Genomic DNA, 57671 nt, shown 5'->3' with positions numbered 1-57671 from the left:
TGGTGCGGGCCTCATCATCAGCGAAGGCACACAAGTCTCACCGGTGGGCAAAGGCTACATGGCCACCCCCGGCATTTATTCAGACGCCCAAGTCGAAGGCTGGAAGCCCATCACCCAAGCCGTGCATGAGGCAGGCTCCAAAATCATCGCGCAAATTTGGCATGTGGGCCGCATCACGCACCCAGACCTGACTGGTGGTGCGCAGCCCGTGGCCCCTTCGGCCATTCAGCCCAAGGTGGTGGCCTACACCCCCAATGGCAAAGTCGATGTGCCCGTGCCACATGCTTTGACAACCGCTGAAGTGCAAGAGGTGGTGCAGCAATTCCGCCAAGCCGCCGCCAACGCCATTCGTGCGGGGTTTGATGGGGTGGAAATTCACGGTGCCAATGGTTATTTGGTCGACCAGTTCATCCGTGACGGTGCCAACCAACGCACCGACGCGTACGGTGGCTCGATTGAAAACTGCTGCCGCTTTGCCCTCGAAGTGGTGGACGCCTGTGTGGCCGAAATCGGCGCGGGCCGCGTCGGCATTCGTTTGTCGCCCCTCACCCCCTTCAACGACTTGGCTGACAGCAACCCACAAACTGTGTTTGCCTATCTGGTGGAAGAGCTCAACAAACGCGGCATCGCGTTCATTCACTTCATCGAAGGCGCCACGGGCGGCCCACGTGACGTGCCTGGCTTTGACTACGCCTGGGCGCGCCAAGCGTTCAAAGGCACCTACATCGCCAACAACGGTTACGACCGCCAAATGGCCATCGACGCCATTGACTCAGGCAAGGCCGATGCCGTTGCATTTGGTCGCTTGTTCATCTCTAACCCCGACTTGGTCGAGCGTTTGAAATTGAATGCCGTGCTGAACGAGCCCAACCCCAACACCTTCTACACACCCGGTCCTGTCGGCTACACCGACTACCCCACCCTTTAAAGAAAGGCTCGCCATGAAATACCTACACACCATGGTGCGCGTGACTGACCTAGAAGCGTCGTTGCGTTTTTACCGCGATGCGCTGGGCCTGACGGTGCTGCGCACCAACGAGTACCCGCAGGGCCGCTTCACACTGGTCTACCTCGCCGCACCTGGCGATGAAGATGCGCAAGTGGAGCTCACCTACAACTGGGACCCCGAGGTCTACACCGGTGGTCGCAACTTCGGTCACTTGGCTTATGCCGTCGACAACATTTACGCCACCTGTGAGCAGTTGCAAGCGCATGGCGTCACCATTCTTCGCCCACCCCGCGATGGCCGCATGGCCTTTGTGCGCTCACCCGATGACATCTCGGTGGAGTTGCTGCAAAAAGGTGAAGCCTTAGCGCCAACCGCGCCGTGGGTGGACATGCCCAACATCGGTCATTGGTAACTCGCGTATGCCAAGCACTCAACGGCACAAATCTAAAACAATTTGTGGAATCGGTACTGCGCGAATGCTGGGTTGGTCAGGATTATCGGTGTCGCAAAAGGCCGCAAACACGCGCACGTCTTGCGCCTCCAAAATCAAGTCGCTGCCGCGGTAGATTTTGTAATCCATCACAAAACTTGTATTGCGCCATTCAGAAACACGGACATGCACGTCGAGTTGGTCGCCATAACTCGCGGTCTTCACAAAGCGTGTGTGAATATCTACCAAAGGTGTGCCCAGCACGCCCATGGTTTTTTCGGTTTCTTTCCAAGAAGGAACACCGCACTGAACAAAGAAATTGCGAGAAGCCGCATCCAACCATTTGAAGTAATTGGGGAACCACACAATTTTTGCGGGGTCACAGTCACCAAATTCGACGTTGACTTTGTAAATCACAACTTTGGTCATCGGCTCAGCCCTTCATCTGTCAAACACGCTCAAGGATGAGCGCAATGCCCTGCCCCACACCAATGCACATGGTGCACAGCGCATAGCGACCGCCCGTGGCGTGCAAGCGGTTCACCGCAGTGGTTGCCAACCGCGCGCCCGATGCCCCTAATGGGTGACCTAAAGCAATCGCGCCACCCCATGCGTTCACACGCGGGTCGTCATCTTGCAAACCCAGCGAACGCATCACCGCCAAGCCTTGTGCAGCAAACGCTTCGTTGAGTTCAATCACATCTATCTGCACCATGGTCAACCCTGTTTGCGCCAACACTTTTTGCGTGGCTGGCACAGGGCCCATACCCATGATGCGTGGCGCTACACCTGCGGTGGCCATGCCTACCACGCGGGCTTTGGGTGTCAGGCCATTCTTAACCGCATTGGCTTCGTTCGCCAATAACAAGGCACACGCACCATCGTTCACGCCACTGGCGTTGCCTGCAGTCACTGTGCCATCAGGTCGCACGATGGGTTTGAGTTTGGCCAAGGCTTCCAAACTGGTGGGACGTGGGTGCTCATCGGTGTCCACCACGAGGGGCTCGCCCTTCTTTTGAGGAATCAACACTGGCGTGATTTCTTGCGCCAAGTGCCCCGCTTGTTGTGCAGCCACCGCACGCAGTTGGCTGTTCATCGCCATCAGGTCTTGTGCTTCACGTTCGATCTTGAACTCCACCGCCACGTTCTCTGCCGTCTCGGGCATGGAGTCCACACCGTATTTCTCTTTCATCAACCTGTTGATGAAACGCCAGCCAATCGTCGTGTCATACACCGCGTTGTTGCGGCTAAAAGCACTGTCGGCTTTAGGCATCACAAAAGGTGCGCGGCTCATGCTCTCCACACCACCAGCCATCATCAACTGCGCTTCACCTGATTTGATGGCGCGTGCTGCAGTACCTACCGCATCTAGGCCAGAACCGCACAAGCGGTTGATGGTGGCGCCTGGCACATCCATGGGCAAACCCGCCAACAGACCCGCCATGTGTGCCACGTTGCGGTTGTCTTCGCCCGCTTGGTTGGCGCAGCCATACAACACGTCAGTGATTTGTGCCCAATCCACGTTGGGGTTGCGCGCCATCAACGCTTTGATGGGGATGGCCCCCAAATCATCGGTGCGAACAGAAGACAAAGCACCGCCGTAGCGGCCAATGGGTGTGCGAATGGCATCGCAAATGAAAGCGTGTGTCATGGGATGTAAACGTTATTGATCTTCAAACAAGACAGATAAATCTGCCAACACAAAACCATCGCCGCATTGGCTGGCGAGGTCTTTGATTTCTTGGGTCAAGGCTTCTCGGTTTTGTTGACGGGCCCAAAACACGGGGCCGCCTTCCCAACGCGGAAAACCATAGCCATGCACCAACACCACGTCAATGTCTGTGGCACGACTGGCCACGCCCTCGCCCATCAAACGTGCAGCCTCGTTGACGATGGTCAGCAACGCACGGCGTTGAATCGTGGCACTGCTCAACGGCTGGCGTTGGATGCCGCGACGTTGCGACGCAACTTCAATGATGTGGCGCACCGCCTCATCGGTCGTCGCTTGTTGCTTGCCATCCACATAGGTGTAGTAGCCCGCACCGGTCTTACGCCCAAGGCGACCGGCTTCGCACAAGCGATCCAAGATGTCAACGTAGCGCACGCCCGGCGCGCGACTGGCGGCTTGCGCCTGACGCATGCGCCAGGCAATGTCTAGCCCCGACAAATCAGCCACCGCAAATGGCCCCATGGCCATGCCAAACTGTTTGAGCGAGGCATCCACATCCTCGGGCCATGCACCGTCTTCCAACATGAATTCACATTGGTTGCGGTACGCGTTGTAAATGCGGTTGCCAATGAAACCAAAGTGGTTGCCCGCCAGCACCGGCAGCTTGCGCAGGCGCTTGCCCAAAGCCATGCCTGTGGCCAATACGTCGGGACGCGAGTTTTTGCCGCGCACCACCTCTAGCAGCTTCATCACATTGGCAGGACTGAAAAAGTGCAGCCCCAACACGTCTTGCGGGCGTGAGGTGGCTTGCGCGATTGCATCCACATCCAAGTAAGAAGTGTTGGTGGCCAGCACTGCGCCTGCACGTGCAAATTGGTCAATTTTTTTGAACACTTCTTGCTTGACTGCCAAGTCTTCAAAAACGGCTTCAATCACCAAATCGGCTTTGGCCATGTCCGCCCAATCGAGCGTGCTGTGCAAACACGCTTCGCGTGCTTGGGCCACGTCGGCTTTCATTTTTTGTGCCGCCACGCGATCACGGTAATGCGCGACCACACGGTCTTGCCCACGTTGAAGCGCAGCCGCATCTTGCTCAAGCAAGATGACTTGCATGCCAGCATCCAACACGCTGATGGCAATGCCCGTGCCCATGGTGCCCGCACCGATGACGCACACGGTTTCAACCGGAATGGGTGTGGCACTCAACTCAGCAGGCAGCTTGGCACTGTCACGTTCGGCAAAAAATACATGGCGCAAGGCGTAGGCCTCACGCGACAAACGCAGCTGTAAAAACACCGCGCGCTCATCGCCCAAGCCGTCGTCAATCGACAACACCGCCGCCGATTTGATGGCCTCCATCGCGGCCTCGACGGCAGGGCGACGTTTGCCTGCGCGCATCGCCTCCTCTGCGGCTTGCTGAATCAGTGCAGGACCTTCTGCAGGCACGGCTTCATCGCGAATGCGGCACTTCTTACCTTGCATGCGGCGGGCCAATGCCACGGCGGCATCCAGCACATCACTGGCCACCACCTCGTCCAACAAGTTGAGGGATTTGGCCTCTTTGGCTGAAATACGTTGTGCGCCGCAAATCATGCGAATGGCGCGCGACACACCCACACGACGCGGCAACATTTGCGTGCCACCTGCACCAGGAATAATGCCCAGCGACACCTCGGGCAATCCCACGACAGTCTTGGCATCCGCCACACGCGCATCGCAAGCCAGCGCCAATTCGAAACCGCCACCCAAGGCAGCACCATGCAACGCAGCCACCACGGGCTTCCCGCAATCTTCTATGGCACGGATGACCTCGGGCAAGATGGGCTCTTGCATGGGCTTGCCAAACTCACGGATGTCAGCGCCTGCAACAAACGTGCTGCCGGCACCCACGATGACGGCAGCTTGAAAGTCTGAATTGGTTTTGAAATCAAAAATGGCCGCCATCAAACCTTGACGCACCGCCAAGGACGTGGCGTTGATGGGCGGGTTGTCGATGGTGATGACACACACATCGCCCCTCGCATCCACATGCACGCAGGCAGCAGCATCCATCACCGCACTCACAGCGCTGCGACCAACTCTGGCACCACGGTGAAGAGGTCGGCCTCCAAGCCGAAGTCGGCCACGCTGAAGATGGGCGCTTCTGGGTCTTTGTTGATGGCCACGATGACCTTGCTGTCTTTCATACCAGCCAAGTGCTGGATGGCTCCGCTGATACCGCAAGCCACATACAACTGAGGCGCAACGATCTTGCCGGTTTGACCCACTTGCAAATCGTTAGCGGCGTAGCCTGCGTCCACCGCAGCGCGGCTTGCGCCAATGGCTGCACCGAGCTTGTCGGCCAAAGGCACCATGACTTCGTCAAACTTCTCTGAGCTGCCCAAGGCACGGCCACCAGACACGATGATCTTGGCTGCTGTCAGCTCTGGGCGGTCGCTCTTGGTGACTTCACGGCCCACGAAGCTGCTCTTGCCAGAGTCTGTGGCTGCAGCTGCAGTTTCTACAGCGGCTGAGCCGCCTGTGGTTGCAGCAGCGTCAAAACCCGTGGTGCGCACGGTGATGACTTTGACGGCATCGCTTGATTGCACTGTGGCAATGGCGTTACCCGCATAAATGGGGCGTTCAAACGTGTCTGGGCTGTCTACTTTGGTGATGTCACTGATTTGGCCCACGTCCAATTTGGCGGCCACGCGAGGTGCCACGTTTTTGCCATTGGCTGTGGCGGGGAACAAGATGTGGGTGTAGTTGCTAGCAATGGCGAGCACTTGAGCAGCCACGTTCTCAGCCAAGCCGGCTTCCAACGTTGCGCCATCGGCGTGAATCACTTTGCTCACGCCAGCGATTTGCGCAGCAGCAGCAGCGGCTGCGCCTGCGTTGTGGCCAGCCACCAGCACATGCACGTCAGCGCCAATGGCAGCTGCGGCTGTGACGGTGTTCAAAGTAGCGCCTTTGATCGAGGCGTTGTCGTGTTCTGCAATAACGAGGGATGTCATGGTCGTTTTTCCTTAGATAACTTTTGCCACGTTCTTGAGCTTGTCCACCAAAGTGGCGACGTCTGGCACCTTAATGCCGGCGCTGCGCTTGGCAGGCTCCATCACTTTGAGGGTCTTAATGCGAGGGGTCACATCCACACCAAGGTCTTCAGGCTTGAACACATCGAGCTGCTTTTTCTTAGCCTTCATGATGTTGGGCAAAGTCACATAGCGTGGCTCGTTCAAACGCAAGTCAGTCGTGATGACCGCTGGCATGCTGATGGAAATGGTCTCCAAACCACCGTCGACTTCACGGGTCACGCTGGCTTTGTCGCCTGAGAGTTCGACTTTGGAAGCAAATGTGGCTTGGGGCATGTCTGCCAACGCCGCCAACATTTGGCCAGTTTGGTTGCAGTCGTCGTCAATCGCTTGTTTGCCCAGAATCACCAAGCCCGGTTGCTCTTTGTCGACCAAGGCTTTGAGCAGCTTGGCCACAGCCAAGGGTTGCAGTTCTTCAGCGGTCTCGACCAAGATGCCACGATCAGCGCCAATGGCCATCGCGGTGCGCAAGGTTTCTTGGCACTGGGTCACGCCGCAAGACACCGCGATGACTTCCGTGACCACGCCTTTTTCTTTGAGGCGCACGGCTTCTTCCACCGCGATCTCATCAAACGGGTTCATACTCATCTTGACGTTCGCAATGTCAACGCCCGAGTTGTCCGACTTGACGCGGACCTTGACGTTGTAGTCCACCACGCGTTTGACAGCGACCAAAACTTTCATGGCGATTCCTTAGTTGCTGAAGGCTGCAATGCCTGTGATGGCACGACCCAAAATCAAAGCGTGCACATCGTGCGTGCCTTCGTAGGTGTTGACCACTTCTAGGTTCACCAAATGGCGAGCCACACCAAACTCATCGCTGATGCCATTGCCGCCCATCATGTCGCGTGCCACGCGTGCAATGTCCAGCGACTTGCCGCAGCTGTTGCGCTTCAAGATGGAAGTGATTTCTACGGCAGCAATGCCTTCGTCTTTCATGCGACCCAAACGCAAGCAAGATTGCAGGCCCAATGAAATCTCAGTAAGCATGTCGGCCAGCTTCTTTTGAATCAGCTGATTGGCGGCCAGTGGGCGACCAAACTGCTGACGGTCCAACACGTATTGGCGTGCGCGATGGAAGCAGTCCTCAGCAGCACCCAAAGCCCCCCAAGCAATGCCGTAACGCGCGCTGTTCAAGCAGGTGAACGGGCCTTTGAGGCCACGCACATCTGGGAACGCGTTTTCTTCTGGCACAAACACTTCGTCCATCACGATTTCACCTGTGATTGAGGCTCGTAGGCCAACTTTGCCGTGCACAGCAGGCGCACTCAAGCCTTTCCAGCCTTTCTCCAAAATGAAGCCGCGAATCGCGCCTGCATCGTCTTTGGCCCACACCACAAACACGTCGGCAATCGGGCTGTTGGTGATCCACATCTTGGCGCCGGAGAGCGAATAACCACCGGCCACTTTTTTGGCACGCGTGATCATGCTGCCAGGATCTGAGCCGTGGTTGGGTTCGGTCAAACCAAAGCAACCAATCCACTCGCCTGTGGCGAGCTTGGGCAAGTACTTTTGCTTTTGGGCTTCAGAGCCAAACTCGTTGATAGGCACCATCACCAAGGACGATTGCACGCTCATCATGGAGCGGTAACCTGAATCCACGCGCTCGACTTCGCGGGCCACCAAGCCGTAGCACACATAGTTCAAACCCGCGCCACCATAGGCTTCAGGAATGGTGGGACCCAACAAGCCCAGCTCACCCATTTCGCGAAAAATAGACGCATCGGTTTTTTCATGACGGAAAGCCTCCAACACACGTGGGGCCAAACGCTCTTGGCAATAAGCAGCCGCCGCATCTTTGACTTGACGCTCGTCGTCGGTCAATTGCAGGTCGAGCATGAAAGGGTCGTCCCAGTGAAACTTGGTCGATGAAGTGGACATGAGGGCTCCTAGAAATTGAAAATTGGAATGAATGGGGAACTTAATCGGCTTAATTAAGCCGCTTGGCGCAAAAGTTCTCGGCCAATAATAAGTTGTTGAATTTGGGTCGTGCCTTCGTACAAGCGAAGCAAACGCACGTCACGGTAGAAGCGCTCGACAGGGTACTCGTTGATATAGCCTGCACCACCATGCACTTGCACGCCACGGTCGGCCACGCGCCCCACCATTTCGGTGCAGAACAACTTGGCACACGACACACGCATGGACACATCAGGGTCAGACACATGGGCAGGTTTGCCATCAAAGCGCGCTGCCACGTCTTGCACCAGCGACCAACCCGCCAGCAACTCGGCTTGGCTATCGGCCAACATGGCTTGAATCAACTGGAACTCACCAATCGCTTTGCCAAACTGTTTGCGGTCTCGCGCATACGCAGTGGCTTCTTCAATGATGCGATGCGCCATGCCGCATGACACGGCCGAGATGTGCAAACGGCCACGGTCCAGCACCTTCATTGCAGTTTTAAAACCTTGACCAGGCACGCCACCAATGATGTTGGCTGCTGGCACGCGCACGTTTTCCAAAATCACATCACAAGTTTTGGTGCCGCGTTGTCCCATTTTTTTATCAGTCTTACCAAGCTTGATGCCAGGCAAATCGGAGGGCACGATGAACGATGACACACCGCCTGCACCCGGGCCCCCTGTACGCGCCATCAACGTGAATGCCCCTGCACGAGGTGCATTGGTGATGTACCGCTTGGTGCCGTTGAGCACATAGTGGTCGCCATCCAAATCCGCACGAGTTTTGAGTGATGCCGCATCCGATCCCGCATCAGGCTCGGTCAATGCGAACGACATGATGAGTTCACCACTAGCAACCTTGGGCAAGATGGTCGCTTTTTGCTCAAGCGTGCCATCCATCAAGATGCCTTGCGAGCCAATACCCACGTTGGTGCCAAACACCGAACGAAACGCCAATGAGGTGCGGCCAATTTCGTAAGCCACCTGCACCTCTTGGCTCATAGACAAACCAATGCCGCCAAACTCTTCTGGAATAGACAGGCCAAACAAACCCATCTCTTTCATGTCTTCCACGATATCTGCAGGCACCTCGTCGTGTTCTTCAAGGTGGTTTTCAGCAGGCACCAAACGCTCTTGGATGAAGCGTTGCAGCGTGGGCAGCAAGATGTCAAAAGATTCTTTGTCGAGAGCCATGAAGGTTTTCCTAAAAGGGTAAAAGGATCAGCTGTGCTGGAACGTCGGTTTGCGTTTTTCTAAAAAGGCGTGCATGCCCTCGTGTGCATCTTCACTGGCAAAGCGTGCATACAGCGCATGGCGTTCAAACTTGACGCCTTCGGTGAGCGAGCTTTCCCAAGCACGGTTGACCGACTCTTTGATGGCAATGAGCGCAGGCAATGAAAAACTCGCAATCGTTTCAGCCAGTTTCAAGGTCTCGTCCATCAATGCCTCGCTGGGCACCACACGGGACACCAAACCATAACGGTCGGCCTCTTCGGCACTGAGCATGCGGGCAGACAAACACATATCCATCGCTTTGGCTTTGCCAATCGCACGCGGCAAACGTTGTGTGCCACCAGCACCCGGCAACATGGCCAGCTTGACTTCAGGCAACGCAAACTTAGCTGACTCCGCGGCCACGATGAGGTCGCAGGCCAACGCCAACTCACAGCCACCACCCATGGCAAAACCAGCCACAGCCGCAATCACAGGCTTGCGAATTTGGCGAATGGTTTCCCAGTTGCGGGTGATGAAGGCGGAGCTGAACACATCCATGTAACCCCAATCCGCCATGGCCGCAATGTCAGCGCCTGCCGCAAATGCTTTGTCGCTGCCCGTGATGACGATGGCACCAATGCCATCGTCTGCATCCAGCGCAAGCAAAGCTTCGCCTAAAGCATCCATCAGGGTGTCATTCAAAGCATTGAGTTGCGCAGGTCGGTTCAACGTGAGCACGCCCACACGACCTTGACGTTTTGACAGCACAGTGGGTTGAGACATGGCCATACGTCCTTTGCTCAGTGTTTCTCGTCGCGCAAGATTTCACGCAATTTGAATTTCTGAATTTTTCCGGAAGGCGTTGAAGGCATGGCATCGCGAATCTCCAGTTTTTCTGGGATGTACTGCAATGCAATTTTTTGTGCTTTCAGATACTCAACCAAGGTTGGCAAATCCAAACTTTGGCCCGGTTTCAACACCACCACGGCACAAGCACGTTCACCCAAACGGTCGTCGGGGTAAGCCACGATGGCTGCCATCGCAATGGCAGGATGGCGATACAACAGTGATTCAATTTCCACCACAGGAATGTTCTCACCACCACGAATGATGACGTCTTTGCTGCGGCCCGTGATGCGCACATAACCTTGTGCATCCAAGCGGGCCAAATCCCCCGTGTCAAACCAACCTTCAGCATCGGTGCCGTTGAGGTGCGCACGCTTCAAGTACCCGCCAAAGTTAGAGCACGAACGCACATACAGCTTGCCCGCCTCGCCTGCAGGCAAAGACACGCCATCGTCATTGACCACTTTCAGCTCCACACCGGGCAGCGGCAAACCGTCAGTGGTGAAGGCTCGCTCATCGGGATCGTTGAGTTCAATCAACGTCACGGCACCGTTTTCCGTCATGCCCCATGCCGAGACAATCTTGGTGCCCAACACACTGCGAGCTTGCTCCACCAAAGGCCCTGGAATAGGTGCGCCCGCGCACAAGAAGGTGCGCAACGTGGGAACTTTCTTGCCAGACTCTTCGACGTTTTTGGCCAAGTCGGTCAAGAACGGCGTAGAGGCCATGGTGAAGGTGACGCTTTCGTTACGAACCAAATCAATCGCACGCAAAGGCTCCCACACATCCAGCAACACGGCGCTGGACTTGAGCATGATGGGCATCATCAAGCCGTACATGAAACCGGTTTGGTGTGCCATGGGCGACGCCATCAACACCACATCATTGGCCTCCAAATGCAAACGTGCGGCATAGGGAATGATGTTAGCCATCACCGTGTTGGCGGTGTGCATCACACCCTTGGGTTCACCGGTGGTGCCTGAGGTGTAAATGAGTTGCGTCACATCGTCTGGACCGGGGCGGTGCTGGGTCAACACGGTTTTCGCATGGCTTTCTTTTTCCCACTCAGGGCCGCTGAGCAAGGCTTCAAAACTGTTGGCACCTGCGCCATTGACCACCACCACGTACTTCAAGTCAGGCAAGCTGGGCTTGATCTCGTTGACCATCTTCTCGTAATCAAAGCCGCGGAAAGTTTGCGGAATGATGAGCACCTTGGCTTCGCCATGCTTGAGCATGAACGACAACTCGCGCTCGCGGAAAATGTGCATCAGCGGGTTCATGACCGCACCGATGCGCGAACACGCCAAATAGGTGATGGTGAACTGCCACCAGTTGGGCAACTGGCAGGCCACGATGTCGTTTTGACCCACACCAAGCTTGGTCAAACCAAGAGCCACGCGGTCAGCCATGTTGGACAACTCACGGTAGGTGAAACGTGTGACTTTGCCGCTCTCGGCCTGAACTGCCGTCAGCGCCAATTTGTCAGGGCAAGTGGCCACGCAAGCGTCCAAGTCATCGTTGATGGTGCGGTCATGCCAAAAGCCTTTGGCAATGCTGTGTGCACGACGTGATGGGATCAAAACAGCATCGAATTCCATAGTTGTCTCCTCAGTGGATATGGGTTTTTTATTTTTTAAATACCAAGCTTTTAGGCGGGAACGAACTTGCGTCCTGCACGCGTGCGCGCAATGATGGTCTTCATGATTTGCGCAGTTCCGTCGCCAATCTGGAAGCCCAACACATCACGCAAGCGTTGCTCCATCAAGCCACGGTCGTAACCACCGTGGCCGTAGCACAGCAAGCACTGGTGAATCACATCGTAGGCCAGCTTGGGGCCCCACCACTTGGCCATACCCGCTTCTGCGGTATGAGGTAAACCCTTATCTTTGAGCCACAAACCTTGCAAGCACAACAGACGGGCACCCTCCACTTCGGTGTCGAATTGCGCAAGCGGATGGGTCACACCTTGGAATGCAGACAGCGGTTGACCGAATGCCTGACGTTGCGTGATGTATTCCCACGTTTCTTCCAGCGCCACACGGGCCACGGCCAACACCTGCAAGCCAATGAGCGAACGCGAGAAATCAAAGCCGTGCATGACTTGCACAAAGCCTTTGTTCTCATCACCTAAACGGTGGCTGACGGGCACACGCACGTTTTCAAAGAAGATAGAACCGCGACCGATGGCACGTTGCCCATGGCAGTCAAAGCGGTTGGTGGTCAAGCCCGGTGTGTCCATGGGCACCAGCAAGGCGGTCACGCCATGTGCACCATCTTCGGGTTTGCCGGTGCGACCAAACACCACGGTGATGTCGGCTTGGTCAGCCGCAGAAATGGATGTTTTTTCACCGTTGATCACGTAGAAGTCGCCATCGCGTTCAATGCGCAAACGCAAATTGGCCGCATCAGAACCACCACGTGGCTCGGTCAGTGCAATCGCACAAATGGCTTCACCTTGGGTGAGCTTTTTCAACCAAGACCCCACCACTTCAGGGTTACCGTACTTGGACAAAATTTGGCTATTCAAGGACGCCAACAAATTCAAGTAAGAAAAACTCAAATCGGCGCGAGCAATTTCTTCGTGAATCACACCCGCAGCCAAGCAACCCATGCCCAAACCGCCAAACTCTTCTGGCAGTTCAGGGCAAATGAATCCGAGTCCGCCCATTTCACGCAACAGCGCACGGTCAAACACGCGGGTTTTGTCGCGCTCTAAAAAGCCAGGCTTCACACGTTCGTCGGCAAAGCGACGCACGGTTTCGGCCAAGGCTTGCAGGTCTTCGTCAATGTAGGGATTGGGATTCATCACGGAGCTCCTTGGTCGGGCGAATTACTTGGCGTATTTACGGAACTCGGGCTTGCGCTTTTCTTTCAGCGCATTCACGCCTTCACGAGACTCCTCGGTGTCGTAATACAGCTTGAGGGCGTACATGCCCAAGCCTGCAATGCCTGACTGATGCGCGGTGTCGGCATTGAAGCTGCGCTTGGCAATGGCAATCGCGGTAGGGCTGCGCTCGCAAATTTCTTCGCCCCACTTTTGCACTTCGGCATCGAGTTGGTCGTGTGGCACACACACGTTGGCCAAACCCATGGCTACCGCTTCAGCACCGGTGTAGCGGCGGTTGAGGTACCAAATTTCACGGGCTTTTTTCTCGCCCACCACGCGCGCCAAAAAGGCGGTGCCGTAGCCAGGATCAACCGAACCCATCTTGGGGCCGACTTGGCCAAACACGGCCTTGTCAGAACAAATGGTCAAGTCACAAATCGTGCACAACACATTGCCACCACCGATGGCAAAACCTTGCACACGGGCAATCACAGGCTTGGGCACATCGCGAATCGCGGTGTGTAACTCTTCCATGGGCAAGCCAATGGTGCCGCGGCCGTCGTAGTTGCCATCGTGTGCCGATTGGTCGCCACCGGTACAAAACGCACGGTCACCTGCACCGGCCAACACAATCGCGCCCACGTTGCGGTCGTAGCCTGCTTTGTTCAGGGCTTTGATAATTTCGTCGCAGGTGGTGCCACGAAAGGCATTCATCTTGTCGGCACGGTTGATCGTGATCCAGGCCACGCCGTTGCGGTTTTCGTAAAGGATGTCTTCGAATTGCATGTGTGTCTCCAAATAGGTAGGAATGCTAGAAATTAACCGTGCATGGTCAAACCACCAGACACGCTGATGACTTGACCGGTGATGAAGGAAGCGTCGTCGCTGCCAAAGAAAGCAATCGCGCTGGCCAAGTCGTCGGGCTGACCCAAACGACCCAAGGGAATCGCACTGCGGAAGGCTTCGATCAACTTCGCGGGATCGCGTGCGCCTTCGGCCACACCTGCCAACAAAGCGGTGTCTGTCGGACCAGGGCACACCACGTTGACCGTGATGTTGTGGCGTGCATGTTCGCGTGCCAATGTTTTAGACAAGGCCACCAAGCCACCTTTGCAAGCGGAGTACACCGCTTCGCCAGAGGAGCCGCCACGTGCAGCATCAGAAGCGATGTTCACAATGCGGCCCGCGTTGCGCTCGACCATGCCAGGCAACACAGCGTGCAACATGTGCAAAGCGCCGGTCAAGTTGATGGCAATCAGCTTGCTCCACTCATCGGGCACTGTTTTCACGAAAGGCTTGAACACATCCCAACCCGCGTTGTTCACCAACACGTCGATGGACCCGAGTTGAGCGATGGTCGCAGTCACCGCTGCATCCACTGCCGCACGGTCGGTGATGTCGCACTTGAAGGCCACAGCGTTGCCACCCGAGGCCTTGATGCCATCGGCGACTTTTTGAGCAGCTTCCAAATTCATATCGAATACCGCGACCTTCGCGCCTTCGGCGGCGAATCGGCGGCAAGTGGCGCCACCAATGCCACCGGCACCTCCGGTGACGATGACGGTTTTGTCTTTCAATTTGTGCATGCTGTGCTCCATGTTGGCAAGGTTGTTATGCTTTGCATCAACATCATGCAGTTTTAAATTCTGCATTTATGTCAATGTGTTTACGTATATTACGTGAATCACGAACACCTTCGCAAGCATTTTTTCCAGCAAAACACCATGGTTTACCCTAAAGAAAACAGCGACTCCGCACGATTGGAATTGGCCAATAGGTTGTTCTTTCGCCTGTATCAATGCGCCAACATGTTGCACAAAACAGGCACCCGCGCTGTGGAAAAGGAAGGCCTCACCACGCAACAGTGGGCGGTGCTGGGCGCCCTCTCACGCACCGATGCCGAAGGCGGCATGAGCGTGGGCGATTTGGCGCGCTACTTGAAGGTGAGCCGCCAAAACCTCTCTGGACAAATTGGACGCATGGAGCGCGATGGCCACATCGAACTGCAGGCCGACACCCGAGACCGACGCGCCAAGCGCGTGACCATGACTAAGCATGGGCGCAAGATTTGGGAGAAAGATGCACAACCCAAAATTCGCGCGTACTACGAGGCAGCGTTGACCGACTTCTCGACGGGCGACCTCACCCACACCCTGCATTACCTGATGAAGCTGCTCGACAACATGGAAAAAATTGACCAGTCCGTCGACCCCAACAACGAAGAGGAATAAGCCTCAGGTCACCTTGGCATGCATGGACGCCAAGGCGCGGCCACGAAACTCAGAAGGCGTGAGTCCTGTGTGCTTTCGGAAAAAACGCGTGAAGTAAGCCTCATCAACAAAGCCCACCAAATTGGCGATTTGCTTGATGCCATCGGTGGAGTACACCAACTCTCGCTGCGCCTCGTGCAAGATGCGCGCGTTCACCACATCTTGGCTGGACACATTCAACACCTCACGACACAAACGCGTGAGGTGTCCTGCCGTCAAACCCATTTCATTCGCATAGTCGTCAATCGGACGACGCTCGCGGAAATGCACATCCACCAGCGCACGGAATTTTTCAATTTGTTGCGCCTTGCGCGAGTTGTGCGCCATGGGCGTTGGCTCCAACACATTGCTCAAGCGTGCCACTTGCACCAACAAAGCCATCACCAGCGACATACCTGCAGCCACCTGCCCCACGGCATGCACACGCCATTCACGCTCAATGCCTAAAAACAAAGGCATTAACGCCTCGGCATGGCGGCTGGACTCATCCAGTTGCAACACCGCAGGCTTGCGCAACACCGACACCAATTCCGGCATCACCACCGCTGCCATCGACTCCAATGATTTTTGCGAGGCCGTCACCACCGGCCCATCGATGCTGGGACTGAAGCGAAACGCATGCACGTTTTGGGCTGGTACCAAAATCAATGCCGGACTGTTCACGTGGTAACGCGCATCGTTGATCAACACCTCGCCTTCACCTTGTATGAGGTACAAAATTTGAATGAACGCATCATGCGTGTGTGGGCGAATGTCATAGTTGTAAGGGGATGAGCGCACAGGTATCCACTCAAACTGGAATGAGTTAGTCCAGCCGCTTTGCTGCTGGTCACCATACAAGTCATAACGTGGAATTGAGCTTTTCATCAGGGTTACTCCTAGGCGTTTATGCATGAATTGTCCTAGTGACTGCAGGATTCGTCAAATTAAAAAAATACCAGCCCACACAAACTACCTGCACTTCAAAAGGTGCTGACGATGAACAAACAACAACATTGGCTGGGATTACAAGAGCGTGTGTGCGTGGTGACAGGCGCAGCCAGCGGTATTGGCGCAGGCATTGCACAAGCACTGGCCGATGCAGGCGCCAAGGTGGCCTTGCTGGACCGCAACACCGAAGGCTCACAAGCCATGGCCGCCAAGCTCACTGCACAAGGCGCTACCGCCATCTCGATTGCCTGCGACACCACACAAGAACCTCAAATCAAAGCAGCTGCCGAACGCGTGGCCGACGAGCTGGGCACGTGCTACGCCTTCATCAACAACGCAGGGCTGTTGCGCTCGGGCAGCTTGGACGAGGTGAGCGTGGACGACTGGAACCACGTGCTCAACGTCAACCTCACCGGCTACTTGCTGTGCGCACGCACCTTTGCCAAACCCATGCGCCAAGCAGGCGTAGGTGCTTTGGTGCACATCGCATCCATCGCCAGCTTATTCCCCCAAACCAGCAGCGGCGCCTACAGCGCTAGCAAAGCTGGGGTGCTTTTGATGTCTCGACAAATGGCGGTGGAATGGGGACCGCAAGGCGTGCGCAGCAACGCCATTTGTCCCGGCATGATTCGCACCCCACTGTCCGCCAAGTTTTACGAAGAGCCTGGCTTTGAAGCCCAGCGCGCTGCCGTGACTGCCAGCCGCCGCGTGGGCGAACCACAAGACATCGCCGATGTGGCCGCTTTCTTAGCCAGCCCACGCGCTGCGTATGTGAATGCCGCCGAGTTGGTGGTGGATGGCGGCATGTCCTCGATGTTGATGGACATGGTGCCGCGCTCCGGCTTTAACAACACCGTGAAAAACTGAACAACAGGAGAACGCAATGTCTCAAAACTTTGAATGCGATGTGGTGGTGGTGGGCTCAGGCGCAGCAGGTTTGTCTGCGGCCATCACAGCCAAGAAACGTGGCCTAGATGTGGTGGTGCTCGAAAAAGAGCCCGTCTTTGGTGGCACGACCGCACTGTCAGGCGGCGTGTTGTGGATTCCACTGAATCAACATGGCCGCAAACAAAACCCTGACGACACCCGCGACGCTGTGCGCACCTACATGATGCAAGAAACCGGCAGCTACTTTGACGCAGCTGCTGTGGACGCCTTCATCGAGAACGGCCCCAAGATGGTGGAATTTTTCGAGCGCGAAACCGAAATGAAATTCGTGCCCACCATGTACCCCGATTACCACCCAACAGTGGCAGGCGGCGTGGACATTGGCCGATCCATCTTGGCCGCGCCTTTTGACATTCGTGGCTTGGGCAAAGACATGCCACGCTTGAAGCCGCCACTCAAAACCATCACCTTCATCGGCATGATGTTCAACTCATCCAATGCAGATTTGAAACATTTCTTTCAAGCTACCAAGTCACTGACCTCGTTCATCTATGTGGCCAAGCGCTTGGTCACCCACATCAAAGAATTGGCGTTGTACCAACGCGGCATCAACGTCACCAGTGGTAACGCTTTGGCCGCACGCTTGGCCAAGTCAGCACTCGACTTGAACATCCCCATTTTGACCAGCAGCCCCGTCAAAGAAATTGTGATGAAGAACGACCACGCCACAGGCGTGCGAGCAGGTGGAGAAGGCGGTGAGCGAGTCATCACCGCACGCCATGGTGTGGTGCTGGCCTGTGGTGGATTTCCGCACGATGTCAAACGCATCACCAAAGCCTATCCACACCTGCAACGTGGCGGTGAACATTTATCCCCCACTCCCACCAGCAACACTGGCGATGGTTTGAACATGGCCGAAGCTGTGGGCGGCAAAGTGGAGATTCGCTTCAAAGACGCAGCGGCTTGGATGCCCGTGTCGTATGTACCTTATGCCAATGGCGAGTTCGGCGTGTTTCCGCACCTACTGGATCGCTACAAACCCGGCATCATCGGCGTGCTGAAAAACGGCAAGCGCTTCACCAACGAAAGCAATTCGTACCATGATGTGGGCGCTGATTTGATTCAAGCCTGCAACGGTCAAAAAGACACCGCCATGTGGCTGGTGTGTGACAAGACCACCCTCGGCAAATACGGCATCGGGTTTGTCAAACCTGCCCCCATGCCCATTGGTCGCTTCCTGCGCAACGGCTACCTCATCCAAGGCAACACCTTGGCAGAGCTGGCCCACAAAGCAGGCATCGACCCCGCAGGCTTGGAGCAAACCGTGCGCGATTACAACGTCGATGCCGTCAAAGGCAATGACCCCACATTTGGTCGTGGCACCACCACCTTCAACCGCTATTTGGCCGACCCCGAAAACAAACCCAACCCTTGTGTGGCACCCGTTCAAACCGGGCCGTTCTATGCGGTAAAAGTCATCATGGGCGACTTGGGTACTTTTGATGGGATTCAAACCAGCGTGGCAGGCGAAGTGCTCAAAGACGATGGTTCTGCCATTGGTGGTTTGTATGCCGTAGGCAATGACCGCGCCAGCATCATGGGAGGCAACTACCCTGCTGCCGGTATCACACACGGCCCCAACATGACGTTTGGATTTGTCACGGGCAACCACATCGCCGACCAAGCAGGAGCGAAGGCATGAACCACTTGAACAAACCGCTCATTGACCACCGCATCTACACCATTGCCTTGCGCAAGATGCCGGAATTCTTGGAAGTCTTCAACCGATTGGCCATGCCCATCTTGATGGAAACCTTGGGGCATCCCGTGGGTTTTTACACCAGCTTGGTGGGGCCACAAAACCAATTCGTTCATCTATGGGCTTACGACGATTTGGCCGACTACGAACGCCGCTGCAAAGCGCGTGACAGCCATCCAGACTTTGCTGCGTATTTGGCTGCATCGGGGCACTTGATCACCGCCCAAGAAACACGACTCATCAAAGCGGCGCCAATGCCAGCTTGGCAAATTTAAATCAATGTATTGACTTAAAAAGTCAAAACTCGCTAGGGAAAACGATAGTGATTTATTGGATAAATCAACTGACACCGCCAAAACAACTTCAGATAATAAACGTCAATACATTGACGTATTTACAAACCAACCCATGAACCCAAAAGCCGCCTCACTGACTACCCATGTTGTCGCCATCACTGGCGCAGCCGATGGCATTGGCTGGGCCACGGCGCAGCTGTTTTCAGGGCGTGGCTGGCGTGTGGCCTTACTGGACATGGATGGCCACAAAGCCAAAGAACGTGCACAGACCTTGGGACCACAGCACGTGGGCGTGGCCTGTGATGTCACCGATGAAGCCCAAGCCTCGGCGGCCATCACACACACCGTGGCACAACTGGGTCGCTTGGATGCCTTGGTCAACAACGCGGGCATTGGCGACCAAACTGCCCCCACCCTGCAACAAACCGCCCAGGCGTTTGACCGCGTGCTGTCGGTGCATTTGCGTGGTGTGTTTTTGATGACGCAAGCCGCGCTCGGTCACATGCAAACACAAGGCCGCGATGCCAAAGGCAATCGCGGTGCCATCGTCAACATCGGCTCAATCGCCAGCACGGGCGGTATTCCAGGACGCAACGCATATTGCGCAGCCAAGGCTGGCGTGCTGGGCATGACACGCGCACTCGCCACCGAATGGGCACGCCAAGGCATTCGCGTGAATGCGGTCGCCCCCGGTTATGTGGCCACCGCATTGGTTGCCAGCTTGGCCGACAAAGGCGCCATCAACGCCAGCGCCATTGCACAGCGCACACCACTGGGGCGCATGGCCGAACCCGCTGAGATTGCAGAAACCATTTTCTTTTTAGCCTCGTCCGCGGCCAGTTACGTCACGGGTGCCACCTTGGCGGTGGACGGGGGCTGGAGCGTGCTGGGCGCACCCGACTTGGCACTTGGCGACATTGAACACGCTTAACAGGAGACAACACACATGTTGACCATCAACCTTTTTAACGGCCTCGTCTACGGCGCATTGCTCATCGTGATGTGCTCGGGCCTAGCCTTGATCTACGGCCTGCGCCGTGTGGTCAACTTTGCCCACGGCTCGCTCTACATGCTGGGCGCTTACCTGGGTTACACCGTGGCCTTGCAAAGCAACTTCTGGGTCGCTTTGGTGGTCGCCCCCGCTTTGATGGCCGTCTTTGGCGTGCTGCTGGACCGCTACGGTTTTCGCCTGCTACAAGACCGCGAACCTCTCACCGTCGTGCTGGTCACCTTCGGCTTGCTGCTCGTCATCGAAGACATGGTGCAGTCGGTGTGGGGCAAAAGTAATTTGTCTGTCGCAGCGCCTGAGGCCTTGAACTTCTCTGTGGATTTGTTTGGCACCCCAGTGCCCGCCTACCGCATTGGCGTCATCGTGATAGGCGCTGCCGTGGCGCTGGGCTTGAGCCTATGGCTGCGCTACTCCAAAGTGGGTTTGTTTGTGCGTGCCGCCAGTACCAACCCTGTGACCACCGCCATGCAAGGCGTCAACACCGATGCCTTGAGCGCTGGTGTGGTGGGTTTAGGCACCGCGTTGGCTGGCTTGGCCGGTGTGGTGGCTGCGCCCTTCTTGTCGCTGTCACCCTCCATGAGTTCAGACGTGTTGATTGACTCTTTTGTGGTGGTGGTGATTGGCGGCTTGGGTTCACTCGCAGGCGCCTTCATTGCGGCGTTGTTGTTGGGCATGGTGCAGGCCATTGGCGCGGTGTATTTGCCTGACGCATCGGTGCTGCTGCCCTTTGTGTTCATGGTCGCCATCTTGATTTGGAAGCCGGCAGGTTTTGCTGGCAGCCGCACCTAATTGACAAGGACATTTGGTATGAGCCCTTTACGCGCAATTCTTTTTTCGATCGCCGCCCTGATGGCAGGCGTGGGCGTAGTGACGGTGGTGAGTTCGAACACACTGCTGTCACTGCTCACGCAAGCGGTGGTGTATGCCGTGTTTGCCTTGGGCATCGGCGTGCTGCTCAAACAAAACGGGCTGGTGAGTTTTGGCCATGCGTTGTACTTTGGTGTGGCAGGCTACGCCATTGGCATCACCCTGCAACAACAAATCATGCCCGTGGAATGGGCCATCTTAGCCACCTTGATCGGGGTGGGCATCGCTGCTTTTGTGGTGGGCCTCATCATCGTGCGTGTGCCTGGCATTGCGTTTGGCATGTTGACGTTGGCGATTGGTCAAATGTTCTTCTTGTCCGTCTCGCGTGCACGCGGCATCACCGGTGGCGCAGACGGCATGCAAGTCGACTGGCCTGCCACTATTTTTGGCTTCAGCCAATCGGCCATCCTCAAGCCCGCCGCCATGTTTTTGATTTGCTGGTCGACGCTGGTCATCGTCATGCTGCTGCTCACCTTGTTGCTCAACACACGCTTTGGTGCCATCACCGAAGCCGTGCGTGACAACGAAGAACGCGCACGTTTCATTGGCATCTCCACCGTCATTCCACGTGCGGCCATTTATGCACTGTCGGCTGTAGTCACTGCAGTGGCAGGTTTGTTGTCCACCCTGAACACGGGTTTTGTTTCCCCTGAAAACTTGCACTGGAGCTTGTCAGGCATGGCCTTGATGATGGTCGTGGTGGGAGGTTTCAAAGCGCTGTGGGGCCCCGCGCTGGGCGCTGTGGTGTATTTCATCTTCAAAGACGTGGTGGGCGACTACGCCACCCACTGGATGTCTATTTTTGGTGTGGCCTTGATTGCCGTCATCGTGTTCTCGCCCACCGGCATTGCAGGTGCCTTGCAAGCGCTCTGGAGCGGCAAACCCGCCGCGGCGTCACGCGCCAAAGCCGGTGCGCATTAAGCAACGCGCAGAGCGACACACAGACACGGAGCCCTTATGAGCAATTCCTCTTCTTATGTACTTCAAGCCGAAGATGTGGCCATCCACTACGGCGGCGTCAAAGCCGTCGACGGTGTATCCCTCACTTTGGAAAAAGGCCAAATTCGCGGCTTGATTGGCCCCAACGGTGCCGGCAAGTCCACGGTCATCGATGCCATCACGGGTCGCCGTCGTTTGACACGCGGCAAAGTCACTTTGCGTGGCACCAATGTCAGCGAGATGGGCGTGGTCGAACGCCGCATGCTTGGCTTGTCACGCAGCTTTCAACGCACCAGCATTTTTGGTGGCATGCCCGTTCGCAAACAAGTCGAGCTCGCCTCGCACAAGATGGGCGTGCACGACTCAGCCGCCGATGCAGATGCTGTGTTGAAAGAACTCGAACTCGACCGCCTGGCCGATGTGATGGCCGAAGACTTGGGCTACGGCGAACAACGCCGTCTCGATTTGGCGTTGGCTTTGGTCGGACGCCCCAGCGTGTTGCTGCTGGACGAGCCCATGGCTGGTTTGTCTGTCAAAGAATCACATGATTTGGCGCACCACCTCAAAGCGCTCACCTCCCGCTGGGACGTGTCAGTGCTCTTGGTCGAACACGACATGGATGTGGTGTTTGGCATCTCGGATGTGGTGACTGTTTTTGAATTGGGCCGTGTCATTGCCAGTGGCGAACCGGCAGCCGTGCGCGCTGACCCACGTGTGCGTGAAGCTTATTTGGGGAGTGCAGCATGAGCGCCTTACTGAACCTGAAAAACGTGCATGCGTATTACGGCGCTGCGCACATCTTGCACGGCCTGAACTTGCATGTGAACGCGGGCGAACGCGTGGCCTTGATTGGTCGCAACGGCGTGGGCAAGACCACGGTGGTCAACACCATCTTGGGATTGGCCGACCTCAAAGAGGGTCATATCCGCCTGGCGCAACACGACATCACCAAGCCACGCCCTTACATCGCTGCACAGCACGGCATCGTGGTGGTGCCACAAGGTCGCTGCATCATCGCCAACTTGACTGTGGAAGAAAACCTGTTGCTCGGCGCCGCCGTGGGTCGCAAAGGGCCTTGGTCTGTGACCGAAATTTACAAGATCTTTCCCATCCTGCAAGAGCGTGCCCACACCCCAGGCACCGCGTTGTCAGGCGGTCAACAACAGATGCTGGCTGTGGGTCGCGCCTTGATGGCCAACCCCAGTTTGATTTTGTTGGACGAACCCACCGAGGGCTTGGCCCCTGTCATCGTCGACCAACTTGCTGAGATTTTCAACCGCGTGGCTGACCAAGGCACGGCGCTGTTGTTGATTGAACAGAACATGAGCCTCGTCGCACGCGTGGCGCACCGTTACTTGGCCATGGCCAAAGGCTCGGTGGTGGCACAAGGCGTGGTGACCAACTCGCCTAAAGGCCTCAAAGATTTAGAAAGCCATGTCATGGTCTAACGCCATCGCACACCGTTCCCAACGGCCGTCGGACCGTTTCCGGCAATCCTTCATTCCTAGGAGACAAGCATGCAACATAAAAAAATCTATCAACTTTTAGCAAGTGCAGCGCTGGTGACAGCCCTGCCGTTGAGCGCCTTGGCGCAAGGCAAAGAACCGGTCAAGGTCGGCTTGGTGTCATCCAAATCTGGCGTATTCGCGGAGCAAGGCGAAGAAGTCATGCGCGCCGTGAAGTTCGCCATTGAAGAAGCCAACAGCAAAGGTGGCGTGGATGGCCGCAAAGTTGAAGTCCAAGAAGGCGACGACGAAAGCACACCAGACGCAGGTCGTCGTGTGGCGGAAAAAATGGCACGTGATGGCCACAACCTGTTGATCGGTGCAGTGCCCTCGTCCATCTCTTTGGCGATTGCACAAAACTTAGACCGCTGGGATGCGGCTTACTTCATCCAAGCCAGTAAGTCAGACAAACTGACCGGTGACACCTGCAAGCCTCGCAGCTTCCGCACCAACCACTCTGACGCGATGGACATCGCAATGATCAATGAGTGGGCTAAGAAAATCAAAGGCAACACCTTTGCCGTGATTGCAGCCGATTACGTGTGGGGCCGTGACTCTGGCGAATCTTTCAAGAAAGCCATGGAAGCACAAGGCAAGAAAGTGCCATTGACTTTGTACGTCCCTATGGGCACCAAAGACTTCTCACCCTACATCGCACAACTCAAAGCTGCCAACGTCGATGGCATTTGGGTTGCAGAAGTAGGTCGTGATGCGATGGCCTTCGTCAAACAAGCAGGCGAGTTCAACCTCATTCCCAATACCCCACTGATTGGCCACGCGCTGATTTCTAACTTCATCATCAACGCCACCGGTAAAAACCTCGAAGGCGTTCCTGGCAACTCAGGCTATGCCGCAGACTTGAACAACCCACGCAACAAAGAGTTCGTGGCTGCTTGGAAAGCCAAGTTCAACCGCATGCCCACCGATGCCGAAGGCCAAGCCTACAACGGCGCGCAAGTCATGTTTGATGGCGTGCGTTTGGCCAAGAGCGTGAAGCCAGAAGACGTGAGCAAAGCCTTGCGTGGCGCAGAACTCAACACCATCTACGGCAAAGTCACCATGCGTGCGGCTGACAACCAACTGGTGCTGCCTAACTATGTAGGCCGCGTGAAGATGGTAGACGGCGCCTTGCGCCCAGTGATTGAAGACACTTACCCAGCGTCTTTGACACCTCCACCATCGCCTTTGTGCAAGATGTAATCCCATCTGAAACTTAGCGCTTCAAAGGCCCCAGATGCCATCTGCATCTGGGGCCTTCTTGTTTATGCGTGAACTGGCCCATTCCTTGCAAGTTGGCAAAGGCATCCCCACATTCACCCCGCATGAAAAGCAAGTTTCCCCACCCCAAGTCACCCACCGCACTGAAAATCGTGGTGGTCGCGCCCGACTTGGATATTCAAGACGCGAGCGATGAACACGCCGTGTCACAAGCCGAGCGCTCTAGGGCGCTGCGCATTGGCTTGCTAGAAAGCGGCTTCAACCTGATTGCCACCCTGCCTGCCGATGTGTTTTTGGCAGACCGCATTAGCCAGTTGCAACCCGACCTCATCATCGTGGACGCCGAGTCTGAAGCCCGCGATGCGTTAGAGCATGTGGTGTTCGCCACCCGTGACGCGCGGCGCCCCATCGTGCTGTTCACCGACGACAACGACACCACCCATGTGCGCGACGCCGTGGCCGTGGGCGTGTCGGCCTACATCGTCGATGGCCTGTCGAGCACCCGCATCCGTCCCATCTTGGATGTCGCTATGGCACGCTTCGAATATGAAGAGCGCCTGCGCGATGAGCGCGACGATGCGCGCAACGCGTTGCAAGAACGCACGGTGGTGGATCGCGCCAAAGCCCTGTTGATGGAACGTCAAGGCCTGAGCGAGCAAGACGCTTTCACCAAGCTGCGCAAAGTGGCGATGGACAAAGGTTTGAAGATGGGCGACGTGGCACAACGCACACTCGACATGGCCGACCTGCTGTCCTAATTTGGTGCGCCTTCTTGGTGCGGTTTTAAATAAACGCTCCGCGATGGGGCGTTTTTTCATGCGGGAGAACCCTGAACAGCTGGCACAGCAATTGCAAACAGTTCACGTTAAGAACCAATGACGGTTCAAGGACAAAGGCGTCCCCACCCATGCACCCCAGGTGCGTGTGGTGAGGACGCCTTTGTCGTTTCTGCCCCCGTTTTTTATTTAGGAGTGATGTCATGACGAAACTTTTGGAGACCCCCATGAGCCGCCGCAACATTTTGCAAGCCGCCACCGCAGGCGCTCTCACCATCGCCCCTGCGTTGCGCGCTGCGGTGTATGCCCAAGGTTCAGACAAACCTGAAAAAGAAGAAGTGCGCATTGGCTTCATTCCCCTCACCGATTGCGCAAGCGTCGTCATGGCCTCGGTATTGGGCATCGACAAAAAATACGGCGTCAAGATCATTCCCACCAAAGAGTCCAGCTGGGCGGGTGTGCGCGACAAGTTGGTCAACGGCGAGCTCGACTTTGCCCACGCTTTGTATGGTTTGATTTACGGCGTACACATGGGCACCGCTGGCCCGAAGAAAGACATGGCCGTACTGATGAACTTGAACCAAAACGGCCAAGCCATCACGCTGTCCAAAAAGCTCGCCGACAAAGGTGCAGTCGATGCCGCTAGCCTCGCCAAGTTGATGGCCACCGACAAACGCGAATACACCTTTGCACAAACCTTCCCCACCGGCACACACGCCATGTGGCTGTATTACTGGTTGGCCAGCGTAGGCGTGAACCCACTCAAAGACGCCAAGGTCATCACGGTGCCGCCGCCTCAAATGGTGGCCAACATGCGCGTTGGCAACATGGACGGCTACTGCGTGGGCGAGCCTTGGGGCCACCGCGCGATTGCCGATGGCATTGGCATCACCGCCGCAACCACCCAAGACATTTGGCGTGACCACCCTGAAAAAGTGCTGGGCACCACGGGTGACTTCGTCAAGAAATACCCCAACACTGCACGCGCTGTGACCGCCGCGATTTTGGAAGCGGGCAAGTGGATTGACGCAGGCTTGCAAAACAAAATGAAGATGGCCGAAACCATCGCCGACAAAGCTTATGTGAACACCAGCGTGGATGTGATCAACCAACGCATCTTGGGCCGCTACCAAAACGGTTTGGGCAAAACCTGGGACGACCCCAACCACATGAAGTTCTTCAACGACGGCACTGCCAACTTCCCTTACCTCTCAGACGGCATGTGGTTCCTCACACAGCACAAGCGTTGGGGCTTGCTCAAAGACCACCCTGATTATTTGAAAGTGGCCAAAGAGATCAACCAAATCGACATCTTCAAACAAGCCGCTGCGGCCAGCAAAACGCCAGTGCCTAAAGACGTGATGCGCACCAGCAAATTGATGGACGGCGTGGTGTGGGACGGCAAAGACCCGAAGAAATACGCCGACAGCTTCAAAGTTCACGCTTAAAGCACCCACGAACGCTCTCGCACAAGGACACATCTCATGCATTTGAAACACCTGTTGTCACGCGTGGTGCCGCCCTTCATGGGCTTGGCACTGCTGGTGGGCATTTGGTCGCTGGTGTCTGTCACCAGCACCAACAACTTTCCCAACCCAACCGACACCTTCTGGCAAGCCGTGGATGTGTTCAGCAACCCGTTCTACAGCAACGGCCCCAACGACCAAGGCGTGGGCTGGAACGTGTGGAGTTCTCTCAAGCGCGTGGCACTGGGTTTTGGTTTGGCCGCGTTGGTGGGCATTCCTTTGGGCTTTCTGATTGGACGCTTCGAGTTCTTGTCGCGCATGTTCAACCCGCTCATCAGCTTGTTGCGCCCTGTATCGCCCTTGGCTTGGTTGCCCATTGGTTTGTTGGTGTTCAAAGGCGCCAACCCTGCGGCCATTTGGACCATCTTCATCTGCTCCATTTGGCCCATGGTCATCAACACCGCCGTCGGTGTGCAACGTGTGCCGCAAGACTACATGAACGTGGCGCGTGTGCTCAACCTCTCGGAATGGAAGATCGTCAGCAAGATTTTGTTCCCTGCGGTGTTGCCCTACATGTTGACCGGCGTGCGCTTGGCCGTAGGCACAGCGTGGTTGGTCATCGTCGCGGCTGAGATGCTGACCGGTGGCGTGGGAATTGGCTTTTGGGTGTGGGACGAATGGAACAACCTGAATGTGAAAAACATCATCATCGCCATCTTCGTGATTGGCATCGTGGGCTTGGTGTTGGAGTACGCCCTCATCAAACTCGCCACCGCATTCACCTTTGAGGAGGTGCAGTCATGAACGCATCGTTGACCACCAAGTATTTGCAAATTCAGGGCGTGGCCCAAACCTTTCGCACCGCCAAAGGCGACTTCCCCGCCTTGCGCGACATTGACCTGACCGTGGGCAAAGGCGAGTTCGTCGCTCTCATCGGCCACTCGGGTTGCGGCAAGTCCACCTTGCTCAACCTCATTGCAGGTTTGACCACACCCACGCAAGGCACCTTGATTTGCGCCAACCGCGAAATCGCAGGCCCAGGCCCCGAGCGTGCGGTGGTGTTTCAAAACCACTCGCTCTTGCCTTGGCTCACTTGCTTTGAAAACGTTTACCTCGGCGTGGAACGCGTGTTCGGCCAAACCGGCATCGTGGACGGCAAGCCCAAAGAAGACAAAGCCCAGCTCACCGCACGCACCCACGCGGCACTCGACATGGTGGGCTTGAGCCACGCCGCTCAAAAGCGCCCTGGCGAAATTTCGGGTGGCATGAAGCAACGCGTGGGCATTGCCCGCGCCTTGGCGATGGAGCCGCAAGTGCTGTTGATGGACGAACCCTTTGGCGCCTTGGATGCATTGACACGCGCCAAGCTGCAAGACGAGTTGCTGGCCATCGTGGCCAACACGCAAAGCACGGTGGTGATGGTGACGCACGATGTGGACGAAGCCGTGTTGCTGTCCGACAAGATTGTGATGATGACCAATGGCCCCGCCGCCACCATCGGCGAAGTGCTGCATGTGGACCTGCCTCGCCCCCGCTCACGCGTGACGCTGGCCGACGACCCTGCCTATTTGCACTACCGCAAAGCCGTGATTGACTTTTTGTACACGCGCCAAGCGCACGTGGAAAAACACTGAGGAGCTGAACATGAGTCACAAACTCAAACTCGTGATGGTGGGCAACGGCATGGCCGGTGTGCGCACCTTGGAAGAGCTCATCAAGCTCACGCCTGACCTGTACGACATCACCGTCTTCGGCTCAGAACCGCACCCCAACTACAACCGCATCTTGCTATCTCCCGTGCTAGCGGGTGAGCAAACCTTGGATGAAATCATCCTCAACCCACTCGATTGGTACAGCGACAACCACATCACCCTGCACACCAGTTGGACGGTGACTGAGGTGGACCGTGTCAAACGCATCGTTCACGCCACCAACGCCGCAGGCGAAGTCAAGAGCGCGCCGTATGACCGCTTGATTTTGGCCACCGGCTCCAACCCCTTCATGCTGCCCGTGCCGGGCCGTGAATTAGACGGCGTGTTGGCCTACCGCGACATTGCCGACACACAGGCCATGATTGATGCGGCCACGACATACAAACACGCGGTGGTGATTGGCGGCGGTTTGCTCGGCCTCGAAGCAGCCAACGGTTTGATGAAACGCGGCATGAGCGTGACCGTGGTGCACGTCGGTGAATGGCTGATGGAGCGTCAGCTCGACAAAGTGGCAGGCGGCTTGTTGCAACGCTCGCTCGAAGAGCGCGGCATGCAGTTCCGCATGCAGGCACACACCCAAGAATTGCAAGCCGACAAAAACGGCCGTGTGGCATCGGTCTTGTTCAAAGACGGCTCGCATGTGCCCGCCGAGTTGGTGGTGATGGCCGTGGGCATTCGCCCCAACACGGCGTTGGCCGAAAAAATGCACCTGCATTGCGAACGCGGCATTGTGGTCAGCGACACGCTGCAAACCGTGACCGACCCACGCATTTATGCCGTGGGCGAATGCGCGGCGCACCGTGGCATTGCCTATGGTTTGGTGGCACCTTTGTTTGAACAAGGCAAAGTGTTGGCCAACCATTTGGCTGAGTTCGGCATTGGCCGCTACACCGGCTCGCTCACCTCGACCAAGCTCAAAGTCACCGGCATTGATTTGTTCAGCGCGGGCGACTTCATGGGAAGCGATGACGGCAGCACTGAAGAGATTGTGTTGAGCGACCCGCACGAAGGCGTGTACAAAAAACTCGTCATCCGCAACGACCAATTGGTGGGCGCCTGTTTGTACGGCGACACCGTAGACGGCAGCTGGTACTTCAAACTGCTGCGCGATGGCCGCAGCGTGGCCGACATCCGCGAAAAGCTGATGTTTGGTGAATCGAACATTGGTGACGTGGGCCATGAAGGCCACAGCAAAGCCGCCAGCATGCCCGACGATGCCGAGGTGTGCGGTTGCAACGGCGTGAAAAAAGGTGCCATTTGCAAAGCCATCAAAGACAAAGGTTTGTTCACCTTGGACGAAGTGCGCAAGCACACCAAAGCCAGCGCCTCGTGCGGTTCCTGCACGGGCTTGGTGGAACAAATTTTGATGTTCACCGCAGGCGGCGATTACTCGGCCACGCCGAAGAAAAAAGCCATCTGCGGCTGCACCGACCATAGCCACCAAGAAGTGCGCGATGCGATTCGGGACCAAAAGCTGTTGACCAGCGACGCGGTGTTCCAATTTCTAGAGTGGAAGAGCCCAACAGGCTGCGCCACTTGCCGCCCTGCCATCAACTATTACCGCATGAGCAGCTGGCCCAAAGAAGCGCTGGACGACCCGCAAAGCCGCCTCATCAACGAGCGCAGCCACGCCAACATCCAAAAGGATGGCACTTACAGCGTCATCCCACGCATGTGGGGCGGTGAGACCACCGCCGACGAATTGCGCCGCATTGCCGACGTGGTGGACAAATACAACATCCCCACCGTCAAGGTCACGGGTGGTCAACGCATTGACTTGCTCGGTGTGAAGAAAGAAGACTTGGTCAATGTGTGGAAAGACATTGGCATGCCGTGCGGCCACGCCTACGCCAAAGCTTTGCGCACCGTCAAAACCTGCGTGGGCAGCGAGTGGTGCCGCATGGGCACGCAAGACAGCACGCAAATGGGCAAAGACCTTGAGAAAGCCATGTGGCGCATGTACGCACCGCACAAGGTGAAGTTCGCCGTGTCGGGCTGCCCGCGCAACTGCGCAGAAGCAGGCATCAAAGACGTGGGCATCATCGGCGTGGACAGCGGCTGGGAGATGTACATCGCCGGCAACGGGGGCATCAAAACCGAAGTGGCTGAGTTCTTTGTGAAGGTAAAAACCTCCGAAGAAGTGATGGAGTACACCGGTGCCTTCATGCAGCTCTACCGCGAAGAAGGTTGGTACCTCGAGCGCACTGTGCACTACGTGAACCGCGTGGGCATGGACTACGTGAAGAAAAAAATCTTAGACGACGAAGCAGGCCGCAAAGCCTTGTGGGCACGTTTGCAATTTGCGCTCGACGGCGAACCCGACCCATGGTTTGAATTTGACAAAGCAAAAGTCGACACGCGCCAGTTTGAAGCCATCACCGTTTAAGGACACACACCATGACCGAATGGAAAGTCATTTGCAAAGTTGACGACATCCCCGTGCTGGGCGCACGCCGCGTGCAGCGCGCCAGGGGGGTCGAAGTGGCGGTGTTTCGCAACGCTGAAGACAAAGTGTTTGCCCTGCTGGACCAGTGCCCACACAAACGCGGCCCTTTGAGCCAAGGCTTGGTGTTTGGCGAAACCGTGGTGTGCCCGTTGCACAACTGGCACATCGGGTTGGTCGACGGCTGCGCCCACGCGCCCGATGAAGGCTGCACAACCCGCTTTGCGGTGCGTGTGGAAAACGGCAATGTGGCCTTGGATGTGAACGAGCTCAACACGCTTGCCATTGACGACGCCACTGCAGCCACAGTCCCGAACTGACACACCCCAACCGCTCGAAAGCCGCCATGAAAGAAACGCGTTCAACCTGCCCCTACTGCGGTGTGGGCTGCGGCGTCATCATCGAATCGAACGCGGGCCACATCACCGGTGTGCGCGGCGACCCTGCACACCCCGCCAACTTTGGGCGCTTGTGCAGCAAAGGTTCGTCACTGCACCTCACCGCCAGCCCCGCGATGGCGGCACAAACACGTTTGCTGCAACCCATGCGTCGCTTGGTGCGCGGCGGCAGCTTGCAGCCGACAACGTGGGACAGCGCCATGCAATTGGCCAGCCAAACACTGGGCCACATCGTGCGCACACACGGGGCCGATGCGCTGGGGTTTTATGTGTCAGGCCAGTTGCTGACCGAAGACTATTACGTGTTCAACAAACTGGTCAAAGGCTTGCTGGGCACCAACAACATCGACACCAACTCACGCCTGTGCATGAGCAGCGCGGTGGCGGGCTACAAGCTCACGCTCGGTGCTGATGCACCGCCCGCTTGCTACGAGGACGTGATGCATGCCGATTGCTTGTTCATCGCGGGCAGCAACGCAGCATATGCACACCCTGTTCTATTCAGACGCATCGAAGACGCGCGTGCGAAGAACCCCAACCTCAAAATCATCGTGGCCGACCCGCGCCGCACTGACACCGCCAGCAGCGCCGACATTCACTTGGCGTTGCAACCCGGCACCGATGTGACGCTGTTTCACGGCATGCTGCATGTGATGCTGGCCGAAGGCTGGGTAGACAACGCCTACATCGCCGCGCACACAGAGGGCTTTCAAGCGCTGAAAAATTTGGTGGCCGACTACACACCCGCACGCGTGCACGACGTGTGCGGCATCACGCCCGAACAACTGTTGCAAGCCACACGCTGGTTTGCGGGCATACCCGACGACAACAAGGCCAACACGCCCAACCCCGCGTGGCGCACGCTGAGCCTGTATTGCCAAGGCTTGAACCAATCGAGCAGTGGCACCGCCAAAAATGCCTCGCTCATCAACCTGCATTTAGCAACGGCGCAAATTGGCAAAGCGGGTGCAGGCCCCTTCTCGCTCACCGGCCAACCCAACGCCATGGGAGGCCGCGAAGTGGGCGGTTTGGCCAACCTCATCAGCGCGCACCGCGACATGAGCAAGCCCGAACACCGCTCTGAAGTCGCAGCGCTGTGGGGCATTGACGATGTACCGTCTAAGCCGGGAAAAACCGCCGTAGAAATGTTTGAAGCCGCCGCCGATGGCGAAATCAAAGCGCTGTGGATTGCCTGCACCAACCCCGCCCAATCCATGCCCGACCAAGCCACAGTGCGCCGTGCTTTAGAACGCGCCGAGTTTGTGGTGGTGCAAGAAGCCTTTGCCACAGCCGAGACCTGCGACTTCGCCGACCTGCTGCTACCCGCCACCACATGGGGCGAAAAAGAAGGCACGGTCACCAACAGCGAACGCCGCATCACCCGCGTGCGTGCCGCTGTGCCAGCCCCCGGACAAACCAAACACGATTGGCAAATCGTGGTGGACTTGGCCACACGGTTGGCGCAAGAGCCTGGCGTGGCTCCACACAAAGACGGCCTGCACATGGCCTACACCTCGCCCGAAGAAATTTGGGTGGAGCACCGCGAATCCACCCGAGGCCGTGACCTCGACATCACCGGCCTGAGCTACGCGCATTTGGACCAAAGCCCTGAGCAATGGCCCATGCACGAAGGCGCCACACAAGGCCAAGCACGCTTGTATGAAGACGGTGTATTTGCCACTGCCAATGGCCGTGCCAAATTTGCCGCCCTGCCCTATGTGCCTACGGCAGAAGTGCGTGAATCACGCTTTCCGTTCTCGCTCAACACAGGCCGCTTGCGTGACCAGTGGCACGGCATGACGCGCACAGGCTTGGTCGGCAAACTGTTTGGTCACGTGCCCGAGCCTGTGGTGCAACTGCACCCAGACGACATGGCTCGGCTTGGGTTTGACGAAGGCACATTGGTGCACGTCACCAGCAAACGTGGTTCCATCGTGTTGCCCGCACAAGCCAGTGCCGACCTTGGCGCGCACCAAGCGTTCATTGCCATGCATTGGGGCGCGGCGTTTTTGAGCGGACGTGACCACCAAAACAAACCCCTCGCGGGCGTGAACGCCATCACCACCTCAGCCTATTGCCCGACCTCGAAGCAGCCTGAGCTCAAGCATGCCGCGGTCAAAGTGCTGAAAGCCGAATTGCCTTGGACGCTGCTGGCCGTGGCATGGCTGCCCGAGCACAAAGCGCAAACCATTTTGCAAAACCTGCGTGCGCGCATGGTGCAGTTTGAATTTGCGAGCTGCGTGCCGTTCAGCGATACACCGACAGAAGGTCCTGCCCGTCAAGGCGTGTTGATGCGTGCGGCCTGTAGCGAAGCGCCTGACATGGCGCTGCTGCACGACATTGAACAACTCTTGGGTTTGAACGGCAGCGACAGCCTGCGCTACGTCGATGCCAAACGCAGCCAACTGCGCAGCATGCGTTTGCAACACAGCGAAGCCACCCAAGCCAAAGACACCCAGCTCAACGCCTTCATCATCGCGGGCGACACCTCGGCCGAGACGTGGCTCAAAGCCTTGCTGCAAACCCAATCGTCCACCCAAGCCTACGGTCGCCGCTTGTTAATGACTGGCAGCAAACCGCCCATCGCCTTAGTCGATGCAGGCAAGACAGTGTGCAGCTGCGTGGGCGTGAAAGATGTAGCCATTCACAACCATCTCAAGATTTACAAAGGCGGCAGCGCACAACGCTTGGCCTCGCTGCAAGGCACGCTCAAGTGCGGCACCCAATGCGGCTCGTGCGTGCCTGAGCTGCGCCGCATGATTCAACTCACAGAGAGCACGACATGACCCAACAACAGACACATCAGCAGCCTCTCGTCACCCTGGTAGGCGCAGGCCCGGGCGACCCTGAGTTGCTCACCCTCAAAGCGGTCAAAGCCATTTCAAACGCCACCGTCTTGTTGGTCGACGACTTGGTGAGCGATGCCATAGTGGCTTACGCCCCTCCCTCAGCACGCATCATCTATGTGGGCAAACGGGGTGGCTGCCAATCCACACCACAAGCCTTCATTGAAAAGCTCATGCTGCAAGAAGCCTTGGCGGGTCAAAACGTGGTGCGCCTCAAAGGTGGCGACCCGTTCATCTTTGGACGTGGCGGTGAAGAGGTGGAACACCTGCAACAGCAAGGCGTGAACGTGACTGTCATCAACGGCATCACCGCAGGCTTGGCCGGCGTCACCTCGCTGGGCGTGCCACTGACGCACCGCGCCCATGCGCATGGTGTGTTGTTCATCACGGGCCACGCCAAACAAGATGCCACCGATGCGGTGGACTGGGCAGCCTTGTCGCACACCGCGGCACAAGCCAAACTCACCTTGGTGATTTACATGGGGATGAGCGGTGCCGAGCAATTGCAAGCATCGTTGCTGCGTGGGCTCAATCCCCACACCCCCGTGGCCGTGATTCAACACGTGAGCCTGCCCACGCAACGCCATGTGGTGTGCACGTTGCGTGATTTGCACGCCACCGTGGTGCGCGACCACATGGCCAGCCCTTCCGTCATCGTGGTGGGCGATGTGCTGCAAGGCTTGCTGCACCTCGCACAAAACAACCAACGCTTAGTCGCTACGGCCTAAATCTTTTCAAGCAACTCAGGAGCCATCATGAACCGTCTCGACGTGACCGAAAAAATCATCAGCACCAAAGTGTCCAAAGGCATCAAGTGGGAAGACGTGGCCAAAAAAGTGGGCCTCTCCAAAGAGTGGACCACCGCCGCCTGCTTAGGCCAAATGACTTTGGATGCCAAACAAGCCAAAGTGGTTGGCAAGATTTTTGGCCTCGATGCCGAAGAACAAAAGTGGTTGCAAGTGGTGCCCTACAAAGGCTCCTTGCCCACACCCGTGCCCACCGACCCCTTGATTTACCGCTGGTACGAAATCGTCAGCGTGTATGGCAGCACCATCAAAGAACTCATCCACGAAGAGTTTGGCGACGGCATCATGAGTGCGATTGATTTCTCGATGGACATCGTGCGCCAGCCCGACCCCAAAGGTGACCGCGTGAACGTGGTGCTGTCGGGCAAATTCTTGCCCTACAAACAATACTGAGCATGGGCGCAGCGGCGGCAGAGGTGTTGTTGGCGCAGATGTGTGCCAGAAGCCATGTCGCCCCCAAACGCTTAGAGGCACCCGGCCCCAGTGCGGATGAGTTGGCACTTATCTTCAGGGCCGCGGCCCAGGCACCAGACCACGGACGCATCCGGCCTTGGCGCTTCATCGTGGTGCCAAACGATCAACGCGAAGCCTTAGGCCATGCGTTTGTGCAGGCGCTGCAAGCGCGCGACGCCAATGCCAGCTCAGCCGAATTAGAGACGGCCTACAACAAAGCATTTCGTGCACCGTGCTTGATGCTAGCCGTGGTCAGCCACACACCTTATGAACTGCATGTGCCTGTGCATGAACGTTTGATCTCTTTGGGATGCGCGATTCAAAACATGCTGTTGATGGCACAAGCCTTGTCGATGGGCAGTGGCATCACCAGCGGGCAAGCGATGAATGCGCCCAGCATTCGCGAGTTGTTCAAACTACAAGAGCACGAAGAAGGCATTTGCTATGTGGCGTTTGGCCATGCAAGCGCACACAAAGCCAGAAGACAAAGACCCGAAATATTGAACTTTGTCACGGTGCTTACATGAAAAAAGGGTTCCCATTTTGGGAACCCTTTTCAATTTTGGGGTGGCTGATGGGGCTCGAACCCACGACAACAGGAATCACAATCCATTTCAGAACATAGGATCCATGGGGTTAGCGTGGAATTTTTTGTAATATACAGTGCTTTAGAAAGCACCATTTGGCGCCATTTAGCTATGAGTATTCCAAATAAATTAACTTAAAAGATAGAGAAAAATTACTCAACAAATTTGCTGCATTAATTTGATTTGTATTGATTGTTTTCACACAAAATCTAAGACACGCTCCATAGCCTGAAGTTGATCTTAAGTCGCCGTTCGTGTTTAGCAAGCCGCTCAAAAAAATCCTGTGAATCGATGACGCGAGGCTGGGTGCCACATCACCGCGACTGATGCCACCTGCCCCATGGATTGGGTTTGTCTGTGCAATACCAAACAAGGTTCAGTTGTAGGAATATTCAACATCTCTCTGATATGAGATGGCGGTAAGCAGGCCTCAATTTCAAAATGCACTCCCTGTAATGGCGCCATACGCATCAAGTACGCGTTTGGAGTCAAGCTATTGAAATCTTGCGAAATATAGTCCGGAGCGACCATCGGGTTAACGTACCGGTCTTCAACCTGAATAGGCTGATCGTTCTCAAAGTGCACGACTACAGAATGAAAAACCACCTGATCTGGCTTCAAGCCAAGCTGAGGCCCCAGCACCTCCCCCGCTTTGACACGTTCTAAACAATGAAGTTCACTGCGGTGCTTGTGACCTCGGCCAGCAATTTCATCAGCAATATTTCGAATCTCAACCAGGGTGGATTGATATTTTTGCTGAGCGACATAAGTGCCAGAGCCCTGAATCCTCTTAACGATCTGCTCATCTGAAAGTTCACGAACAGCCCGATTGACTGTCATACGTGACACACCAAACTCACGAGCTAAGTTCTCTTCACTTGGAATCAACTCGCCATCCGTCCATTCGCCGTCATGGATCTTGGCAAGGATATGGGCCTTGATAGCCTGAAAGGCCGGCTGGCGCTTTTTTATTGAAGTAGTTTTTGGCATTTTTAGGTGTTTTCCCGCGGTTGCTAGAAACATCATTGACAGCGATCTTAGCTGTGATTACATTTTGCTTTACGAAGTTGTATAGACAACATAGTTGTTTTACAAATATATGTATATACAATTTTCGTTCGTAAATCTGTGACCTCCAGTTAACTCTGATTCAACGACAGCCACCGAAAGGAACAACTCATGAAATCCAGCACTCCCCATTTTTCATTACTAACAGTCGCTGCTGCGGCTGTGGCCTTTTCTGCTTCCCCTGCTTGGGCGCAGCTTAAGTTGGGCTTTAACGTTCCGTTAACAGGCTTTGCCGCTGCTGATGGCAAGTCATCTCTAGAGGGTGCAAAGCTAGCTGTTGAACAAGCTAACGCGAAAGGTGGAGTAGCTGGGCAAAAAATTGAGCTGGTGGTCTATGACGACCAAGCCACACCCAAAGAAGCTGTCCCTTCAGCTACAAAGATGGTTGAAAAAGATCAGGTAATTGCAGCTGTCTCTGGTTCATATTCAGGATCTACCCGCGCTGCTGCAGTGATATTCCAGCGCGCTCAAATTCCGTACGTCGTGGCCTATGCCATCCACCCCGAAATCACACTCGCTGGGGACTACATGTTCCGCGTCTCAGCAATGGGCGAAGTCCAAGGACGTGGGGGTGCCAAGCTAGTGCAAAACCTGGGCAAAAAGAATGTTGTCCTCGTAACCCTCAAGAACGACTTTGGTCAAGCTTTAGCTGCTGGTTTTAAAGAAGCCGCTCCCAAGCTAGGCATCAACATCATCAACGAGTACGAATATGGCATGCCGGACCGTCAATTCGGTCCACTCGTGAGCAAGATTAAATCCGACAACCCAGACGTGATCTACGCCTCTGGCTACTTCTTTACAGCTGGACCACTCGTGAGTCAACTTCGTGCAGCTGGTGTTACTGCTCCCATCATCGGCCAGGAAGGTTACGACTCAGACAAGTTCATCGAAATTGCCGGCCCTGCATCTGAGGGAACGTATGTAACAACATCACTTGACCGAGACTCTGATGCACCTGCAACCAAGGCCTTTCTAGCCGACTATCGCAAGGCGACAAACTCTGGTGCCGACATGGTGGCTGCAGCATCCTTTACTGCTACGGCTGTAGCGATTGAGGGCCTGAGAAAAAGCGGAGGTAAAGGTGGAGCAGCACTGCGCGATGCGATTGCAGCAGGCAGCTACAACATGCCTATCGGCAAGCTTGAGTTCAATGATCTACACGAAGTGAGAAAAGACATTCAAGTACAGATCGTGAAAGACAAGGCCTTCCGTCGCCATTCAGTCATTTCTGACCCGGTCCTCTTGGCTCCACCAACTAAAGCTAAGTAAGTCTGGAATTAAACAATGCTCGCGATTGAACTTATCGCGCAGGGCCTGATCCAGGGCAGCATCTACGCTCTTGTGGCGTTGGGGCTGACCCTGGTCTACGGTCTGTTGCGCATCCTTCATGTGGCGCACGCAGCACTTTTCACCTTAGGTGGATACGTCGGCGTCATGGTGTGCAACGCCAGTGGCAACTTAGCGCTGGGCTTTCTATGTGCAGCATTAATTTCAGGCTTCGGCGGCGTGGTTATGTTCCGGCTCGCATATCAGCCGTTACTGAGCCAGCCGCCATACGTAGCGCTGATCGCATCCATCGGACTGTTCATTGCCTCCGAAGAAGCGTTTCGCATCATCTTTGGTGCACAAGGAATGTCGTTTAACAACCCGGTGCTGCAACAACAATTTGTTCTAGGTGGTGGACTCCAATTTAAGCTGGCTGAACTGTTGGTAATGCTCAGCACTGCGACCATCATCGGCGTTCTTGCTTGGCTGCAGTCGAGAACACGAGTGGGCATTGCCTGTCAAGCCACGGTTTCAGATCCGCAAATGGCTCAGTCCTTTGGCATTTCTCTTCGCAAAGTCCGCGATATCAACTTCTTCGTGGGCTCGGCTTTAGCTGGGTTTGCAGGCGTCTGGGTGGCTTTATTGAATAACCTGGTCGAGCCCACCATGGGCAGCGTGCCCTCCTACAAAGCACTAGCGATCATCGTGCTTGGTGGACTGGGCTCGGTCCCAGGCACTCTGGCCGCAGCACTGCTACTTGGTGTGATTGAGGCCTTTGGCACGATTTATCTTGGCGACATCCTAGACCGCAATGCAATCGCATTCGCTTTCTTGATTGCGGTGCTGATGGTGCGCCCTCAGGGCCTGTTTGCCCGCAGCTGACCTAGAAGCACAGATCATGAATTACGAAATTTCATTGCTAACTACCATGGCAATTGCCGTGATGTTTGCGCTCTCTCTCAATTTGATCACTGGCTTTTGCGGCCAGATCAGCTTAGGGCATGCCACCTTTCAAGGCATTGGAGCCTATACAGCTGCGATGTTAGGTAAAGCAGGTTTACCGTTTCTCGCAACCATTCCCGTTGCAATGGTCCTCGCCGGCCTGTTAGGTGTGATTGTCGGATTGGCTTCACTACGAGTGCGAGCAGACTTCCTGGCAATCACCACCATGGGCGTAGGTTTCCTCTTTGTCGGCATCGTTCGTCAACAAGAGTTTCTAGGTGGTGAGCTGGGGATATCTTCAATTCCAGACCATGGATTAGGCCGCGTGGGCTTCATGGCCCTTGCGCTGTTGATGTGCATCGGCGTTGCCGCTTTGAGCATTTACATCAAGCGCAGCTGGATGGGTCGTGTGTTTAACGGTATCGCTGAAGACGAAGACACCATGAGGGTTCTGGGTATCGATGTGCCACGCTACAAATTAGCAGCCTTCGCCATGGGCACCGCACTGGCGGGTATGTCGGGTGCTTTCTACACCTATCACCTGAACTTCATCGGTGCGGAGAGTTTTGGTTTTGTAGAGTCCATCACAGTTTTGTCCATGGTTGTGTTTGGTGGCATTGGCTCCGTACCTGGAGTGATCATCGCTGCCGCCCTACTCTCTGTGCTGCCCGCTTGGTTCCAGGTCATCGGCGACTACAAATTATTGGTCTATGGGGGCTTGCTGTTCTTGATGATGCGTTTTTCGCCAGATGGCATGGCTGGATTATCTAAGCGCTTCACTCATATGAAGCTGTTCACGACAGGAGGCAAATCATGAATAAACAGCCATCCGATGAGCCGCTGTTAAAAGTACATCATGTGACTGTACGTTTTGGCGGATTAACTGCTGTAGATGATGTAACTTTCGAAGTCCACGAAGGCGATCTGCTCGGCCTAATCGGCCCAAACGGTGCAGGTAAAACGACCTTGATGCGCTCCATCATCGGCGTAGTCCAACCCACAGAGGGAAGCGTCTCACTAGGAGGCGAATCGCTCAACGGACTGCCCATACACAAACGCATCCAACGTGGCATGTCTTTGTCTCAGCAGTTAGTCAAACCGTTACACGACATAAGCATGGGCGATAACGTCGCTCTGGCTGCGGCCAGTGCAAAGACTGTCAGCCCGTTACGTGCTTTGCTTAACGTATCTAACGAGCAAGAACTGGCTGTGGCTCAGCATGAATTGCAGCGAGTAGGCATTGCGAGCATGGCATCGCAAAGTCCAAGCATCCAGCCGCTTGGTGTGCTCAAACGTTTGGAACTGGCGCGAGCTCTAGCACTCAAGCCACGCTTGCTGCTGCTCGACGAGCCTTTGGCGGGTTTGAACTCTCAAGAAGCCCACGCCTTGGCAGCAACGATCGCCGAGATCAATCAACAAGGCCTAACCATTGTGCTGATCGAACACAACTTAGGTGAGGTCATGCGCATATGCCGACGCTTAGTCGTGCTGGACAACGGGAAAAAAATTGGCGATGGCGACCCGCGCACAGTCATGGCAGACCCCGTCGTGCGGGCTGCTTACCTAGGCGGAGATGCATTGGGTGCAGCTGCCGCAGAAGGACAACCCAAATTGGAGACGCAACATGCTTGAGCTCACATCCGTTTCCTGCGGCTACGGCGCTTTTCAGGCAGTTCACAACCTATCGCTTTCACTACGACCAGGCACTATCACTGGACTATTGGGGGCAAACGGCGCAGGGAAGTCTTCGACCCTGATGTGCATTGCAGGTCACGTACAGCAACAAGGTGGTGCCATTCAATTAGACGGGGTCGACATCTCTAACCTTGACCCGACCGAACGCGTGCGTAAGGGCATTGCCATTTCACCAGAGGGTCGCCGCCTGTTTAAAGATTTGACTGTGCAAGACAACCTACGTGTAGGAGGCATGGTGCAATCAGCACAAGTTTTCACTCACGACCGTGACCGAGTGCTAGCTTTGTTTCCTCGCTTAGGCGAGCGCCTGAACTCACTGGCCGACAATCTTTCTGGTGGCGAGCAGCAGATGTTGGCTATTGGTCGAGCCTTAATGACGCGACCACGTCTCATCATGATTGATGAGTTATCACTCGGACTCATGCCGAAGGTGATCGACTTGTGCTACCAAGCCCTCATCCAATTGCGCCGCGAAGGCATGACCGTTTTACTTGTTGAACAAAACACCGAACGTGTGCTGAAGATTGCAGACGATATCTGCGTCTTGGAATCTGGAAGCACTGTCTGGCAAGGTAGTGCAGAAGCTGCACGCCACGATCCACATCTCACCGAGGCCTACCTCGGTATTCACTGACCCAATCTTTTTCAATTTTTAAGGCAAACAACATGACTACTTACGCTGATCACCGTTTGGACTCCAGCCGCGTCATTCGCGCACCGAGGGGTAACACTCTGAGTTGTAAAAACTGGATCACTGAAGCTGCTTACCGAATGATCCAAAACAACCTCGACCCTGAGGTTGCTGAGAACCCCCAAAGCCTCGTGGTGTACGGCGGCATTGGCCGCGCTGCTCGAGACTGGGATTGCTATGACCAAATTCTGGCTTCGCTTAAAGACCTGAACGAAGATGAAACTTTGCTGGTTCAATCAGGCAAACCAGTGGGTGTATTTAAAACGCATGCCAACGCTCCGCGCGTTCTGATCGCCAATTCGAATCTTGTTCCGAAGTGGGCGAATTGGGAACACTTCAATGAACTCGATCGCAAAGGCCTGTTTATGTATGGCCAGATGACGGCGGGCTCGTGGATTTACATTGGTAGCCAAGGCATTGTGCAAGGAACCTTTGAGACCTTCGTTGAAGCCGGACGTCAGCATTACAACAACGACTGGACAGGTCGGTGGATTTTGACTGCGGGCCTTGGTGGCATGGGTGGAGCGCAGCCATTGGCAGCCACATTAGCTGGAGCTTGCTCACTCAATATCGAATGCCAACAAAGCAGCATCGACTTTCGTTTGCGCACCCGATACGTGGACAAGCAGGCCAAAGATATCGACGAGGCTTTTGCGATGATCGCGCACCACACGGCAGCTAAAGAAGCCGTTTCAATCGCTCTTTTAGGTAACGCTGCTGAGGTGTTGCCGGAGCTGGTTCGTCGAGCCCAAACTGGTGGTTTACGGCCCGATTTGGTAACCGATCAAACTTCAGCACACGATCTAATCAACGGCTATTTGCCCCCAGGTTGGTCAGTAGAACAATGGAAAGCGGCCCAGCACGATCCCTCGCAGCACGCTCGCTTGACGGCTGACGCAGCCCAAGGCTGTGCAACTCAGGTGCAGGCGATGCTGGACTTCCAAGCGATGGGCATTCCAACAGTGGATTACGGCAACAACATCCGTCAGGTCGCTTTGGACCATGGCGTGAAAAACGCCTTTGACTTCCCTGGCTTTGTGCCGGCCTATATTCGTCCCATGTTCTGCGAAGGTAAAGGCCCATTCCGCTGGGTGGCCCTCTCGGGAGACCCTGAAGACATTTACAAAACCGATGCCAAGATCAAGGAACTGTTTCCGAACAACAAGCACACGCACCGCTGGCTTGACATGGCGCGTGAACGAATCAGCTTCCAAGGCTTGCCTGCACGCATTTGCTGGTTAGGACTAGGTGAGCGTCACATCGCCGGTCTGGCTTTCAATGAGATGGTCCGTAATGGTGAGCTGAAAGCTCCTATCGTTATTGGACGCGACCACCTGGATACAGGCTCGGTGGCAAGCCCCAACCGCGAGACAGAAGCTATGAAAGACGGCACAGACGCCGTGAGCGACTGGCCGCTGCTCAATGCCTTGCTCAATACGGCAGGCGGTGCCAGCTGGGTCAGCCTGCACCACGGTGGTGGCGTGGGCATGGGATATTCACAACATTCAGGCATGGTCATCGTGGCAGATGGCAGCGATGCAGCAGCTGAACGATTGGCTCGTGTTCTAGTCAACGACTGTGGCTCTGGCGTGATGCGTCACGCCGACGCCGGTTACGAACTAGCGATCGCCACAGCCAAAAAGCAAGGTCTGAATCTCCCTATGGTCAAGTAATGTCATAGAAATTTAATCAAAGAAAATAGACGCGCTGATTCTTTTAAATCTATGACACTGCATCGATTTCATGTAGATGATTTACAAGCCACGCCCTGGAAAAATGGCGGTGGTGTGACACGTGAAATCGTCTGTCAACCCATAGGATCTGGCATTGGTGATTTTGACTGGCGAGTCAGCATCGCGCACATTGCCAGCGACGGACCATTCTCAGCATTTCCAGGGGTGGACAGAATCATCACTTTGATCAGCGGAGGCGGTGTGCATTTGAAAAGCAGCGATGGTGATGTAGATCACTTACTGAATGTGCCCTTGTTACCGTTTGCATTTAAGGGTGAGACCGACATCAATGCCAGCTTGTTAGATGATGACTGCCACGATTTCAACGTCATGACACGCCGATCAACTTGCAGCAATGTTTCTTTACAGATCATTCGCCATGGCTGCGATTGGCCTACTGCATCGCATGGTTTGGTTTTGGCAGTGCATGGTTATTGGCAGCTTAATGGTAATCATGAGGAGCACCTTGCACCGCAGGAAGGCTTTTGGTGGAGCGATTCGTCTTTGGCTTGGCAGCTACTTCCTAAAAGTCCAGATGCAGCGCTAATTGCTCTCAACCTTCACGTACAAAAGCTATGAGTATTGCGCCTCCTACACCTGCCTTGCCAAGCGCCGATGGTGTGTGGCATCACCTGCACTTCGCACCAGAGGCACTGGGAGCTGGTGCAGCCGCCTTGAGTGATGCGGCCATAGTGGTCGAACAAGGATCAATTGTTTGGGCTGGTTCTTATAGTGCACTACCCGGCAGCTATAGCTCTTGGTCCAAGCACGATGGACTGGGTGCAATGGTCACACCGGGGCTCATCGATTGCCACACGCATCTGGTGTACGGTGGTCAACGCTCGAATGAGTTTGCGATGCGCCTTGCTGGTGCCAGCTACGAAGAAGTTGCACGCGCTGGAGGCGGAATAGTCTCCAGTGTTAAAGCCACGCGTGAATGCAGTGAAGACGACTTGTTTGAGGCGGCTGTGCCTCGTCTGAAAGCTTTACTCAGTGAAGGTGTTTGTGCAATCGAGATCAAATCAGGTTACGGCTTGAGCTTGGAACATGAGCGAAAACAACTGAGAGTTGCGCGGCGTTTAGGTGAGTCGTTTCATGTCACAGTTCGAACTACGTTTTTGGGAGCGCATGCACTCCCGCCTGAATACACAGGACGCACCGACGATTACATACAACTGGTCTGCCAAGAGATGATGCCTTCTCTAGCGGCAGAGGGGTTGGTCGATGCTGTGGATGTGTTTTGCGAAACCATTGGTTTCTCGCTCGCTCAGACCGAGCGCGTATTCCAGACAGCGCAAAAATTAGGTCTGCCAGTCAAACTGCATGCAGAGCAACTGACTGATATGGGCGGTTCGGCGCTAGCGGCGCGCTATGGGGCGCTGTCGTGTGACCATATCGAACACCTGAGTGCCGAAGGTATTGCCGCAATGAGGGAGGCAGGAACCGTGGCGGTGTTGTTGCCCGGTGCTTATTACACCCTTCGCGATACCCACTTACCACCGATTGATGCACTGAGGTCGGCTGGCGTTTCCATGGCTGTGTCGACCGACCACAATCCTGGAACATCACCATCCCTGAGTTTGCTATTGATGATCAATATGGCTTGCACACTCTTCCGATTGACCGTGCCTGAAGCCCTAGCGGGCGTGACCCGTCATGCGGCGAAGGCCTTGAGACTGGAGGCCACACATGGGCAAATCGCTCTCGGCTCTCCCGCTAATTTTGTACTTTGGCCTTTTAGCGATGTCTCTGAGCTAGCCTATTGGTTGGGTCAACGCCCTGCGTGCAGCGTAGTGCGCCAAGGCTATTTAGCTGTTGATGGCATGAGCTTGCGTCGGAACACCACATGAAACACCTTAGCCTCTTTGCAGAACACGCCTTGTTGCCCACGGGCTGGGCGCGTGATGTTCTGTTGTCATGGAACGATCATGGTCTGCTCACAGATGTCAGTGTCCAGACAAGTTGTCCCACAGGTACCCCTCGCACCGCGGGTCCCTTGTTGCCAGGCATGCCTAATTTGCACTCGCACGCTTTTCAGCGAGCGTTTGGAGGACTGACCGAATACCGGAGCGCCACACAAGACAGCTTTTGGAGTTGGCGTAGCTTGATGTACCGATTTGCGGCGGCCATCACACCAGAGCAACTTGAAGCCATTGCGACAGGCCTATATGTCGAGATGCTAGAGGCCGGTTACACCAGCGTATGTGAATTTCATTACGTACATCATGATCGAGATGGTCGCCCCTATGCAGATGACGCCGTTCTTTCGATGTGTCTATTACGTGCTGCAGCTCGTGCAGGTATCGGGATGACTTTGCTGCCAGTGCTCTACCAAACCAGTGGCTTGGGAGCAACTCCGCCAAATGAGGGTCAGCGGCGCTTTATCCGATCTACCGACAACATGTTGGACTTACTGCAAAGGCTAAAGCCACTGTGCGAAGCACAAGGCGCCCGCCTTGGACTTGCACCGCATTCCTTGCGCGCCGTGCCGCCCGACAGTTTGCGCGAAGCTCTAATGGGTTTGCATTCAATAGACGCTGATGCTCCCGTTCATATTCATATTGCAGAGCAAACAGGTGAGGTCGACGCTTGCATTGCCTGGAGCGGACAGCGACCTGTGGAGTGGTTACTCAACCACACGCACGTTGATGCACGTTGGTGCCTAGTTCACGCTACTCACATGAGTGCTGCGGAAAGCGCCCGCGCTGCTCAGACTGGTGCTGTTGCAGGTCTATGCCCTAGCACCGAAGCTAATTTGGGTGACGGAATTTTCGATGCACACACTTGGTTGGAATCCGGTGGGCATTGGGGGTTAGGTTCAGACAGTCACGCCAGCGTCAATGCAGCTGAAGAAATGATGCTGCTGGAATACAGCCAACGTCTAGCCACGCGCCAACGCAATGTTCTGGTAACGGAAGAACAGACCTCAGTTGCTACAGCCATGACACTTGCTGCGGTTAACGGTGGCGCACAAGCATGTGGCCGCAAGGTCGCAGGTCTAGTAGTAGGCCAACAAGCAGATGCGATCGTGCTCGATGCCCAACACCCACTGCTGCGGAATCTACCCTCACCCGAAGCCATGCTATCAACCCATGTGTTTGCTAGCCACCGCCAATCAGCGCTATCTCAGGTATGGGTAGCTGGCCAATTGCAGGTCGAATCGGGTCGTCATGTTTTACATGACAACGCTTCGAACGGCCTGATAGCTGCACGTCAACAATTACTAGAGAACACACAATGACTTTTGAAACTACTGAACCTCCTTTTCGCTTTCGTAAGGGAACACGCCCACTACTGATCTCCATGCCGCATGTGGGTACCTACGTGCCGCCTGCCTTGGCCGCTCGTCTAACCGACGAAGCACAACGCGTACCGGATACAGACTGGCATCTCGAGCGTTTTTACGACTTTGCAGATGAGCTTGGAGCCTCTGTTCTTGTGGCTACACATTCACGCTTTGCGATTGATCTGAACCGTCCACCTGACGGGGCGAGTCTGTACCCTGGACAAAGCGTTACTGGACTGTGTCCAGTTGATTTGTTCGATGATCAGTCTCTTTATCGCGACCCAGCCGAAGAACCGGATGAAGCAGAGATTGCTGCACGCCGTGAAGCCATCTGGAAGCCTTATCACGCGCAATTAGCAAATGAATTAGCAAGCATGAAAGCCGAGCATGGCGTTGCTGCCTTGTGGGATGCTCATTCCATACGCTCTGTACTGCCGCGATTTTTTGAAGGTCGCTTGCCCGATCTGAATCTAGGTACTGCTGAAGGAGCCAGCTGTAGTCCTGTGTTAGCAGAACAACTTCTGGCAATTGGTCAAAAAGCATCAGGCTATAGCGCTGTGCTCAATGGTCGATTTAAGGGTGGGCACATCACACGCCAACACGGAAATCCAACTCAAGGTGTTCATGCTGTGCAGCTAGAAATGACGCAATGCAGTTACATGCAGGAAACCTGGCCTTTTGAATATTTGCCAGATGTCGCTGCGGGCATACAGCCGCATGTGCGAAGCATGCTAGAGGCAGTATTAGCATTTGTCGAAGGTTCGAAAAACGAGAATTGATGCCCTTCCCTACTTAGGTTAAATCCGTCTTACATGGCTCGGATAATAAAAACGCCCTAGAAACAAAAAAGGTTGCTAGGGCATATAAATACTGGACTGGCTGATGGAAACGACTGTGAATCTACACTTTCCACGTCTTCAACAATTCATTCACGTGTGCATGCGGCAATATGTGCCCTACACCCTGAACCAAGTGAACTTTGATCCAAACCATCTCGCCAAAGACTTTGGAATTTGCGCAACTCTGCCAATCCTCAGACCCAACGTGAATCTCGCAATTAACTGGAACTGGGAATTGTCCAGTGCTTGCTAGCTCAAGGAGCTTTGGCATTCCCCCATATCTGTAGACACCTATTCCAACTTTAAAAAAGCAAGTAAGTCGGAAAAACTTCAGTACAGCCCCTCTGTTCCTGTTGTCTATCTAGGCAAATAGCGGGTTGCGAGCAACACATTCCAAAAAAACCTACTTTTTGGAATTCATATTCCCAAAAAAAATGCGAGCTCCCTAACTGGGAACCCGCATAAATACTGGGGTGGCTGATGGGGCTCGAACCCACGACAACAGGAATCACAATCCTGGACTCTACCAACTGAGCTACAGCCACCGTAGAGGCAAAATTATAACCTAGCTATTTTGATTTCTGCCTTGAATTTTTCTTTTAATAGCTTGTAGTAAGCCAAGCCTTCGGCCGAGGCCCACCACTGGGCGTATTGCTCGCGCTCACGAGCCAGACCTGAAACATTGGCGGCATCGCGTGGCAGCACTTTTTCAACCTTCACCACGGCGTAGCCACTGGTACCCAAATCCACGCCCACCCATGCAGGCAAGGTTTGGGTGCTGGCTCGCAGCGCCGCTTCAACCAACGCAGAAGGCTGAGCTTGTTTTGATTCACGTGACACCACAATGGCGGCAGGTAGTTTGGCAGCATCAGGGCTGGCCTTCCACTCGGCCAATTTCGCAGCACCTTCCGCACGTGCACGCTCAGTGGCCAGTTGTGCCACCACTTGCTCGCGCACACGCGTTTTGACCTCATCCAAAGGCAAGGTGCGCGCAGGGCTGTAGCTGGTGATGCGGGCGGCAGCCAACACATTGGGAGCCAACTCCACCGCTTCGGTGTTGCGCTTTTTCTCAATCGAATCTTGTGAGAACACGGCAGCCAACAGCTTGGGATTATTGGCAGCGGTGTTGCCCGCCACAGGCTCACGGCCCAAGTTGCTGGCGTGTTGCACGTCAAGCTTCAAGCGCTCAGCTGCTGGCTTCAAGCTGTCCGATTGCTCGTACACGATGTTGGTGAATTGCTCTGCCGCTTCGGCAAATTTGCGTTGCGCCAATTGAGAGCGCACTTCTTGCTCGAGCTTCGCACGTTGAGATTCAAAGCTTTTTTGCTCAGGCTGCTTGATGTCGGTCACGCGAATGATGTGAAAACCAAACTCTGTTTCCACGACACCGCTGGTCTCGCCTTTTTTCAGCGCAAATGCGGCCTCTTCAAACGGCTTGACCATGGCACCACGACCAAAGAAATCGAGGTCACCGCCTTTGGCAGCGGAGCCTGTGTCTTGCGAGTTTTTGCGAGCCAACTCAGCAAATTGGTTAGGCGACTTTTGCACCTCAGCCAACAAAGCCTGTGCTTTGGCACGGGCTGCATCACGCTCGGCAGCAGACGCGCCTTTGTCAGCATTGATCAAGATGTGGCTGGCACGACGCTCTTCGAGGCCAGCCAAACGGGCTGCATTTTGTTCGTAGTACGTTTTCAGCTCTGCCTCGGGAACCGCAATGTCTTTTTGCACAGCAGCCAAGTTCAGCACAACGTATTCAATGTCGGCACGCTCAGCAGACTGAAACTTGTCGGCATTGGCCTTGTAATAAGCTTCTAAATCAGCCTCTGTCGGATTGATGTGCGCCACATAGTCAGACTGCGCAAAACGCGCGACTTGCACTTGGCGTTGCTCATAAAAAGCATTCAAGGTCACATCCGCCAAAGCCGCAGAACTAAAGCTGGTCACACCCACACCGGACATGACTTGACGCGACGCCAAATCACCGCGCACTTGAGCTTCAAACGATTCGGGCGACATGCCTTGCGTGGCCAACAATTGGCGATAACGCTCGATGTCCAAAGTGCCATCGGCGCGGCGCAAGGCTGCAATGGTGGGGTTTTGCTGCAACTCAGCGGCCAAACGGGCATCGCTGGCACCCAAACGCAATTGGCTGGCTGCCACTTGCAACAAGCGGTCACGCACCAGGCGCTCTAAGGTGCTGTATTTGGCTTCAGGTGTGTCAAACAGCTTCACATCCACATTGGGCATGCTGCTGCGCATACGTTCGACCTGGCTTCGGTGTGCCGCATCCCACTCGGCTTGCGTGATGTCGTGACCGTCCACCGTGGCCACCGTAGAGCCACCTTCTTTGAAACGGTTGTAGCCCTCAAGGCCAAACAAAACGAAAGATGGGAAGATCAACAGGAACAGCAAAAATTGCATGACCCGTGTGTGCTTGCGAACAAAATCAAACATGGAGTGGACTCATCGTGATGTGTGAGAAGCCAAGAAAAAAGGCGAACCGTGTGTTCGCCTTTTTAATGGGTGGTGGGTGCTGACGGGGTCGAACCGCCGACCTACTGCGTGTAAGGCAGCCGCTCTGCCAACTGAGCTAAGCACCCATCCTTAACCGTTCATTAGTTCAAGGCGTCTTTCAGACCTTTGCCTGGACGGAACTTAGGCACCTTAGCGGCCTTGATCTTGATCGCTTCACCAGTGCGTGGGTTACGACCTGTACGAGCGGCGCGCTTGCCCACTGCGAAAGTACCGAAACCAACCAAAGAAACAGTACCGCCCTTTTTCAGGGTGGTTTTCACGGCGCCGATGGTGGACTCGAGTGCGCGAGTCGCTGCAGCTTTAGAAATGTCTGCGTGCTTGGCAATGTGCTCAATCAGTTCTGTCTTATTCACAAAAATCCCCTCTCAATGAGATGTGATGTTGATCAATGGGTATGACTAATTTACAAGCCATACAGGTTATAGGCTGCTATGGGTGTTGGCCCTCTTGTTGCAACAAGCGTCACATCGAAAGTGGCTATGTACAGCACAGCATGGGAGCGAATTCTAGTCGTTTTTTGAAACTAAAAATTACAAGGCTTCAGCAATCGCACGACCGACATCTGAAGTATTAGCGTTACCACCAATGTCAGGCGTTTTGGGCGCGCCACTCTTGGGATTCAGCACCTTTTCAATCGCAGCCATCACTGCATCGTGTGCGTCCTTGTGACCCAAAAATTCCAGCATCATCGCGCCGCACCAAATCTGACCAATCGGGTTAGCAATGCCTTTGCCCGCAATGTCTGGCGCCGAGCCATGCACCGGTTCAAACAAAGAAGGGAACTTGCGATCGGGGTTCAAGTTGGCGCTGGGCGCAATACCGATCGTGCCGGTGCATGCGGGGCCTAAGTCACTCAAGATGTCGCCAAACAAATTGCTGGCCACCACCACATCAAAGAAGTCGGGGCGTTGCACGAAGTGGGCGGTCAAGATGTCGATGTGAAATTTGTCCACATTGATAGCGGGATAGTTCTTGGCCATCTCAACCACGCGCTCATCCCAATAAGGCATGGTGATGGCAATGCCGTTGGACTTGGTCGCGCTGGTCAAATGCTTTTTAGGACGGGTCTGCGCCAACTCAAAGGCAAACTTCAACACACGGTCCACGCCAATGCGTGACATCACGGTCTCTTGCATCACGATCTCGCGCTCAGTGCCGGGGTACATGCGGCCACCAATGCTGGAATACTCACCTTCGGTGTTCTCACGCACGATGTACATGTCAATCTCGCCAGGCTGGCGTGGTGTGCCGTCACGGCGCACCACGGGCGCGATGATGCCTGGCATCAAACGGGCAGGACGCAAGTTGATGTATTGGTCAAACTCACGACGGAACATCAACAGCGAGCCCCACAGCGAAATATGGTCTGGGATTTTGTCGGGCCAACCCACTGCGCCAAAGTAAATGGCATCGTGGCCGCCGATTTGGTCTTTCCAATCGTCGGGCAGCATCTTGCCGTGCTTCTCGTAATAGTCCCAGCTAGAAAAGTCGAAGTGGTCAAACTTCAAATCGATGCCAAATTTACGGGCCGCTGCATCCATCACGCGGATGCCTTCGGGCATGACTTCTTTGCCAATGCCGTCACCGGCGATCACTGCAATGCGTTTTTGACTCATCTTCAACCCTTAGCAAAAATTCACAAACATTCAAAAAATTAAGCGGCGATTTTAGGAGGCCGCACCACCAAGCTCACCCCTGCAGCAGTCACCACAATGCCTGCCAGTGTCACCAAGGTGATGGGCTCATTAAACAAAATCCAAGCCATCACAGCGGTGGTGGGTGGCACTAAGTACAACAAACTGGTCACCGACGCCGCTGCTCCACGTTGGATAAGGATGTAGAACAACGAGCTGCCGCCCAAGGTCAACACCAGCACCGCCCACACCATGGCCCAAGTCATCTCGGCATTCCACAAAGCAGGCTCGGTTTCCATTAAGGCCAATGGCAAGGTCACCAAATAAGCGGCCATGAGCTGTACGGCATTGGCACTGCGCACATCGCAGGGCTGGACAAATCGTTTTTGATACAGCGTACCCGTGGTGATGGACACCAATGCCATGGTGATCATGGTCAGGCTCCAAGGTGTGACTTCAATGCCGCCTTCAAGCTTGCGTGACACCACCATGGCCAAACCCACAAAGCCGAGGGCCAAACCTTGCCATTGACGGCGCGACACATGGCCACCACGCGCCGACAGCCAAATGGCGGTGATGACCGGTTGCAAACCCACAATCAAAGCGGTCAGGCCCGCGCCCATGCCCACCTTCACGGCGGCCCATACGCCACCCAAATAGCCGGCATGCATCAACACGCCCGTGACGGCCAAATGCCACCACTGCGCCCTGCCCTGCGGCCAAGGCACACGCGCCCATTTGACCCACAGTACAAAACACAAAATGGAAAAAACGTAGCGCCACAACAAGAAGGTGAAGGGTGGCGAGTTGGGCATGCCGTAGCGCGCCACGATGAAGCCGGTGCTCCAAATCAACACAAACAACCAAGGCATGGCGTTGAGCCATGCAAGCCTGCGTTGCTCAGGCATTACTTGGCGTGGTCCACGATATCGGGCCAAGCCTTTTGCAGGTAGTACACCATCGACCAAACGGTCAACACGCCTGCAATCCAAATCAACACCGTGCCCCACAAGGCCGTGTCAATCACGCCCATGATTTGGCCGTCGTACAGCAAGAAAGGAATAGCCACCATTTGCACCATGGTCTTCAACTTGCCCAGCACATGCACAGCCACGCTGCGAGAAGCGCCAATTTGAGCCATCCACTCACGCAAAGCCGAAATGGCAATTTCGCGCCCAATGATGATGAGCGCCACCAACACATCAGCGCGCCCGAGGTGTACCAAGATCAGCAACGAAGCACACACCAAAAACTTGTCAGCCACTGGGTCAAGGAACGCACCAAAGGCCGAGGACTGGTTGAGCTTGCGAGCCAAGTAGCCATCTAGCCAATCGGTCAACGCAAACACCACAAACATCACGGTGGCCCACAGATTGCGCTCCGCCGTGTCGATCGGTAAATAGAACAACCCCACGATGAGCGGTATGGCCGCAATGCGCGCCAGAGTCATGAGCGTAGGAATGGTCCACATAGATGTGTTTACTCGTAAATGATGTGTGATTGCCCCTCATGGGCCTGAGCCATCCAACTGGCCAAAGCCGCGTCACTGGGGAAAAACTTGGCGCTGTCACCCAACTGTACGTCAGCCGTGGCACCGTCGCGCAGCAGCTTCAATCGTACGCCCATGCCACGCACCAACTCGCCCTGCTCGGATTGCTCCACTTTGGCGGGGTGGTCGCGCAACATGCGCGCAATGTCAGGCGAGGTGCCGTTGACCGTGACACTGAGGTATTTGCCAAAGCGGCAACGCGCTTGCTCAAGGCTCCACACCTGCTGGATAGACAAACGCAAGCCACCCGAAAAACGGTCAGGCTGCGCCTTGCCCATGATGATGACCAGCTCATCATCCTTCAAGGTGTTGCGGTAGGTGTTGATCGTGGCCTCATCCGCCGTGGCTTCGATGACGGTTGATTTGTCGTCGAGTTTGAAGATGGCCAGCTTGCCGCGCTGACCGTTGATGACACGCATGTCGCTCACGATGCCAGCTAACAACTGTGGCTCACGTGAATCCATCAAATCTTCAATGCGGGTGCGGGCAAAGCGGCGCACCTCGCGCTCGACTTCGTCGAACAAATGGCCGGACAAGTAAAAGCCCAAGGCCACCTTCTCGTGCGTGAGGCGTTCTTTCACACCCCAAGGCAACATTTCCACGTATTCAGGCTCTTGGGTGCTGGAGCCGTGGGCGTCTTCGCCCATCATGTCAAACAAGCCGCCTTGGTTGGCGTTGGCTTCGCTGGCTGAGGCAAAGTCAAACGCACGTTCTACGCTGGCCAACAGCTCGGCACGGTTGAGGTGCAAGTTGTCAAACGCACCGGCTTTGATGAGGGCTTCGACCGTGCGTTTGTTCAAACGGCTGCGGTCCACGCGGCGGCAGAAATCAAACAAGCTGGTGAATGGCCCGTCTTCACGCGCGGCCACGATGGCTTCGATGGCTTGTTGGCCTGAGCCTTTGATGGCACCTAGTCCGTAGCGAATGACTTTGTCTGAGATAGGTTCGAAGCGATAAAAACCACGGTTCACATCAGGCGCTTCAAACGTGAGGCCCATCTTGTGCGCGTCTTCAAACAACACCTTGAGCTTGTCGGTGTTGTCCATCTCCACCGTCATGTTGGCACAGAAGAATTCGGCCGTGTAATGCACCTTCAACCAACCGGTGTGATACGCCAACAGCGAGTAAGCAGCCGCGTGCGACTTGTTAAAGCCGTAGCCCGCAAACTTTTCCATCAAGTCAAAGATTTCGTCGGCTTTGTCTTGGTCGATGCTGTTCTTGGCGGCGCCCTCGCGGAAGATGGCACGGTGTTCGGCCATCTCTTCGGCCTTCTTTTTACCCATCGCGCGACGCAACATGTCAGCGCCACCCAGCGAATAACCGCCCAAAATCTGCGCGGTCTGCATCACCTGCTCTTGGTACACCATGATGCCGTAGGTCTCGGACAACATCTCAGCCACCATGGGGTGCGGATACTCAATGGTTTCGCGGCCGTGCTTACGTGCCACGAAGCTTGGAATCAAGTCCATCGGACCCGGACGGTATAAGGCGTTCAACGCAATCAAGTCTTCCAAGCGCGTGGGCCGCGCATCGCGCAACATGCCCTGCATGCCGCGACTTTCAAACTGGAACACAGCTTCGGTTTTGCCGTCTTGGAACAGTTCGTACGTGCGCTTGTCGTCGAGCGGGATGTTTTCAAACGCGAAGTTCTCTTGGCCCTTGTGGCGGGCCATGATGAACTCGCGCGCAATCTCCAAAATCGTCAGCGTGGCCAAGCCCAAAAAGTCGAACTTCACGAGGCCCGCCGCTTCGACGTCGTCTTTGTCAAACTGACTCACCGCCGATTCGCTGCCGGGCTGCTGGTACAGCGGGCAGAAGTCGGTCAACTTACCTGGGGCAATCAACACACCACCCGCGTGCATGCCCACGTTACGCGTCATGCCTTCGAGCTTTTGCGCTAACTCTAAAAGCGTCTTCACTTCATCTTCTTTGGCCAAACGCTCGGCCAAGATGGGCTCGACCTCGATCGCACCGGCGATGGTGATGTGCTGACCGGGCTTGTTGGGAATCAAGCCACTGATGCCTTTGCAGAACGTGTAGCTCATGTCGAGCACGCGGCCCACGTCACCAATCGCGGCACGCGCCGCCATCGTGCCGAAGGTGGCAATTTGCGACACGGCTTCGCGGCCGTATTTGTCTTTCACGTAGTCAATCACGCGGTCGCGGTTGGTTTGGCAAAAGTCAATGTCGAAGTCGGGCATGGATACCCGCTCTGGGTTCAAGAAACGCTCAAACAGCAAGTTGTATTGCAGCGGGTCAAGGTCGGTAATCTTCAACGCATACGCCACCAATGAGCCTGCTCCCGAACCACGGCCGGGACCCACAGGGCAGCCATTGGCTTTGGCCCACTGAATGAAGTCACCCACGATCAAGAAGTAGCCGGGAAAGCCCATGTTCAAAATCGTGGTCAGCTCAAACTCAAGGCGCTCCACATAACGTGGACGCTCTTCGTCGCGTTTGGCTTGCACGGGGTACAGATGAGCCAAGCGGGCTTCTAAGCCCTCGTGCGACACGTGACGGAAGTAATCTTCCACCGACATCACCACACCGTTCACAGGCGGGATGGGGAAGTTGGGCAGCTGCGGCTTGCCGAGCACCAAGGTCAGGTTGCAACGCTTGGCAATTTCAACGGTGTTGGCAATGGCGCTAGGCACATCGGCAAACAGCTCGCACATTTGTGCGGATGATTTGAAATACTGCTCGCGCGTGAACTTGCGCACACGGCGTTGGTTACCCAAGATTTCGCCTTCGGCAATACACACACGCGCTTCGTGCGCTTCGTAATCGTCGGGCTCGGTGAACTGCACAGGGTGTGTGGCCACCACGGGCAGGCTCAAACGAGCGGCCAGTTGCACGGCGGCAGACACATGGGTGTCGTCATCCGCACGGCCTGCGCGTTGCAGCTCAATGTAAAAGCGATGCGGGAAGATGCCAGCCAACTGCAAGGCCACTTCACCTGCACGCGTGGTGTCGCCCTGCACCAAGGCTTGGCCCACCGCACCAGCTTGTGCGCCCGACAAAGCAATCAGGCCTTGCGACAACTCTTGCAGCCATTCCAACTTGATGATGGCCACAGCCCTGTGCACGTTTTGCGTCCAGCCACGGCTGATGAGTTCACACAGGTTCAAGTACCCCTGATGGTTTTGCACCAACAACACCATGCGCGAAGTCTGCGCGGCGTCTTGGGTGAGGCTTTCCAGGTAAATCTCTGCGCCGATGACGGGCTTGACGCCCTTGCCACGGGTTTCTTTGTAAAACTTGATGGCACCGTACAGGTTGTTGATGTCGGTGATGGCCAGCGCGGGCTGTTGATCGGCTGCGGCTGCTTTCACCACCTCGTCGATGCGGTTGGTCCCGTCAACGACAGAAAATTCGGAGTGAAGGCGCAAGTGAACAAACATGGGTTGAGATTGTAGGGACACCCCGTTACTTAGAATGGCTGGGTGAACCAAATCCTGAATATTTCTTGCTACAAATTCATCGCCCTGCCCGATGCCCAAGACCTGCGCCAACCTTGCTTGGACAACGCTTTGGCGCGCCAGCTCAAAGGCACCATCCTGATAGCAGAAGAAGGCATTAATTTCTTCTTGGCCGGCAGCGCCGAAGATGTGCGCTGCTTTGTCGACTGGCTTCGTACCGATCCACGCTTGGCCGACCTGGCGCCCAAAGAAAGCTGGTCAGACACGCAACCGTTTCGCAAGATGTTGGTGAAGGTGAAAAACGAAATCATCCGCATGAACCACCCCAGCATTCGCCCCGCCGAGGGCCGTGCACCTGCGGTGACGCCCGAAACAGCGAAACGCTGGCTGGACCAAGGCCATGATGACGAAGGCCGCCCAGTGGTCACGCTGGACACACGCAATCAGTTTGAGGTGGATGCTGGCACGTTCAAGAACACCATCAACTGGGGCATCACCAAGTTCACCGAATTTCCTGATGCGGTGCAAGCGCACTTAGACGAGTTGCAAGACAAAACCGTGATTAGCTTTTGCACCGGCGGCATTCGCTGCGAGAAAGCAGCCATCTACATGCGCAATGCGGGCCTGCCCCATGTGTACCAGCTCGAAGGCGGCATCCTCAAATACTTTGAAGAAGTGGGCAACGACCACTACGACGGCGGCTGCTTTGTGTTTGATGAGCGCCGGGCCGTGGGCGCTGACCTCAATGCCACGGGCTTGGCGCCCGATGGCACATTCCCCATTACTCTTCCAACAGCGTCAGCACCTCAGACTTAAATTCACGGGTGTACAACACGCCGGCCACCAACAGCGTGGTCAACACAAACATGGCGGGTGAAAAAAACCAGCCCAGTGCGGCAAAAGAAAAATAGTAGGCACGCAAGCCGCCGTTGAAG

54 protein-coding genes and 2 tRNA genes (2 of these 56 cut by a window edge) are annotated in these 57671 nt (G+C 55.5%); 33 read left to right on the top strand and 23 right to left on the bottom strand.

Annotated elements, in window-relative coordinates; translation table 11 throughout:
- Both C5F52_RS15685 and C5F52_RS15680 read left to right on the top strand, forming a co-directional pair.
- On the top strand, window positions 1–928 hold the 3' portion of the coding sequence (locus C5F52_RS15685) for an alkene reductase (RefSeq protein ID WP_104799296.1). 149 nt of this gene lie to the left of the window's left edge; 928 of the gene's 1077 nt are visible here — the last part of the coding sequence; the start codon falls outside the window, past its left edge; its stop codon occupies window positions 926–928.
- A gap of 13 nt (window positions 929–941) precedes the next feature.
- Window positions 942–1361 carry a VOC family protein gene (locus tag C5F52_RS15680; RefSeq protein ID WP_104799295.1) on the top strand — a complete coding sequence of 140 codons (420 nt, stop codon included), beginning with the start codon at window positions 942–944 and terminating at the stop codon, window positions 1359–1361.
- An 18-nt stretch (window positions 1362–1379) separates the two neighbouring features.
- Here C5F52_RS15680 and C5F52_RS15675 read toward each other — a convergent pair whose 3' ends face one another.
- From C5F52_RS15675 to badH, 12 genes are read right to left on the bottom strand one after another with little or no spacing between them, the layout of a single operon-like run.
- Window positions 1380–1808 carry a thioesterase family protein gene (locus C5F52_RS15675; RefSeq protein WP_104799294.1) on the bottom strand — a complete coding sequence of 143 codons (429 nt, stop codon included), beginning with the start codon at window positions 1806–1808 and terminating at the stop codon, window positions 1380–1382.
- Between the two features lie 19 nt (window positions 1809–1827).
- Window positions 1828–3030 (bottom strand): 3-oxoadipyl-CoA thiolase, encoded by a 1203-nt coding sequence (gene pcaF / locus C5F52_RS15670; protein ID WP_104799293.1) that lies wholly within the window; start codon window positions 3028–3030, stop codon window positions 1828–1830.
- A 12-nt stretch (window positions 3031–3042) separates the two neighbouring features.
- Window positions 3043–5100, bottom strand: a complete 2058-nt coding sequence (locus tag C5F52_RS15665) for a 3-hydroxyacyl-CoA dehydrogenase NAD-binding domain-containing protein (RefSeq protein WP_104799292.1) — start codon at window positions 5098–5100, stop codon at window positions 3043–3045.
- An 8-nt stretch (window positions 5101–5108) separates the two neighbouring features.
- Window positions 5109–6041 (bottom strand): electron transfer flavoprotein subunit alpha/FixB family protein, encoded by a 933-nt coding sequence (locus C5F52_RS15660; protein WP_104799291.1) that lies wholly within the window; start codon window positions 6039–6041, stop codon window positions 5109–5111.
- Window positions 6042–6053: 12 nt separating this feature from the next.
- The gene (locus C5F52_RS15655) at window positions 6054–6803 is read right to left on the bottom strand and encodes an electron transfer flavoprotein subunit beta/FixA family protein (RefSeq protein ID WP_104799290.1); all 750 of its coding nucleotides are present in this window, start codon (window positions 6801–6803) and stop codon (window positions 6054–6056) included.
- A 9-nt stretch (window positions 6804–6812) separates the two neighbouring features.
- Window positions 6813–8000, bottom strand: a complete 1188-nt coding sequence (locus C5F52_RS15650; RefSeq protein WP_104799289.1) for an acyl-CoA dehydrogenase — start codon at window positions 7998–8000, stop codon at window positions 6813–6815.
- A gap of 53 nt (window positions 8001–8053) precedes the next feature.
- Window positions 8054–9217, bottom strand: coding sequence for an acyl-CoA dehydrogenase family protein (locus C5F52_RS15645; RefSeq protein ID WP_104799288.1), 1164 nt, complete (start codon window positions 9215–9217; stop codon window positions 8054–8056).
- Between the two features lie 27 nt (window positions 9218–9244).
- On the bottom strand, window positions 9245–10021 hold the full coding sequence (locus tag C5F52_RS15640; protein WP_104799351.1) for an enoyl-CoA hydratase: 777 nt from the start codon (window positions 10019–10021) through the stop codon (window positions 9245–9247).
- A gap of 17 nt (window positions 10022–10038) precedes the next feature.
- The gene (gene aliA / locus C5F52_RS15635; protein ID WP_104799287.1) at window positions 10039–11682 is read right to left on the bottom strand and encodes a cyclohexanecarboxylate-CoA ligase; all 1644 of its coding nucleotides are present in this window, start codon (window positions 11680–11682) and stop codon (window positions 10039–10041) included.
- A 50-nt stretch (window positions 11683–11732) separates the two neighbouring features.
- Window positions 11733–12890, bottom strand: coding sequence for a cyclohexanecarboxyl-CoA dehydrogenase (gene aliB / locus C5F52_RS15630; protein WP_104799286.1), 1158 nt, complete (start codon window positions 12888–12890; stop codon window positions 11733–11735).
- A gap of 24 nt (window positions 12891–12914) precedes the next feature.
- Window positions 12915–13697, bottom strand: coding sequence for a 2-ketocyclohexanecarboxyl-CoA hydrolase (gene badI, locus C5F52_RS15625; protein ID WP_104799285.1), 783 nt, complete (start codon window positions 13695–13697; stop codon window positions 12915–12917).
- 32 nt (window positions 13698–13729) lie between these two features.
- Entirely contained in the window at window positions 13730–14497 is a 768-nt protein-coding gene (gene badH / locus C5F52_RS15620; protein ID WP_104799350.1) for a 2-hydroxycyclohexanecarboxyl-CoA dehydrogenase, read from the bottom strand.
- 138 nt (window positions 14498–14635) lie between these two features.
- Between badH and C5F52_RS15615 the strand changes: the two genes are divergently transcribed.
- The gene (locus tag C5F52_RS15615) at window positions 14636–15142 is read left to right on the top strand and encodes a MarR family winged helix-turn-helix transcriptional regulator (RefSeq protein ID WP_104799349.1); all 507 of its coding nucleotides are present in this window, start codon (window positions 14636–14638) and stop codon (window positions 15140–15142) included.
- A gap of 3 nt (window positions 15143–15145) precedes the next feature.
- Here C5F52_RS15615 and C5F52_RS15610 read toward each other — a convergent pair whose 3' ends face one another.
- Window positions 15146–16048 carry a helix-turn-helix domain-containing protein gene (locus tag C5F52_RS15610; RefSeq protein ID WP_104799284.1) on the bottom strand — a complete coding sequence of 301 codons (903 nt, stop codon included), beginning with the start codon at window positions 16046–16048 and terminating at the stop codon, window positions 15146–15148.
- Between the two features lie 111 nt (window positions 16049–16159).
- On the opposite strand from C5F52_RS15610, the gene C5F52_RS15605 reads away from it, so the two are divergent.
- From C5F52_RS15605 to C5F52_RS15515, 19 genes are all read left to right on the top strand, one after another.
- Window positions 16160–16978, top strand: a complete 819-nt coding sequence (locus tag C5F52_RS15605) for an SDR family NAD(P)-dependent oxidoreductase (protein WP_104799283.1) — start codon at window positions 16160–16162, stop codon at window positions 16976–16978.
- A gap of 16 nt (window positions 16979–16994) precedes the next feature.
- Entirely contained in the window at window positions 16995–18701 is a 1707-nt protein-coding gene (locus C5F52_RS15600) for an FAD-dependent oxidoreductase (RefSeq protein ID WP_104799282.1), read from the top strand.
- Window positions 18698–19033 carry an NIPSNAP family protein gene (locus tag C5F52_RS15595; protein WP_104799281.1) on the top strand — a complete coding sequence of 112 codons (336 nt, stop codon included), beginning with the start codon at window positions 18698–18700 and terminating at the stop codon, window positions 19031–19033. The genes C5F52_RS15600 and C5F52_RS15595 overlap by 4 nt, the downstream gene beginning before the upstream one ends.
- A gap of 133 nt (window positions 19034–19166) precedes the next feature.
- The gene (locus C5F52_RS15590; RefSeq protein WP_104799280.1) at window positions 19167–19985 is read left to right on the top strand and encodes an SDR family NAD(P)-dependent oxidoreductase; all 819 of its coding nucleotides are present in this window, start codon (window positions 19167–19169) and stop codon (window positions 19983–19985) included.
- A gap of 15 nt (window positions 19986–20000) precedes the next feature.
- Window positions 20001–20852 (top strand): branched-chain amino acid ABC transporter permease, encoded by an 852-nt coding sequence (locus tag C5F52_RS15585; protein ID WP_104799279.1) that lies wholly within the window; start codon window positions 20001–20003, stop codon window positions 20850–20852.
- Window positions 20853–20870: 18 nt separating this feature from the next.
- Window positions 20871–21851, top strand: coding sequence for a branched-chain amino acid ABC transporter permease (locus tag C5F52_RS15580; protein ID WP_104799278.1), 981 nt, complete (start codon window positions 20871–20873; stop codon window positions 21849–21851).
- 36 nt (window positions 21852–21887) lie between these two features.
- Window positions 21888–22616, top strand: coding sequence for an ABC transporter ATP-binding protein (locus C5F52_RS15575; protein ID WP_104799277.1), 729 nt, complete (start codon window positions 21888–21890; stop codon window positions 22614–22616).
- The gene (locus C5F52_RS15570; RefSeq protein WP_104799276.1) at window positions 22613–23317 is read left to right on the top strand and encodes an ABC transporter ATP-binding protein; all 705 of its coding nucleotides are present in this window, start codon (window positions 22613–22615) and stop codon (window positions 23315–23317) included. Before C5F52_RS15575 ends, C5F52_RS15570 begins: the two co-directional genes overlap by 4 nt.
- Before the next feature lie 69 nt (window positions 23318–23386).
- Window positions 23387–24574: an ABC transporter substrate-binding protein gene (locus tag C5F52_RS15565; protein ID WP_104799275.1), complete on the top strand. Its 1188-nt coding sequence runs from the start codon at window positions 23387–23389 to the stop codon at window positions 24572–24574.
- A 122-nt stretch (window positions 24575–24696) separates the two neighbouring features.
- The gene (locus C5F52_RS15560; RefSeq protein WP_104799274.1) at window positions 24697–25350 is read left to right on the top strand and encodes an ANTAR domain-containing response regulator; all 654 of its coding nucleotides are present in this window, start codon (window positions 24697–24699) and stop codon (window positions 25348–25350) included.
- Window positions 25351–25571: 221 nt separating this feature from the next.
- The gene (locus C5F52_RS15555) at window positions 25572–26816 is read left to right on the top strand and encodes a CmpA/NrtA family ABC transporter substrate-binding protein (RefSeq protein WP_104799273.1); all 1245 of its coding nucleotides are present in this window, start codon (window positions 25572–25574) and stop codon (window positions 26814–26816) included.
- 36 nt (window positions 26817–26852) lie between these two features.
- Entirely contained in the window at window positions 26853–27638 is a 786-nt protein-coding gene (gene ntrB, locus C5F52_RS15550) for a nitrate ABC transporter permease (protein WP_104799272.1), read from the top strand.
- Window positions 27635–28468 carry an ABC transporter ATP-binding protein gene (locus tag C5F52_RS15545; RefSeq protein ID WP_104799271.1) on the top strand — a complete coding sequence of 278 codons (834 nt, stop codon included), beginning with the start codon at window positions 27635–27637 and terminating at the stop codon, window positions 28466–28468. Before ntrB ends, C5F52_RS15545 begins: the two co-directional genes overlap by 4 nt.
- A gap of 10 nt (window positions 28469–28478) precedes the next feature.
- Window positions 28479–30932, top strand: coding sequence for a nitrite reductase large subunit NirB (gene nirB / locus C5F52_RS15540; RefSeq protein ID WP_104799348.1), 2454 nt, complete (start codon window positions 28479–28481; stop codon window positions 30930–30932).
- 11 nt (window positions 30933–30943) lie between these two features.
- Entirely contained in the window at window positions 30944–31309 is a 366-nt protein-coding gene (nirD, locus tag C5F52_RS15535) for a nitrite reductase small subunit NirD (protein ID WP_104799270.1), read from the top strand.
- Between the two features lie 26 nt (window positions 31310–31335).
- Window positions 31336–34173 carry a nitrate reductase gene (locus C5F52_RS15530; protein ID WP_104799269.1) on the top strand — a complete coding sequence of 946 codons (2838 nt, stop codon included), beginning with the start codon at window positions 31336–31338 and terminating at the stop codon, window positions 34171–34173.
- A complete protein-coding gene (gene cobA / locus C5F52_RS15525) occupies window positions 34170–34961 on the top strand; it encodes a uroporphyrinogen-III C-methyltransferase (RefSeq protein WP_104799268.1) in 792 nt (263 codons plus the stop codon). Before C5F52_RS15530 ends, cobA begins: the two co-directional genes overlap by 4 nt.
- A gap of 27 nt (window positions 34962–34988) precedes the next feature.
- A complete protein-coding gene (cynS, locus tag C5F52_RS15520) occupies window positions 34989–35432 on the top strand; it encodes a cyanase (protein WP_104799267.1) in 444 nt (147 codons plus the stop codon).
- Between the two features lie 2 nt (window positions 35433–35434).
- The gene (locus C5F52_RS15515; protein WP_104799266.1) at window positions 35435–36019 is read left to right on the top strand and encodes a nitroreductase; all 585 of its coding nucleotides are present in this window, start codon (window positions 35435–35437) and stop codon (window positions 36017–36019) included.
- Window positions 36020–36349: 330 nt separating this feature from the next.
- Here the strand turns inward: C5F52_RS15515 and hutC are convergent, their stop codons facing one another.
- Window positions 36350–37069: a histidine utilization repressor gene (gene hutC, locus C5F52_RS15510; RefSeq protein WP_104799265.1), complete on the bottom strand. Its 720-nt coding sequence runs from the start codon at window positions 37067–37069 to the stop codon at window positions 36350–36352.
- 189 nt (window positions 37070–37258) lie between these two features.
- On the opposite strand from hutC, the gene C5F52_RS15505 reads away from it, so the two are divergent.
- The 10 genes from C5F52_RS15505 to hutG are packed head-to-tail and all read left to right on the top strand — an operon-like array spanning window position 37259 to window position 47539.
- Entirely contained in the window at window positions 37259–38416 is a 1158-nt protein-coding gene (locus C5F52_RS15505) for an ABC transporter substrate-binding protein (RefSeq protein WP_104799264.1), read from the top strand.
- 15 nt (window positions 38417–38431) lie between these two features.
- Window positions 38432–39295, top strand: coding sequence for a branched-chain amino acid ABC transporter permease (locus C5F52_RS15500; RefSeq protein WP_104799263.1), 864 nt, complete (start codon window positions 38432–38434; stop codon window positions 39293–39295).
- Between the two features lie 16 nt (window positions 39296–39311).
- On the top strand, window positions 39312–40172 hold the full coding sequence (locus C5F52_RS15495) for a branched-chain amino acid ABC transporter permease (RefSeq protein ID WP_236657887.1): 861 nt from the start codon (window positions 39312–39314) through the stop codon (window positions 40170–40172).
- Entirely contained in the window at window positions 40169–40987 is an 819-nt protein-coding gene (locus C5F52_RS15490; RefSeq protein WP_104799261.1) for an ABC transporter ATP-binding protein, read from the top strand. Before C5F52_RS15495 ends, C5F52_RS15490 begins: the two co-directional genes overlap by 4 nt.
- A complete protein-coding gene (locus tag C5F52_RS15485; protein ID WP_104799260.1) occupies window positions 40980–41684 on the top strand; it encodes an ABC transporter ATP-binding protein in 705 nt (234 codons plus the stop codon). Before C5F52_RS15490 ends, C5F52_RS15485 begins: the two co-directional genes overlap by 8 nt.
- A gap of 32 nt (window positions 41685–41716) precedes the next feature.
- Window positions 41717–43414 (top strand): urocanate hydratase, encoded by a 1698-nt coding sequence (gene hutU / locus C5F52_RS15480; RefSeq protein ID WP_104799259.1) that lies wholly within the window; start codon window positions 41717–41719, stop codon window positions 43412–43414.
- Between the two features lie 51 nt (window positions 43415–43465).
- Window positions 43466–44053, top strand: coding sequence for a HutD family protein (locus tag C5F52_RS15475; protein WP_104799258.1), 588 nt, complete (start codon window positions 43466–43468; stop codon window positions 44051–44053).
- Window positions 44050–45324, top strand: coding sequence for an imidazolonepropionase (gene hutI / locus C5F52_RS15470; protein WP_104799257.1), 1275 nt, complete (start codon window positions 44050–44052; stop codon window positions 45322–45324). The genes C5F52_RS15475 and hutI overlap by 4 nt, the downstream gene beginning before the upstream one ends.
- Window positions 45321–46715, top strand: coding sequence for a formimidoylglutamate deiminase (locus tag C5F52_RS15465; RefSeq protein WP_104799256.1), 1395 nt, complete (start codon window positions 45321–45323; stop codon window positions 46713–46715). Before hutI ends, C5F52_RS15465 begins: the two co-directional genes overlap by 4 nt.
- Window positions 46712–47539 carry an N-formylglutamate deformylase gene (gene hutG / locus C5F52_RS15460; protein WP_104799255.1) on the top strand — a complete coding sequence of 276 codons (828 nt, stop codon included), beginning with the start codon at window positions 46712–46714 and terminating at the stop codon, window positions 47537–47539. The genes C5F52_RS15465 and hutG overlap by 4 nt, the downstream gene beginning before the upstream one ends.
- A gap of 529 nt (window positions 47540–48068) precedes the next feature.
- Here hutG and C5F52_RS15450 read toward each other — a convergent pair.
- From C5F52_RS15450 to dnaE, 8 genes are all read right to left on the bottom strand, one after another.
- Window positions 48069–48144: transfer RNA gene (locus C5F52_RS15450), tRNA-His, on the bottom strand.
- 13 nt (window positions 48145–48157) lie between these two features.
- Entirely contained in the window at window positions 48158–50053 is a 1896-nt protein-coding gene (locus tag C5F52_RS15445) for a SurA N-terminal domain-containing protein (RefSeq protein ID WP_104799253.1), read from the bottom strand.
- Between the two features lie 70 nt (window positions 50054–50123).
- Window positions 50124–50199, bottom strand: a tRNA-Val gene (locus C5F52_RS15440).
- A 15-nt stretch (window positions 50200–50214) separates the two neighbouring features.
- Entirely contained in the window at window positions 50215–50487 is a 273-nt protein-coding gene (locus C5F52_RS15435) for an HU family DNA-binding protein (protein ID WP_104799252.1), read from the bottom strand.
- A 177-nt stretch (window positions 50488–50664) separates the two neighbouring features.
- Entirely contained in the window at window positions 50665–51750 is a 1086-nt protein-coding gene (locus C5F52_RS15430; protein ID WP_104799251.1) for a tartrate dehydrogenase, read from the bottom strand.
- 38 nt (window positions 51751–51788) lie between these two features.
- Complete coding sequence (locus C5F52_RS15425; RefSeq protein WP_104799250.1) at window positions 51789–52676, bottom strand: DMT family transporter; 888 nt, start codon at window positions 52674–52676, stop codon at window positions 51789–51791.
- A complete protein-coding gene (pgsA, locus tag C5F52_RS15420) occupies window positions 52676–53239 on the bottom strand; it encodes a CDP-diacylglycerol--glycerol-3-phosphate 3-phosphatidyltransferase (protein ID WP_104799249.1) in 564 nt (187 codons plus the stop codon). The genes C5F52_RS15425 and pgsA overlap by 1 nt, the downstream gene beginning before the upstream one ends.
- Window positions 53240–53247: 8 nt before the next feature.
- Entirely contained in the window at window positions 53248–56718 is a 3471-nt protein-coding gene (gene dnaE, locus C5F52_RS15415) for a DNA polymerase III subunit alpha (RefSeq protein WP_104799248.1), read from the bottom strand.
- A 42-nt stretch (window positions 56719–56760) separates the two neighbouring features.
- Here dnaE and C5F52_RS15410 point away from each other — a divergent pair, with 42 nt between their 5' ends.
- On the top strand, window positions 56761–57552 hold the full coding sequence (locus C5F52_RS15410; protein WP_104799247.1) for a sulfurtransferase: 792 nt from the start codon (window positions 56761–56763) through the stop codon (window positions 57550–57552).
- Here the strand turns inward: C5F52_RS15410 and C5F52_RS15405 are convergent.
- Window positions 57518–57671, bottom strand: partial view of a DUF599 domain-containing protein gene (locus C5F52_RS15405; RefSeq protein ID WP_104799246.1) — the 3' portion only. 545 nt of this gene lie beyond the right edge of the window; the window shows 154 of its 699 coding nt (coding positions 546–699); its start codon lies off the right edge, out of view; the stop codon is at window positions 57518–57520. The genes C5F52_RS15410 and C5F52_RS15405 overlap by 35 nt on opposite strands.

This window comes from Limnohabitans sp. TS-CS-82 (assembly GCF_002943475.1).
This window is presented reverse-complemented; position numbering and strand designations above follow the sequence as displayed.

Excerpts from the sequence above, each read along its gene's own strand:
- C5F52_RS15680 (WP_104799295.1), top strand. The coding sequence starts at position 942 with ATGAAATACCTACACACCATGGTGCGCGTGACTGACCTAGAAGCGTCG.
- C5F52_RS15675 (WP_104799294.1), bottom strand. The coding sequence starts at position 1,808 with ATGACCAAAGTTGTGATTTACAAAGTCAACGTCGAATTTGGTGACTGT.
- pcaF (WP_104799293.1), bottom strand. The coding sequence starts at position 3,030 with ATGACACACGCTTTCATTTGCGATGCCATTCGCACACCCATTGGCCGC.
- C5F52_RS15665 (WP_104799292.1), bottom strand. The coding sequence starts at position 5,100 with ATGGATGCTGCTGCCTGCGTGCATGTGGATGCGAGGGGCGATGTGTGT.
- C5F52_RS15660 (WP_104799291.1), bottom strand. The coding sequence starts at position 6,041 with ATGACATCCCTCGTTATTGCAGAACACGACAACGCCTCGATCAAAGGC.
- C5F52_RS15655 (WP_104799290.1), bottom strand. The coding sequence starts at position 6,803 with ATGAAAGTTTTGGTCGCTGTCAAACGCGTGGTGGACTACAACGTCAAG.
- C5F52_RS15650 (WP_104799289.1), bottom strand. The coding sequence starts at position 8,000 with ATGTCCACTTCATCGACCAAGTTTCACTGGGACGACCCTTTCATGCTC.
- C5F52_RS15645 (WP_104799288.1), bottom strand. The coding sequence starts at position 9,217 with ATGGCTCTCGACAAAGAATCTTTTGACATCTTGCTGCCCACGCTGCAA.
- C5F52_RS15640 (WP_104799351.1), bottom strand. The coding sequence starts at position 10,021 with ATGTCTCAACCCACTGTGCTGTCAAAACGTCAAGGTCGTGTGGGCGTG.
- aliA (WP_104799287.1), bottom strand. The coding sequence starts at position 11,682 with ATGGAATTCGATGCTGTTTTGATCCCATCACGTCGTGCACACAGCATT.
- aliB (WP_104799286.1), bottom strand. The coding sequence starts at position 12,890 with ATGAATCCCAATCCCTACATTGACGAAGACCTGCAAGCCTTGGCCGAA.
- badI (WP_104799285.1), bottom strand. The coding sequence starts at position 13,697 with ATGCAATTCGAAGACATCCTTTACGAAAACCGCAACGGCGTGGCCTGG.
- badH (WP_104799350.1), bottom strand. The coding sequence starts at position 14,497 with ATGCACAAATTGAAAGACAAAACCGTCATCGTCACCGGAGGTGCCGGT.
- C5F52_RS15615 (WP_104799349.1), top strand. The coding sequence starts at position 14,636 with ATGGTTTACCCTAAAGAAAACAGCGACTCCGCACGATTGGAATTGGCC.
- C5F52_RS15610 (WP_104799284.1), bottom strand. The coding sequence starts at position 16,048 with ATGAAAAGCTCAATTCCACGTTATGACTTGTATGGTGACCAGCAGCAA.
- C5F52_RS15605 (WP_104799283.1), top strand. The coding sequence starts at position 16,160 with ATGAACAAACAACAACATTGGCTGGGATTACAAGAGCGTGTGTGCGTG.
- C5F52_RS15600 (WP_104799282.1), top strand. The coding sequence starts at position 16,995 with ATGTCTCAAAACTTTGAATGCGATGTGGTGGTGGTGGGCTCAGGCGCA.
- C5F52_RS15595 (WP_104799281.1), top strand. The coding sequence starts at position 18,698 with ATGAACCACTTGAACAAACCGCTCATTGACCACCGCATCTACACCATT.
- C5F52_RS15590 (WP_104799280.1), top strand. The coding sequence starts at position 19,167 with ATGAACCCAAAAGCCGCCTCACTGACTACCCATGTTGTCGCCATCACT.
- C5F52_RS15585 (WP_104799279.1), top strand. The coding sequence starts at position 20,001 with ATGTTGACCATCAACCTTTTTAACGGCCTCGTCTACGGCGCATTGCTC.
- C5F52_RS15580 (WP_104799278.1), top strand. The coding sequence starts at position 20,871 with ATGAGCCCTTTACGCGCAATTCTTTTTTCGATCGCCGCCCTGATGGCA.
- C5F52_RS15575 (WP_104799277.1), top strand. The coding sequence starts at position 21,888 with ATGAGCAATTCCTCTTCTTATGTACTTCAAGCCGAAGATGTGGCCATC.
- C5F52_RS15570 (WP_104799276.1), top strand. The coding sequence starts at position 22,613 with ATGAGCGCCTTACTGAACCTGAAAAACGTGCATGCGTATTACGGCGCT.
- C5F52_RS15565 (WP_104799275.1), top strand. The coding sequence starts at position 23,387 with ATGCAACATAAAAAAATCTATCAACTTTTAGCAAGTGCAGCGCTGGTG.
- C5F52_RS15560 (WP_104799274.1), top strand. The coding sequence starts at position 24,697 with ATGAAAAGCAAGTTTCCCCACCCCAAGTCACCCACCGCACTGAAAATC.
- C5F52_RS15555 (WP_104799273.1), top strand. The coding sequence starts at position 25,572 with ATGACGAAACTTTTGGAGACCCCCATGAGCCGCCGCAACATTTTGCAA.
- ntrB (WP_104799272.1), top strand. The coding sequence starts at position 26,853 with ATGCATTTGAAACACCTGTTGTCACGCGTGGTGCCGCCCTTCATGGGC.
- C5F52_RS15545 (WP_104799271.1), top strand. The coding sequence starts at position 27,635 with ATGAACGCATCGTTGACCACCAAGTATTTGCAAATTCAGGGCGTGGCC.
- nirB (WP_104799348.1), top strand. The coding sequence starts at position 28,479 with ATGAGTCACAAACTCAAACTCGTGATGGTGGGCAACGGCATGGCCGGT.
- nirD (WP_104799270.1), top strand. The coding sequence starts at position 30,944 with ATGACCGAATGGAAAGTCATTTGCAAAGTTGACGACATCCCCGTGCTG.
- C5F52_RS15530 (WP_104799269.1), top strand. The coding sequence starts at position 31,336 with ATGAAAGAAACGCGTTCAACCTGCCCCTACTGCGGTGTGGGCTGCGGC.
- cobA (WP_104799268.1), top strand. The coding sequence starts at position 34,170 with ATGACCCAACAACAGACACATCAGCAGCCTCTCGTCACCCTGGTAGGC.
- cynS (WP_104799267.1), top strand. The coding sequence starts at position 34,989 with ATGAACCGTCTCGACGTGACCGAAAAAATCATCAGCACCAAAGTGTCC.
- C5F52_RS15515 (WP_104799266.1), top strand. The coding sequence starts at position 35,435 with ATGGGCGCAGCGGCGGCAGAGGTGTTGTTGGCGCAGATGTGTGCCAGA.
- hutC (WP_104799265.1), bottom strand. The coding sequence starts at position 37,069 with ATGCCAAAAACTACTTCAATAAAAAAGCGCCAGCCGGCCTTTCAGGCT.
- C5F52_RS15505 (WP_104799264.1), top strand. The coding sequence starts at position 37,259 with ATGAAATCCAGCACTCCCCATTTTTCATTACTAACAGTCGCTGCTGCG.
- C5F52_RS15500 (WP_104799263.1), top strand. The coding sequence starts at position 38,432 with ATGCTCGCGATTGAACTTATCGCGCAGGGCCTGATCCAGGGCAGCATC.
- C5F52_RS15495 (WP_236657887.1), top strand. The coding sequence starts at position 39,312 with ATGAATTACGAAATTTCATTGCTAACTACCATGGCAATTGCCGTGATG.
- C5F52_RS15490 (WP_104799261.1), top strand. The coding sequence starts at position 40,169 with ATGAATAAACAGCCATCCGATGAGCCGCTGTTAAAAGTACATCATGTG.
- C5F52_RS15485 (WP_104799260.1), top strand. The coding sequence starts at position 40,980 with ATGCTTGAGCTCACATCCGTTTCCTGCGGCTACGGCGCTTTTCAGGCA.
- hutU (WP_104799259.1), top strand. The coding sequence starts at position 41,717 with ATGACTACTTACGCTGATCACCGTTTGGACTCCAGCCGCGTCATTCGC.
- C5F52_RS15475 (WP_104799258.1), top strand. The coding sequence starts at position 43,466 with ATGACACTGCATCGATTTCATGTAGATGATTTACAAGCCACGCCCTGG.
- hutI (WP_104799257.1), top strand. The coding sequence starts at position 44,050 with ATGAGTATTGCGCCTCCTACACCTGCCTTGCCAAGCGCCGATGGTGTG.
- C5F52_RS15465 (WP_104799256.1), top strand. The coding sequence starts at position 45,321 with ATGAAACACCTTAGCCTCTTTGCAGAACACGCCTTGTTGCCCACGGGC.
- hutG (WP_104799255.1), top strand. The coding sequence starts at position 46,712 with ATGACTTTTGAAACTACTGAACCTCCTTTTCGCTTTCGTAAGGGAACA.
- C5F52_RS15445 (WP_104799253.1), bottom strand. The coding sequence starts at position 50,053 with ATGTTTGATTTTGTTCGCAAGCACACACGGGTCATGCAATTTTTGCTG.
- C5F52_RS15430 (WP_104799251.1), bottom strand. The coding sequence starts at position 51,750 with ATGAGTCAAAAACGCATTGCAGTGATCGCCGGTGACGGCATTGGCAAA.
- C5F52_RS15425 (WP_104799250.1), bottom strand. The coding sequence starts at position 52,676 with ATGCCTGAGCAACGCAGGCTTGCATGGCTCAACGCCATGCCTTGGTTG.
- pgsA (WP_104799249.1), bottom strand. The coding sequence starts at position 53,239 with ATGTGGACCATTCCTACGCTCATGACTCTGGCGCGCATTGCGGCCATA.
- dnaE (WP_104799248.1), bottom strand. The coding sequence starts at position 56,718 with ATGTTTGTTCACTTGCGCCTTCACTCCGAATTTTCTGTCGTTGACGGG.